56 protein-coding genes and 1 pseudogene (1 of these 57 only partly in view) are annotated in these 56003 nt (G+C 73.0%); 29 read left to right on the plus strand and 28 right to left on the minus strand.

Annotated elements, in window-relative coordinates; translation table 11 throughout:
* Window positions 1-75 precede the first annotated feature (75 nt).
* Window positions 76-867 (plus strand): class I SAM-dependent methyltransferase, encoded by a 792-nt coding sequence (locus tag DQE82_RS23725; protein WP_113974015.1) that lies wholly within the window; start codon window positions 76-78, stop codon window positions 865-867.
* Between the two features lie 21 nt (window positions 868-888).
* On the opposite strand, the gene DQE82_RS23730 is transcribed toward DQE82_RS23725, so the two are convergent.
* The 10 genes from DQE82_RS23730 to DQE82_RS23770 form a co-directional block, all read right to left on the minus strand.
* Entirely contained in the window at window positions 889-1173 is a 285-nt protein-coding gene (locus tag DQE82_RS23730; RefSeq protein ID WP_113974016.1) for a hypothetical protein, read from the minus strand.
* Between the two features lie 37 nt (window positions 1174-1210).
* Window positions 1211-1459: a hypothetical protein gene (locus DQE82_RS23735; RefSeq protein ID WP_233514758.1), complete on the minus strand. Its 249-nt coding sequence runs from the start codon at window positions 1457-1459 to the stop codon at window positions 1211-1213.
* 2 nt (window positions 1460-1461) lie between these two features.
* Entirely contained in the window at window positions 1462-1713 is a 252-nt protein-coding gene (locus DQE82_RS23740) for a hypothetical protein (protein ID WP_233514759.1), read from the minus strand.
* A gap of 68 nt (window positions 1714-1781) precedes the next feature.
* Entirely contained in the window at window positions 1782-2006 is a 225-nt protein-coding gene (locus DQE82_RS30690; RefSeq protein ID WP_158560003.1) for a DUF4926 domain-containing protein, read from the minus strand.
* Between the two features lie 2 nt (window positions 2007-2008).
* Complete coding sequence (locus DQE82_RS30695) at window positions 2009-2482, minus strand: hypothetical protein (protein WP_158560004.1); 474 nt, start codon at window positions 2480-2482, stop codon at window positions 2009-2011.
* A gap of 13 nt (window positions 2483-2495) precedes the next feature.
* Window positions 2496-3794, minus strand: coding sequence for a WXG100 family type VII secretion target (locus DQE82_RS31190; RefSeq protein ID WP_233514760.1), 1299 nt, complete (start codon window positions 3792-3794; stop codon window positions 2496-2498).
* Window positions 3791-4111, minus strand: a complete 321-nt coding sequence (locus tag DQE82_RS23755; protein ID WP_113974022.1) for a type VII secretion target — start codon at window positions 4109-4111, stop codon at window positions 3791-3793. The genes DQE82_RS31190 and DQE82_RS23755 overlap by 4 nt, the downstream gene beginning before the upstream one ends.
* Window positions 4098-4499 carry a YbaB/EbfC family nucleoid-associated protein gene (locus tag DQE82_RS23760; protein WP_113974024.1) on the minus strand — a complete coding sequence of 134 codons (402 nt, stop codon included), beginning with the start codon at window positions 4497-4499 and terminating at the stop codon, window positions 4098-4100. Before DQE82_RS23760 ends, DQE82_RS23755 begins: the two co-directional genes overlap by 14 nt.
* A gap of 123 nt (window positions 4500-4622) precedes the next feature.
* Window positions 4623-6014 carry a pyridoxal-dependent decarboxylase gene (locus tag DQE82_RS23765; protein WP_113974025.1) on the minus strand — a complete coding sequence of 464 codons (1392 nt, stop codon included), beginning with the start codon at window positions 6012-6014 and terminating at the stop codon, window positions 4623-4625.
* A 38-nt stretch (window positions 6015-6052) separates the two neighbouring features.
* Window positions 6053-8008, minus strand: a complete 1956-nt coding sequence (locus DQE82_RS23770) for a BTAD domain-containing putative transcriptional regulator (RefSeq protein WP_113974225.1) — start codon at window positions 8006-8008, stop codon at window positions 6053-6055.
* A 98-nt stretch (window positions 8009-8106) separates the two neighbouring features.
* Here DQE82_RS23770 and DQE82_RS23775 point away from each other — a divergent pair, with 98 nt between their 5' ends.
* From DQE82_RS23775 to DQE82_RS23785, 3 genes are all read left to right on the plus strand, one after another.
* The gene (locus tag DQE82_RS23775) at window positions 8107-8985 is read left to right on the plus strand and encodes an alpha/beta fold hydrolase (protein WP_113974027.1); all 879 of its coding nucleotides are present in this window, start codon (window positions 8107-8109) and stop codon (window positions 8983-8985) included.
* Window positions 8986-9058: 73 nt separating this feature from the next.
* Window positions 9059-10027 carry an ATP-binding cassette domain-containing protein gene (locus tag DQE82_RS23780; RefSeq protein WP_113974029.1) on the plus strand — a complete coding sequence of 323 codons (969 nt, stop codon included), beginning with the start codon at window positions 9059-9061 and terminating at the stop codon, window positions 10025-10027.
* Window positions 10024-10833: an ABC transporter permease gene (locus tag DQE82_RS23785; RefSeq protein ID WP_113974031.1), complete on the plus strand. Its 810-nt coding sequence runs from the start codon at window positions 10024-10026 to the stop codon at window positions 10831-10833. The genes DQE82_RS23780 and DQE82_RS23785 overlap by 4 nt, the downstream gene beginning before the upstream one ends.
* Before the next feature lie 39 nt (window positions 10834-10872).
* Here the strand turns inward: DQE82_RS23785 and helR are convergent, their stop codons facing one another.
* The gene (helR, locus tag DQE82_RS23790) at window positions 10873-13044 is read right to left on the minus strand and encodes an RNA polymerase recycling motor ATPase HelR (protein ID WP_113974033.1); all 2172 of its coding nucleotides are present in this window, start codon (window positions 13042-13044) and stop codon (window positions 10873-10875) included.
* A gap of 222 nt (window positions 13045-13266) precedes the next feature.
* Here helR and DQE82_RS23795 point away from each other — a divergent pair, with 222 nt between their 5' ends.
* From DQE82_RS23795 to DQE82_RS23810, 5 genes and pseudogenes are all read left to right on the plus strand, one after another.
* Window positions 13267-14058 carry a TetR/AcrR family transcriptional regulator gene (locus DQE82_RS23795; protein ID WP_113974035.1) on the plus strand — a complete coding sequence of 264 codons (792 nt, stop codon included), beginning with the start codon at window positions 13267-13269 and terminating at the stop codon, window positions 14056-14058.
* A gap of 87 nt (window positions 14059-14145) precedes the next feature.
* Window positions 14146-14292, plus strand: coding sequence for a hypothetical protein (locus tag DQE82_RS30885; RefSeq protein ID WP_166456277.1), 147 nt, complete (start codon window positions 14146-14148; stop codon window positions 14290-14292).
* On the plus strand, window positions 14292-15512 hold the full coding sequence (locus DQE82_RS23800; protein ID WP_113974037.1) for a YeiH family protein: 1221 nt from the start codon (window positions 14292-14294) through the stop codon (window positions 15510-15512). The genes DQE82_RS30885 and DQE82_RS23800 overlap by 1 nt, the downstream gene beginning before the upstream one ends.
* Window positions 15513-15671: 159 nt before the next feature.
* Window positions 15672-15875 (plus strand): annotated as a pseudogene (locus DQE82_RS31195) (flavin reductase family protein); the annotation flags it as partial.
* 23 nt (window positions 15876-15898) lie between these two features.
* Entirely contained in the window at window positions 15899-16210 is a 312-nt protein-coding gene (locus tag DQE82_RS23810; RefSeq protein ID WP_113974039.1) for an NIPSNAP family protein, read from the plus strand.
* 17 nt (window positions 16211-16227) lie between these two features.
* Here the strand turns inward: DQE82_RS23810 and DQE82_RS23815 are convergent, their stop codons facing one another.
* Window positions 16228-17226: a YafY family protein gene (locus tag DQE82_RS23815; protein WP_069089710.1), complete on the minus strand. Its 999-nt coding sequence runs from the start codon at window positions 17224-17226 to the stop codon at window positions 16228-16230.
* Between the two features lie 86 nt (window positions 17227-17312).
* On the opposite strand from DQE82_RS23815, the gene DQE82_RS23820 reads away from it, so the two are divergent.
* Window positions 17313-17891, plus strand: coding sequence for a DinB family protein (locus tag DQE82_RS23820; protein ID WP_113974230.1), 579 nt, complete (start codon window positions 17313-17315; stop codon window positions 17889-17891).
* 47 nt (window positions 17892-17938) lie between these two features.
* Here DQE82_RS23820 and DQE82_RS23825 read toward each other — a convergent pair whose 3' ends face one another.
* Window positions 17939-19147: a MalY/PatB family protein gene (locus DQE82_RS23825; protein ID WP_113974232.1), complete on the minus strand. Its 1209-nt coding sequence runs from the start codon at window positions 19145-19147 to the stop codon at window positions 17939-17941.
* 34 nt (window positions 19148-19181) lie between these two features.
* On the opposite strand from DQE82_RS23825, the gene DQE82_RS23830 reads away from it, so the two are divergent.
* Window positions 19182-19736, plus strand: coding sequence for a GNAT family N-acetyltransferase (locus DQE82_RS23830; protein ID WP_113974228.1), 555 nt, complete (start codon window positions 19182-19184; stop codon window positions 19734-19736).
* A 9-nt stretch (window positions 19737-19745) separates the two neighbouring features.
* On the opposite strand, the gene DQE82_RS23835 is transcribed toward DQE82_RS23830, so the two are convergent.
* Both DQE82_RS23835 and DQE82_RS23840 read right to left on the minus strand, forming a co-directional pair.
* The gene (locus DQE82_RS23835; protein ID WP_113974041.1) at window positions 19746-20570 is read right to left on the minus strand and encodes an MOSC domain-containing protein; all 825 of its coding nucleotides are present in this window, start codon (window positions 20568-20570) and stop codon (window positions 19746-19748) included.
* A gap of 6 nt (window positions 20571-20576) precedes the next feature.
* A complete protein-coding gene (locus tag DQE82_RS23840) occupies window positions 20577-22205 on the minus strand; it encodes an acyl-CoA dehydrogenase family protein (RefSeq protein WP_113974043.1) in 1629 nt (542 codons plus the stop codon).
* A 177-nt stretch (window positions 22206-22382) separates the two neighbouring features.
* Between DQE82_RS23840 and DQE82_RS23845 the strand changes: the two genes are divergently transcribed.
* From DQE82_RS23845 to DQE82_RS23870, 6 genes are read left to right on the plus strand one after another with little or no spacing between them, the layout of a single operon-like run.
* A complete protein-coding gene (locus DQE82_RS23845) occupies window positions 22383-23921 on the plus strand; it encodes an ABC transporter substrate-binding protein (RefSeq protein WP_043324168.1) in 1539 nt (512 codons plus the stop codon).
* Window positions 23921-24865: an ABC transporter permease gene (locus tag DQE82_RS23850; RefSeq protein ID WP_030502381.1), complete on the plus strand. Its 945-nt coding sequence runs from the start codon at window positions 23921-23923 to the stop codon at window positions 24863-24865. The genes DQE82_RS23845 and DQE82_RS23850 overlap by 1 nt, the downstream gene beginning before the upstream one ends.
* Entirely contained in the window at window positions 24862-25743 is an 882-nt protein-coding gene (locus tag DQE82_RS23855) for an ABC transporter permease (protein ID WP_043324166.1), read from the plus strand. The genes DQE82_RS23850 and DQE82_RS23855 overlap by 4 nt, the downstream gene beginning before the upstream one ends.
* A complete protein-coding gene (locus tag DQE82_RS23860; RefSeq protein WP_069089707.1) occupies window positions 25740-26762 on the plus strand; it encodes an ABC transporter ATP-binding protein in 1023 nt (340 codons plus the stop codon). Before DQE82_RS23855 ends, DQE82_RS23860 begins: the two co-directional genes overlap by 4 nt.
* Window positions 26759-27799: an ABC transporter ATP-binding protein gene (locus DQE82_RS23865; RefSeq protein WP_113974045.1), complete on the plus strand. Its 1041-nt coding sequence runs from the start codon at window positions 26759-26761 to the stop codon at window positions 27797-27799. The genes DQE82_RS23860 and DQE82_RS23865 overlap by 4 nt, the downstream gene beginning before the upstream one ends.
* An 11-nt stretch (window positions 27800-27810) precedes the next feature.
* On the plus strand, window positions 27811-29598 hold the full coding sequence (locus DQE82_RS23870) for a gamma-glutamyltransferase family protein (protein WP_113974047.1): 1788 nt from the start codon (window positions 27811-27813) through the stop codon (window positions 29596-29598).
* A gap of 109 nt (window positions 29599-29707) precedes the next feature.
* Here the strand turns inward: DQE82_RS23870 and sthA are convergent, their stop codons facing one another.
* Both sthA and DQE82_RS23880 read right to left on the minus strand, forming a co-directional pair.
* Window positions 29708-31111, minus strand: coding sequence for a Si-specific NAD(P)(+) transhydrogenase (gene sthA / locus DQE82_RS23875; protein ID WP_043324162.1), 1404 nt, complete (start codon window positions 31109-31111; stop codon window positions 29708-29710).
* A gap of 81 nt (window positions 31112-31192) precedes the next feature.
* Complete coding sequence (locus DQE82_RS23880; protein ID WP_113974049.1) at window positions 31193-32563, minus strand: glycosyl hydrolase family 18 protein; 1371 nt, start codon at window positions 32561-32563, stop codon at window positions 31193-31195.
* A 145-nt stretch (window positions 32564-32708) separates the two neighbouring features.
* Between DQE82_RS23880 and DQE82_RS23885 the strand changes: the two genes are divergently transcribed.
* Window positions 32709-33947, plus strand: a complete 1239-nt coding sequence (locus DQE82_RS23885) for an ROK family transcriptional regulator (protein WP_069089703.1) — start codon at window positions 32709-32711, stop codon at window positions 33945-33947.
* A gap of 27 nt (window positions 33948-33974) precedes the next feature.
* On the opposite strand, the gene DQE82_RS23890 is transcribed toward DQE82_RS23885, so the two are convergent.
* The 9 genes from DQE82_RS23890 to DQE82_RS23930 form a co-directional block, all read right to left on the minus strand.
* Window positions 33975-35387, minus strand: a complete 1413-nt coding sequence (locus DQE82_RS23890; RefSeq protein WP_113974051.1) for a GH1 family beta-glucosidase — start codon at window positions 35385-35387, stop codon at window positions 33975-33977.
* Between the two features lie 39 nt (window positions 35388-35426).
* A complete protein-coding gene (locus tag DQE82_RS23895) occupies window positions 35427-36434 on the minus strand; it encodes an ABC transporter ATP-binding protein (RefSeq protein WP_043324152.1) in 1008 nt (335 codons plus the stop codon).
* Window positions 36431-37477, minus strand: coding sequence for an ABC transporter permease (locus DQE82_RS23900; protein ID WP_199496097.1), 1047 nt, complete (start codon window positions 37475-37477; stop codon window positions 36431-36433). Before DQE82_RS23900 ends, DQE82_RS23895 begins: the two co-directional genes overlap by 4 nt.
* Before the next feature lie 3 nt (window positions 37478-37480).
* Window positions 37481-38458: an ABC transporter permease gene (locus DQE82_RS23905; protein WP_113974053.1), complete on the minus strand. Its 978-nt coding sequence runs from the start codon at window positions 38456-38458 to the stop codon at window positions 37481-37483.
* The gene (locus tag DQE82_RS23910; RefSeq protein WP_113974055.1) at window positions 38455-39561 is read right to left on the minus strand and encodes an ABC transporter ATP-binding protein; all 1107 of its coding nucleotides are present in this window, start codon (window positions 39559-39561) and stop codon (window positions 38455-38457) included. Before DQE82_RS23910 ends, DQE82_RS23905 begins: the two co-directional genes overlap by 4 nt.
* An 87-nt stretch (window positions 39562-39648) precedes the next feature.
* On the minus strand, window positions 39649-41325 hold the full coding sequence (locus tag DQE82_RS23915; RefSeq protein ID WP_104115738.1) for an ABC transporter substrate-binding protein: 1677 nt from the start codon (window positions 41323-41325) through the stop codon (window positions 39649-39651).
* A 117-nt stretch (window positions 41326-41442) separates the two neighbouring features.
* The gene (locus DQE82_RS23920; protein WP_113974057.1) at window positions 41443-42444 is read right to left on the minus strand and encodes a LacI family DNA-binding transcriptional regulator; all 1002 of its coding nucleotides are present in this window, start codon (window positions 42442-42444) and stop codon (window positions 41443-41445) included.
* Between the two features lie 228 nt (window positions 42445-42672).
* Window positions 42673-43395 carry an FkbM family methyltransferase gene (locus tag DQE82_RS23925; protein ID WP_199496103.1) on the minus strand — a complete coding sequence of 241 codons (723 nt, stop codon included), beginning with the start codon at window positions 43393-43395 and terminating at the stop codon, window positions 42673-42675.
* Between the two features lie 450 nt (window positions 43396-43845).
* A complete protein-coding gene (locus DQE82_RS23930; RefSeq protein ID WP_051611482.1) occupies window positions 43846-44226 on the minus strand; it encodes a YccF domain-containing protein in 381 nt (126 codons plus the stop codon).
* A gap of 327 nt (window positions 44227-44553) precedes the next feature.
* On the opposite strand from DQE82_RS23930, the gene DQE82_RS23935 reads away from it, so the two are divergent.
* Genes DQE82_RS23935 through DQE82_RS23950 form a run of 4 tightly spaced genes read left to right on the plus strand, consistent with a single transcriptional unit; the run spans window position 44554 to window position 47590 of the window.
* Window positions 44554-45663: a Xaa-Pro peptidase family protein gene (locus DQE82_RS23935; RefSeq protein WP_113974059.1), complete on the plus strand. Its 1110-nt coding sequence runs from the start codon at window positions 44554-44556 to the stop codon at window positions 45661-45663.
* Entirely contained in the window at window positions 45660-46802 is a 1143-nt protein-coding gene (locus DQE82_RS23940) for an acyl-CoA dehydrogenase family protein (RefSeq protein WP_113974061.1), read from the plus strand. The genes DQE82_RS23935 and DQE82_RS23940 overlap by 4 nt, the downstream gene beginning before the upstream one ends.
* A 9-nt stretch (window positions 46803-46811) precedes the next feature.
* Window positions 46812-47027, plus strand: coding sequence for a DUF433 domain-containing protein (locus DQE82_RS23945; RefSeq protein WP_030502405.1), 216 nt, complete (start codon window positions 46812-46814; stop codon window positions 47025-47027).
* 59 nt (window positions 47028-47086) lie between these two features.
* Window positions 47087-47590 (plus strand): Lrp/AsnC family transcriptional regulator, encoded by a 504-nt coding sequence (locus tag DQE82_RS23950; protein ID WP_030502406.1) that lies wholly within the window; start codon window positions 47087-47089, stop codon window positions 47588-47590.
* Here DQE82_RS23950 and DQE82_RS23955 read toward each other — a convergent pair.
* Entirely contained in the window at window positions 47523-48134 is a 612-nt protein-coding gene (locus DQE82_RS23955) for a histidine phosphatase family protein (protein WP_113974063.1), read from the minus strand. The genes DQE82_RS23950 and DQE82_RS23955 overlap by 68 nt on opposite strands.
* 160 nt (window positions 48135-48294) lie before the next feature.
* Here DQE82_RS23955 and DQE82_RS23960 point away from each other — a divergent pair, with 160 nt between their 5' ends.
* Complete coding sequence (locus tag DQE82_RS23960; RefSeq protein WP_073829538.1) at window positions 48295-48489, plus strand: CsbD family protein; 195 nt, start codon at window positions 48295-48297, stop codon at window positions 48487-48489.
* A gap of 56 nt (window positions 48490-48545) precedes the next feature.
* On the opposite strand, the gene DQE82_RS23965 is transcribed toward DQE82_RS23960, so the two are convergent.
* Complete coding sequence (locus tag DQE82_RS23965) at window positions 48546-49952, minus strand: KamA family radical SAM protein (RefSeq protein ID WP_043324131.1); 1407 nt, start codon at window positions 49950-49952, stop codon at window positions 48546-48548.
* A gap of 143 nt (window positions 49953-50095) precedes the next feature.
* Between DQE82_RS23965 and DQE82_RS23970 the strand changes: the two genes are divergently transcribed.
* The 6 genes in view from DQE82_RS23970 to DQE82_RS23995 are tightly spaced (at most 4 nt apart) and all read left to right on the plus strand, a layout consistent with a single transcriptional unit that may run on beyond the window.
* Complete coding sequence (locus tag DQE82_RS23970; protein ID WP_064446002.1) at window positions 50096-51157, plus strand: hypothetical protein; 1062 nt, start codon at window positions 50096-50098, stop codon at window positions 51155-51157.
* Between the two features lie 4 nt (window positions 51158-51161).
* A complete protein-coding gene (locus DQE82_RS23975; protein WP_113974065.1) occupies window positions 51162-52733 on the plus strand; it encodes an amidohydrolase in 1572 nt (523 codons plus the stop codon).
* Window positions 52730-54292 (plus strand): lysine 5,6-aminomutase subunit alpha, encoded by a 1563-nt coding sequence (locus DQE82_RS23980; protein WP_043324125.1) that lies wholly within the window; start codon window positions 52730-52732, stop codon window positions 54290-54292. Before DQE82_RS23975 ends, DQE82_RS23980 begins: the two co-directional genes overlap by 4 nt.
* Window positions 54285-55040, plus strand: coding sequence for an OAM dimerization domain-containing protein (locus tag DQE82_RS23985; protein WP_043324123.1), 756 nt, complete (start codon window positions 54285-54287; stop codon window positions 55038-55040). The genes DQE82_RS23980 and DQE82_RS23985 overlap by 8 nt, the downstream gene beginning before the upstream one ends.
* Window positions 55037-55429: a hotdog domain-containing protein gene (locus DQE82_RS23990; RefSeq protein ID WP_043324122.1), complete on the plus strand. Its 393-nt coding sequence runs from the start codon at window positions 55037-55039 to the stop codon at window positions 55427-55429. Before DQE82_RS23985 ends, DQE82_RS23990 begins: the two co-directional genes overlap by 4 nt.
* Window positions 55426-56003 carry the beginning of a glutamate mutase L gene (locus DQE82_RS23995; protein ID WP_113974067.1) on the plus strand. 757 nt of this gene lie beyond the right edge of the window, so only the first 578 of its 1335 coding nucleotides appear in the window; the start codon lies at window positions 55426-55428; the stop codon falls past the right edge of the window. The genes DQE82_RS23990 and DQE82_RS23995 overlap by 4 nt, the downstream gene beginning before the upstream one ends.

Here is a 56003-nt window from a genome sequence, read left to right on the forward strand (position 1 = left end):
GGTCGCGGCGTTTCGAGGGCGTGCCCTGAGCAGAACGGCTGGCCTCGCGACGGTCGCGGCGGGCAGGCTGCCGGCATGGCGACGGGCTTCGGCGGTGAGGTGGCGACCTACTACGCACGGCATCGGCGCGGCTATCCACCCGAGGCGGTCGACGCGCTGGCGGCAGTCTTCGGTCTCGGTCCTGACGACACCGTCGTCGACCTCGGCTGCGGCACCGGCCAGTTGAGCATCCCGCTCGCCGACCGGGTGGGCGCTGTCGTCGGCATGGACCCGGAACCGGACATGCTGGCCATCGCCCGGCGTGCCGCCCTGGACCGGGGGACCGCCAACGCCACGTGGATGCTCGGCAGCGACGGTGATGTGCCCGCGTTGTCCCGGCTGCTCGGCGAGGGGAGTGTCGGTGCGCTGACCGTCGCCGTCGCCATTCACTTCATGGACCGCGACACCCTGTTCGAGGCGGCACGGCCGTTGTTGCGCTCCGGCGGTGGAATCGCGGTCGTCACCAACGGCGAACCCTTGTGGATGCAGGACACCGAGTGGTCGATCGCGCTGCGCGGATGCCTGGAGCGGATGGTCGGCTACCCGGTCACCGGAAGATGCCAGACCGACGAGGATGGGCGTCGGCGCAACCGGGAGGCGCTCGTGGGGGCCGGATATCGGTACGAGGAGACGTCGGTGCGGTACGACGCCCCGCTCACTGTCGACGACATGGTCGGCGGTGTCTTCTCCGCTATGTCGGCCGAACGGCTGCCTACTTTGCATCAACGCGCGGAGTTCGCCGCCGACGTACGCGAGGCTCTCGGCGGGGTGGACGTGGTGACCGAGCGCGTCACCGTCCGGCTGCAGTGCGGGATCCTCGGCTCGTAGCCGATTCCCGACGGGATTCAGCTATGTCACGAGGCGGTAGTTGGGGATGCCCCTGGTGCGTTCCTCGACCGGCGCGGCAGTGGACAGGGCCGTCACTCCGGCGGGAACCGGAGTCCGGGAGACGTGGATGCCCTCCAGGCAGGTGTCACACCAGAAGGAGGCGTAGCCGTAGCCGGCCCCTGGGGGCCCGGTGAACACCATCCGGAGGGTTCGGTGACCGCAGTTCGGGCACTGGTGGTCGGACTCGGCGGGCAGGGCGCGGTAGACGACCTCGTAGACGTCCAGCCACTCGTCGAATGAAGCCACTAGGGGGTTCCTCCGGTCTGAGTGGTTGGTTTCTCAGCTAGCTCGCGACGAGCATGCGTTCCGGGAAGTCGCCCCGGTCGCGCCAGGCATTGACGATCTTGGCGGTGACGGCGCTGGCAGCGGCGTTGAAGTCGTCGTCCTCGACTCGTGCCTGCAACGTCTGCGGGTCGATGACGAGGATGCGATCGAACCTGTCCTCAAAACCAAACGCATACCGCACCTCGTCCGCCGGAGCCTCGATCCGACGGGCGGCCACCATCATTCCCATGTCGCCCTTTCCGACCATCCTTACTCCGCGGGCAAGCTGTGAGTCGCGGCGACGAGTTCTCGGAGATGTGCCACCACAACAGATTTCTGGGCTGTCTCCGGCAGATGCTGTTCACCCGCCGCGACCAGACCCTCGCGCAAATGGGCGACGACCTCGCGCTGGGCTTCCGGCGACAGGTCATCCAACCGGAATGAACCGAGGTTGTTGTCGACGATCTCTTGAAGATGCGCTGCGGCGTCTCTGTCAGTGAGCCGAGCGATCAGGAACTCCACGGTCCAGTCGAATAACCCTCCGGTCGCTGTCCAGTCGACCCCGGGCCGCAGAACGACGAGGCCGGCCACTACTGTGCTGCCGACTGTCCGTCGCCACCCGTGGTGTCGACCTTCTGGATCTTGTCCGGCGTCAGGGCCAGAGCACTGAGGGGCCGGCCGTCCTGATCGGCGAACTCCACCTCATAGGCGAGGTCGGGGCGGTGGAACACGCGCACGATGGCACCGACCGCTCCGGCGGGGAGATTCTCCTCAGGCACGGCATCCCTGAGTTCTACCAGCTCGTACGGGTCCACGATCAGTGGCGGAGACGGGCGAGATACTCCTGCCAGGCGTCCCGATCGACCGCGTCCGGTGACGTCCCCGAGGGAAACCAGGTGGACCCGAGATCCGGATCCCAGGCGGCGATCAGCGTGTCGAGGCCCGCCACCAGCACAGCCGGCCACAGCCGCGCCGCGGAGAGCTGCTCGAAGACGCGGCGGGCTTCACGCAGTTGGACATCCCGGTCTCTGCCCGTGTACCCGAAATCCCAGAGGATCTCATAGGCGTCCAGGAGCGACTGCTCGTCCGGAACGTCGGAGGGATAGGCGAGATAGTTGCGGGCTACCTCGCCGCCGACCTCCCCGCCTGGGCCGCACTGCGCGGGACGGCTCAAATAAATGCCTCCCTCAGGGCCGATCGAAGCTCGCAACCCGATCGCCGAGGCAATCCTGTCGGCCACCGCTTTCGGCTCCTCCGCAGCGTGGAGAAAAATGTGTTCCAAAGTCGACATGTGCGACACCAGACTAGTCGGGAAGCGTGATTATTCGGTTGTCGCCGAGGATGATGCGGACCTGGCCGGGCATGGCGCTGCCGTGCTGTCTGTGCTGACCCAGCGCTCGTGCGAAACCCCGCCGAGCCTCCTCCTCGCTCAGGTTTACCGGGCGTCCGTCGATGACCGCGTTGCCGCCGCCGGTCTGGTCGACCTGCTTACCGGCGGCCATGATGTTACGGCGTACGGCTTCGCTGCTGGAGCGGTCGAGGGTCTTGAATTCGGTCACCACGCCGGGATCGTCTGGACCGGACCGCACCATCGAGTCCGGATTCTTGAGCTTGTACAGGCTGTCGTCACGTTCCCGTGGATGGACCATGTCCCCTTCCTCGGCGAGGCGGTCACCGACCGCTCTTTCCTTGTCGTCGAACAAGCCGCGAGGGTCATTCACCTCGGGCCGGAAGTCGGCGCCGAGGGGACCATGCTGCTTGCCCGGGTCGAAGTCCGGGGGCCTCGTCGGGTGACCGTTATGGCGCCCGGGGCCACCGCTGCCAGGAGTCTTCTCCGGTCCGGCGGACGAGAGGCGGCGCAGCGCCTCCTTCAGCTTGCCGATCAGCTCACCCAGCCGCCGCATCTCCGGAATCAGCCGCCGCAGACTTGCCAGCAACCCCCGCAACAACCGCCCGATCCGCGCCGCCCACGACGCCACTGTCGTCGTCACCTGCTCCACCACCAGCGGCGTCGCCAGCCCCGCCGTGGCGACCAGTTCGGCCGCGTACACGATCAGGCGGGACACGCAGGCGGCGATGGCGTCGCGGACCAGCAGCCGCACTGCCGCGACCAGGCCGGCGGCGCCTTCGGTGATCGCGGCCATCGCCTCGGCGCCCTGCGCGAGCCCGGTGATGGCCTGCTGCTGTTCGCTCGCCCAGCGCCGGTAGCCGGTGGCGGCGGCGCCGGTCCAGCCGGCGACCTCGGCGCGTACGGCGTGGGCCAGGTCGACGGCGTCCTCGCGCAGGGACGCGGCGACGTTGCGCCAGGTCTGCGCGTGCGCGGTGATCTCGGCGGGGTCGCCGGCGAGCCAGTCGAGGGCTTCGCTGAGCGGCTTGACGTGTTCGATGAGCCAGGCGATGCCGTACTGGAGGAGCGCTCCGGCCGGGTCGGACACGAGCGCGAGCGCGTCGAGGCCGGCGCTGACCACGCCGAGGCTGCCGTCGATCCAGCTGCCGGTGCGGACGCCCTGGGCGATGAGTTCGATGTCCTCGCAGATCCACACGCCGGCCCAGGGACTCGGACCGGAGTCCGCCGCGGCGGCGACCAGTGGGTTCGTGGTCACCGCCGCTGCCGTACCCGGTCGAGCAGGTCGGCGGCGTGCGCGTCGGAGGCGCGGTAGCGCTCGGCGCTCGACCGCAGCTTCCCGGCGGTGTCCCGGACCGACGTGGCGGCGGTGCCGATGCCGTCGGTGAGCGTCCGCTGGAGACCGTCGAGCAGGACCGGCATGATCGCGCAGAGCTGCCCGTACGCGTCGGCGCCCAGCCTGACGTGCTGGCCGGCCTGCCGGGCGGTGTCGATGCTGTCGGCGCAGCGGCCGAGGTGTGCGGCGTGCGTGGTCAGGTCGTCCGGGTCGACCTGGAGGCCGTCACCGGGCGGCATCCGGCATGCCCGGGTCGGGGCCGAGCCGCCGCTGGTGGGACTCGACGATCGCCTGCCCGGCCGGGTCGTCCGCGCCGAGTGCCGCGGTGGTGGCCTCGGTGAGCCGTCGCAGCAGGTCGGCGCGGGCGTCCCGGGTGACGGCGAGAATCTTCCCGGCGGTGTGTGCGGCGGAGTGCTGCCGGACGCGTTCGTCCAGCCGCAGGTCGGCGAGCAGCCCGGACGAGTCGACGGTGACCTCGACCAGCCCGTCGGCACTGCGCGCGATGCCGGTCAGCGTCTGGGTGCGGGCGGACAGGTCGCGGGCCCGTGCCGCATGGTCGGCCAGCGACGACTCCCACTCGTCGAGCCGGCGTGCCGCCGCGTCCAGCGCGGCCTCGTCCGCCCACATGCCGACCCTCCCCAGAGGACAGTATGAGCGTCACGCTACCAACCGATCGCGCTGCGTGTGTGCCCCGCCGAGGCATGTGAAGCGGTTCGGCCAGGCAACTGCCGCCGCGGCCGGTAACCGTCCTCAGTGAACCTCGTCGCCGCCGTCCCGGTGGGCCACCCGGATGATGGCCGCCACCGACCGGTCCACGTCCGCCTCCGTCGTGGTCGCGTTCGACACCGAGATCCGCATCAGCCGCCGCCCCCGCCACGTCGTCCCGCCCACCCAGCACGTCCCGTCGACCTGCGCTGCGGCCACCACCCGGTCGGTGCGCGCGTCGTCGCCGAACCCGACGAGCACCTGGTTGAGCACCACGTCGTTCACCACCTCGAACCCGGCCGCGCTGAGCCCGTCGGCGAACCGGCGCGCCAGCGCGCAGCACCGCTCGACAAGCGCGCCGACGCCGTCGCGGCCCAGCTCCCGCAGGCCCGCCCAGACCGCGAAACCCCGGGCGCGGCGCGAGGACTCCGCGGTCAGGTCCGCGCCCGCCGGCACACCACCGGAACCCACGAGGTACGCGGCCGCGAGCGACATGGCCGCCGCGTGCGCGTCGGGCCGGGCGCAGAACGCGAACGCGCTGTCGTACGGCAGGTTCAGCCACTTGTGGCCGTCGCAGGCCCACGAGTCGGCGTTCTCCAGCCCGTCGACCAGGTGCCGGGTCGACGGGCTGGCAGCCGCCCACAGCCCGAAGGCGCCGTCCACGTGCGCCCAGCCGCCGTACCGGTGGACCAGGTCGCAGGCCCGGCGCAGGTCGTCGCACGCGCCGGTGTTCACGTTGCCCGCCTGCAGGCAGACGATGGTCGGGCCGGGACCGGCGTCGCGCAGCGCCGCTTCCAGGGCGTCCGGGTCGATCGCGCCCTGCGGGCCGGTCGGCACCGCGTGCAGCGCGTCGGTGCCGAGGCCGAGCAGGCGCAGCGACCTGTCGATGGTGGCGTGCCGCTCAGCCCCGGCGAACACGCGTACCGCAGGTGCGCCGGCCAGGCCGCGCCGCTCCACGTCCCAACCGGCGTCGGCGAGCACCTGGTGGCGGGCGGCGGCGAGCCCGGCGGTGTTCGCCGCCTGCGCGCCGGTGACGAAGCCGACCGACGCGGTCGCCGGGATGCCCAGCAGGTCCTTCAGCCAGCCGCCGGCTGCCGTCTCGGCGGCCACGGCGGCGGGGGAGGTGACCGCGTTGAACGCGAGCTGGTCCCAGCCGACGGCCAGCATGTCGGCGGCGGTTGCGGCGGGCGAGGCGCCGCCGACGACGAAGCCGAAGTAACGGGGGCCGGCGGTGGCGACCAGGCCCGGCTCGGCGGCGGCCACCAGGTCGGCGAGGACCTGCCCGGGCGGGGTGGGCGCATCAGGCAGCGGGCCGGCGAACGCCTCGGCCAGCGCGGCCTGGTCCACGGGTACGCCGACCGGCCGGCCGGGCAGCGACAGCCGGTAGTCGGCCGCATGGTCGGCGGCGCGCCGCAACAGGTGCCTCAGCTCGTCCATCGCCGCACCTTAGCCGCAGGCCGGGTGTCCCGAGCGCCCTAGCCGCCGGTCACCCCGAGGGCGGCATCGAGCCGGTCCAGGTGTGCGGCGACCGGCCCGACGGTGAGCAGCCCGCTGCCCGCCCCGGCCAGCTCTCCCGCCGCCGGGGCGAGCGCGTCCCGCGCCCGGAGCATCACGTCCCGGTCCCCGAGCGCCACCGCGGCCCGGCCGGTGAGGCACCACAGCGCCTCCTGCAGCAGGTCACGCGGCGGCGCCGGGGTGCGTCGCAACGCCCTGGCGGCCTCGTCGCGCCGGTCGGTGGCGAGCAGCACCAGCGGGCGCGCCCAGGGCGCGTACGGGCCCCAGTCGGTGTCGGCCGGGAAGTCGGCGGGCCGGTCGTGCCACACCCGCAGGCACAGCAGCGCCAGCGGCAGCAGGCCGCGCTCCACGCCGGGCATCCCGCAGCCGGCCAGCCCGGTCGCCCACGACCGGTACGTCGCCTCCGCATCCGGGTACGCGGCGCCGGTGGCGGCGGTCCGCATGGCCCGGTAGCCGCCGGTGAACACACCGACGAGGGGGCTCTCGTGCCGGGCGGCGAGCCGGTCCGCCGCGTCGGCGTGCGCGTCGGCGGTGGTGAAGTCGGCGAGCGCGCTGCGCGCCTGCACGCGGATCAGGTGCCCGAGGATCTCCACTGTGGCCAGGCCGTGCCGGGCGGCGAGCGCGACCAGTTCGACGCCGACCGCGTCCCGCTGCGGGGCGAGCCCGGCCCGCTGGAACGTCTGCATGTAGACGCCGTTGAGCGCCTGGGCCAGCAGCGCCGGGTCGGCCACCCGCCGGGCGATCGCCTCCGCTTCCCGCGCGGACTGCGCCGGGCCGGTTGACGCCGTACCGCGGGACTCGATCGCGACGGTGGCCAGCAGCCGGGCGCGGGTCGCCTCCGGCGCGTCCGGGCCCAGCCCGGCGAGCGCCCGCTGCGCCGCCGCGACGACCCGGGCCGCCTGCGCCGGGTCGTCCGAGCGGGTCCAGATCGCGGGTACGTCGTACCCGCCGATGACCCGCGCCGTGAACTCCGGGTCGCCCAGTTGCTCGGCGGCGCTGATAGCCGCTTCGCGGTGGTCCCGGGCCGCCTTCAGTCCGCCCGGCCCGGTCACCGCGAGGCTGCGCAGCAGCCCGACCGTGGACTCCAGCCGGGCCCGCGCGCCGGGCACCACACTGCGCTCGTACGCCGCGGCGGTCTCGGCCCAGACGCGCGCCGCGCCGGTCGGTTCGGGTTCGGTCTGGCGCAGCAGGTCGGTCTCCAGCCGCCGCAGCCGGGGTCCGGGGTCCAGCCCGAGCTGGTCGCGCAGCAGTTCCCGGGCGCGGCGCAGCACGGCGAGCGCGTCGGCCTGCCGTCCGGCCCGGTAGAGCGCCGACGCCAGCAGCGCCCACCCGTCCTCCCGCCACGGGTACGCGGCGACGTGCGCGTCGAGATCGGGTACGGCGTCGGCGGCCCGGTCCAGCGCCAGCAGCGCCTCGGCCCGCCGCTCCACGGCGGTGAGCCGGATCTGGTCGAGCCGGGACCGTTCGGCGTGAGCCCACGGCTGGTCGAAGTCGGCGTACGCGGGCCCGCGCCACCAGCCCAGCGCCTCGTCGAGCCGGTCGAGCGCCGCTCGGGGCAGCGCGTCGGCTGCCGCGCTGACCGTGTCCTCGAACCGCCAGGCGTCGACGGTGCCCGGGTCGGCGCGCAGCGCGTACCCCGGTCCCTCGGTGACCAGCAGCCGGGCCGCCTCGCGTGGCGGACGGCGCGGCTCGAGGCGGCGGCGCAGCGCCGCGACGAACGTGCGGACCGCGCCCACCGCGCCGGCCGGCGGGTCGTCCCACAGGTCGTCGACGATCTGCCCGACCGGCACCACCCGGCCCCGGGCGGCGACCAGCCGGGCCAGCACGGCCCGGTGCCGGGGCCCCTTCAGGTCGACCGGCTCACCCGCGTCGTCCCAGGCCGTGACCGGACCGAGCACACCGAAACCGACAGGCACCGACCCCTCCTCGACCCGGGCCACCGTATCGCGCTCATCGGTTGCTCATCGGGCGCCGCCACGCTGGTCAGGTACGACGAGACGAAAGAGGGATCGAGATGAGCACCACCATCGCGGGGTTCGACTACCAGCGCGTTCCGGTCGCCGAGGGCGTGACCCTGAACGTGGCGGTGGGCGGCTCCGGCAGCCCGGTCGTGCTGCTGCACGGCTTCCCGCAGACCCACCTGATGTGGCGGCACGTCGCCGCCGACCTGGCGGGCGAGCACACGGTGATCTGCCCGGACCTGCGCGGCTACGGCGCCAGCGACAAGCCGGCCGCGCACACCGAGGACACGTACAGCAAGCGGACCATGGCCGCCGACGTGGTGGCGTTGGCCCGCGCGCTCGGACACGAGCGGTTCGCGCTCGCCGGGCACGACCGGGGCGCCCTGGTGGCGGTCCGGGCCGGCCTGGACCACCCGGACGCGGTCACCCACCTGGCGTCGCTGGACGTGCTGCCCACCCTCGACATGTGGGACGTGCTGCACGGCGCGTCCGCGTCGGTGGCGTTCCACCTCTACCTGATGGCCCAGCCGCCCGGCCTGCCCGAGCAGATGATCGCGGGCAGCGCGGACGCGTTCTTCGGGCACTTCCTGGACGCCTGGGCCGGTGACCCGGCGGCCATGCCGGCGCAGATGCGCGCCGAGTACCTGCGCGCCTCCCGGGAGGCGGTCGACTCGATCGTCGCCGACTACCGGGCGTCGGCCGGGATCGACGTGGCGCACGACCGGGCCGACCGGGACGCCGGGCGGCGGCTGGCCATGCCGGTCACCGTCATCCAGCAGGACTGGGGTGCCGCGCTGGGTTACGACGCGGCGGCGGTGTGGCGGGCCTGGGCGCCGGACCTGGAGCACCGCACCACCACCGCCGGGCACTTCATGGCCGAGGAGGCGCCGGGCGAGATCACCGAGGCGCTGCGCGCGCTGCTCAAGCGCTAGGCGCCGCAGTCCCTGGCGGACGGCTTACCGTACGTTGTACGGTAGTGGCCGTCGTCAACGGAGGGGGACAGACGTGGAACACGCGATCCTCGCGGAGGGCCTGCGCAAGCGGTACGGGGACAACATGGCGCTGGACGGATTCGACCTGCGCGTGCCACCGGGCACCGTGTGCGGGCTGCTCGGCCCGAACGGCGCGGGCAAGACCACAGCCGTACGCATCCTCGCCACGCTGCTGCGCCTCGACGCCGGGCGGGCCGAGGTCGCCGGCTACGACGTGGCCGGGCAGGCCGACCGGGTACGCCACCGCATCGGCCTGGTCGGCCAGCATCCGGCGGTGGACGAGGCGCTGAGCGGCCGGGAGAACCTGGTCATCTTCGGCCGCCTGTTCCACCTGGACCGGGCCGGGGCGCGGCGGCGAGCGACCGAACTGCTCGACCGGTTCGGGCTCGCCGACGCCGCCGACCGGCCGGTACGCACGTACTCCGGTGGCATGCGCCGCCGCCTCGACCTGGCCGCCGGCATGATCCTCGCGCCGTCGGTGCTGTTCCTGGACGAGCCGACCACGGCGCTGGACCCGCGCGGGCGCAACGAGGTGTGGGAGGCGGTACGGGACCTGGTGCGCGCCGGCACCACGGTGCTGCTGACCACGCAGTACCTGGACGAGGCCGACCAGCTCGCCGACCGCGTCTGCGTGCTCGACGCCGGGCGGGTGATCGCCGAGGGCACCCCGGACGCGCTCAAGTCCCGCCTGGGCGGCGACCGGATCGAACTGGTCGTCCGCGACGCCGCCGACCTCGCCACCGCCGCGAGCCGGCTGCGCGCGGTGGCCCGCTCCGAACCGGCTGTCGATCCGGACCGGCGGGCGGTCAGCGCCCAGGTCGGCGAGCGGGCCGGTGCGCTGACCGAGGTGCTGCGCGCACTCGACGCCGACGGCGTGGGCGTGGCCGACGTGGCGCTGCGCCGGCCCACACTGGACGAGGTGTTCCTCCAGCTCACCGCCACGTCCTCCGCCGCCCGCACCGGCGTGGAGGTGACCGCGTGACCGCGACGGTGAACCCGGCCCGCCGTGCGTCGCTGGCCGGTGACGGCCTCACGTTGACCGGGCGCGCGCTGGCGCACTGGCGGCGCGAGCCCGGCCCGCTGATCGGCTCGCTGGGCTTCGACATCCTGATGGTGCTGATGTTCGCGTACCTGTTCGGCGGCGCGCTCCAGGTGCCAGGCGGCGGCAGTTACCGCGAGTTCCTGATGCCCGGCATGTTCGCCATGACCATGGTCTTCGGCATCAGCATGACCACCATGGCGGTCGCGGCGGACCTGGACCGCGGCGTCACCGACCGGCTGCGGTCCATGCCGGTGTCGCGGCTGGCGCCGCTGCTCGGCCGCGCTGTCGCCGACCTGATGTTCGCCGTGGTGACGCTCGCCGTCATGCTGCTCGTCGGCCTGGCCGTCGGGTGGCGGGCACGCGGCGACCTCGGCGACACGCTCACCGCGTTCGGGCTGATCCTGCTGCTGCGGATCGCGCTGGTCTGGGTGGGCGTCTTCCTCGGCCTGACCGTGCAGGGACAGAGCGCGGTCACGGCCGTGCAGACGCTGGAGTTCCCGCTCGGTTTCCTGTCCAGCGCGTTCGTGGCGCCGTCCACCATGCCCGCGTGGCTGGGCGCGGTCGCCGAGTGGAACCCGCTGTCCGCCACCGTCGGCGCCACCCGGGAGCTGTTCGGCAACCCCGGCTGGGGCGGCGACTCCTGGGTGGCCGCGCATCACCCGCTGCTGGCGGTGCTCTGGCCGCTGGCGCTGATCGCCGTGTTCCTGCCGCTGTCGCTGCGCCGCTACCGGGCGCTCAGCCGCTGAGCCGGACCCCGGGGGCGTGCGTCGCCCCCGGGGCACGGGTCACGGCCCGGTGAGCACGACCAGCTCGCCGGTGGCCCGGGTCATCGCGACGTACCGGTCCACCGCGCCGGAGATGCCGTCGCCGAAGGACTCCGGGTCGACCAGCACCACCAGGTCGAACTCCAGCCCCTTCGCCAGCTCCGGCGTCAGCGACCGGACCCGGTCGGTCGCCGGGAACCCGGGATCGCCGATGACGCACGCGACGCCCTCGGGATGGGCGGCGAGCCAGCCGTCCACCACCGCGCGCAGGTCGGCGCGGTCGCCGTACCGCACGGGGGCGCCGTCGCGGATGGACGTGGGCACGTTGGCGTCCGGGAGCACGGCCCGGATCACCGGCTCGGCCGCCGCCATCACCTGCGCCGGGGTGCGGTAGTTGACGGTCAGCGTCGCCACCTCGACCCGGTCGAACCCGGCCCGCGCCAGCCGCTGCGGCCACGACTCGGTGAACCCGTGCCGCGCCTGCGCCCGGTCGCCGACCACGGTGAAGCTGCGCGACGGGCAGCGCGCCAGCAGCATCTGCCACTGCGCGTCGGTCAGCTCCTGCGCCTCGTCCACCACCACGTGCGCGAACGGCCCGGCCAGCAGGTCCGGATCGGCCACGCTCAACGCGCTGGAGTCGACCAGGCTGGTGCGCATGTCCTCGCCGTACAGCATGGTCATCAGACCCTCGCCGTCGTCGTAGGCGTGCGACGCGATCAGCGCGTCGACCACCGTGTCCATCTCCGCGCGCTGCGCGGCCAGCACCGCCTCGTCGCGGCGCCGCCGCAGCGACGCCTCCGGGTCGCCGACCCGCCGCCGGGCCGCGTCCAGCCACGGCAGGTCCGCGACCGTCCAGGCCCGGGCGTCGGCCCGCCGCAGCGTACGGATCTCCTCGACGCTCAGCCAGGGCACGCACCGGCGCAGGTAGGCCGGCACCGACCACAGGTCGGCCACCACGTCGAGCGGGTCGAGCAGCGGCCACGCCCGGCCGAACGCGGTCACCAGTTCCCGGTCGCGTCCCAGTGCCCGGCGGACCGCCTCCTCCGGCTCGTCCCCGCGGTACTTCTCCACCAGGATCGTGACCAGTTCCTCCCACACGTCGTCGCGGGCCTCGTTGTGCCCGACGCCCGGGCCGGCCGCCTCGAACGCCGTCGCCCAGTCGTCGGCGGTCAGCCGCAGCTCGGCGTCCCCGACCCCGACAGTCATCCCGGTCGCGGGCGGCTCCTCGTAGAACCGGACCGCGGCGTCGACAGCCCGCACGACGTCCGCCGACGCCTTCAACCGGGCCACCTCCGGGTCGGTCTCCGGCGCCGCCGCCGCGCCCTCCGGCACCAGGTCGGCCAGGGTGCAGATCTGCACGTCCTCCTCGCCCAGGCTGGGCAGCACGTCGGAGACGTAGTTCAGGTACGGCTGGTGCGGCCCGACGACGAGGACCCCGCCCCGGCGCTCGCCGAGGCGCGGGTCGGCGTGCAGCAGGTACGCGGTGCGGTGCAGCGCCACCACCGTCTTGCCGGTGCCGGGACCGCCGTCCACCACCAGCGCGCCCCGGGAACCGGCCCGGATGATCGCGTCCTGGTCGGCCTGGATGGTGCCGAGCACGTCACGCATCCGCGCCGACCGGGTCGCGCCCAGGCTGGCGATGAACGCCGACTGGTCGTCCAGCGCGGCGTGCCCGGCCAGAGCGTCGGCGGTGAACACCTCGTCCCAGTAGTCGGTGATCCGCCCTCGGCTCCACCGGTACCGGCGTCGGCTGACCAGGCCCATCGGGTCGGCATGGGTGGCGCCGAAGAACGGCTCGGCGGCGGGGGAGCGCCAGTCCAGCAGCAGTCGGCCGCCCGCGCCGTCGGTCAGGCCGAGCCGGCCCACGTACACCGGGGCCGCGCCGTCCGCGCCGACCATCCGGCCCAGGCACAGGTCCAGGCCGTAACGGCGCAGCGTACGCAGGCGCGCGCTCAACCGCCGGACCTCCTGGTCCCGGTCGACGGCCTGCCGGCCCCGGCCGCCGGCGGACCGGCGCGTCGCGTCGAGCCGGTCGGTCAACTCGGCGATCGAGCGGCGCAGGCTGTCCGCGATGACGGCGAAGTGCCGCTCGTCGGCGGCGATCAGGTCCGGGTCGGCCTTGGCCGACAGACGCTCGGGAAGATCGAAAACGCTGGTGGCAGGCAGATTCAACTCGTCTCCGATCACGGGCACGGCCGAGCCTCCGCTCTTCGCGGCTTTTCGAATGCCTCGGCAATGGGTTACGGCCGGCAATTCTGCGCCACCACCCGGGGCTTGCCGCAAGACCGGGGGTGCGCTATATGTTGGTAATGGCGGGAGAACCCGCCATTCTTTTTGCCCGAACAATTCTCGTGGTTTTTGCCCGGCGTCCCGCCGACGGGCCGCGACCGGCGTGGCCGGTAGGATGACGGCACCATGTCGAAGGAGCGCCGGCGCAAGGCCGATCCCGCCCGCAGCCTGGCCCTTCTGTGGCGCACCCGGGAGCCGGCCAGCCGTGGCGCCGGTCCCGGTCTCAGCGTCGACCGGATCGTGCGCGCCGCGATCGAGATCGCCGACGCCGAGGGCATCGACGCGCTCACCATGCGCCGGGTCAGCGAGGCGCTCGGCGTGGGCACCATGTCCGTCTACACGTACGTGCCGGGAAAGGCGGAACTGCTCGACGTCATGGTGGACGCCGTTCTCGGTGACCTCCCGCGCCCGGCCGACGTGCCGGGTGGCTGGCGGGGCCGGCTGGAACGGATCGCGCGGGACAATCTGGCGCTCTACCGGTCCCACCCGTGGCTGCTGCGCGCCGAGACGACCCGGCCGGTGCTCGGCCCGAACGTGCTCGCGAAGTACGACTACGAGCTGCGCGCCGTCGCGGACATCGGGCTCGACGACGTGGAGATGGACGCGGTGCTCACGCTCGTGCTGGGGCACGCCAAGAGCGCGGCGCGGGCCGCGCTGGACGTGGCCGAGCTGGAACGTGAGACCGGGATGACCGACGACCAGTGGTGGCAGACGCACGGGCCCTGGCTGGAGAAGTTCATGACCGCCGGCAGTTTCCCGCTCGCCGCGCGGGTCGGCACGGCCGCGGGCATGGCGCACGGCGCGGCGTACGGGCCGGACCACGCCTTCGAGTTCGGTCTGCAGCGGGTGCTCGACGGCATCTCGGTGGTGGTCGCCGAACGTGCCGCGGGTGAGCCGGAGCGCGGGAAGACCTTGTAATCCTACTGGTTAAGTAGGAAACTCTCCGTGGGGTCGATGAGCCTTCGGCTGCCCTCCCTCGCCCGCGCGTACCTGTAGGAGCCCTCCATGAGCAACGCGCCCACGCCACCCGAACCGCCCACCGCAGGCACGTCCCGGCTCGCCTTCAGCGAGGACTGGGCCGCCACTGTCCTCGGCCTCGCGCTGCTGCTCCTGGTGCTGGTCGGCGCCATCCCCGCCGGGCTGGTGCCGTGATGGCCGCCGCACCGGAGCCCGCCGTTCGCAGCACCGCCGCCGGGCCGTCCGCGGCCTCCACCGCGGACGCCCCAGCCGCCGCGACCTCAGTGGACCGACCGGACGGTACGCCCGCGGACGCGCCGCCCCCGGCCGACCTGCGCTCCGGCGCGTTCTGGGCCTGGACCGCCGTGGGTCTGCTGGTGGTGCTCGGGCTGGCCGCGCTCACCCGCTACCTGGAACAGAACGTGCCGGTCTGGGCCGAGGGCAGCGCGGTCGAGGAGGTGGCCGCCGCGATCGAGTACCCGGTCTATGCGATCCTGCTCGGCCTGCTCGGCAACCTGGTGGTCACCGTGACCGGCCTGCGCGACCGGATCTCCGCCGCGTTCCGGACCGAGTTCTTCATCAAGACCGGCCTGGTGCTGCTCGGCGCCTCGATCAACCTCGCAGTCATCGCGAGCGCCGCCGGTCCCGCCATCGCCCAGGCGCTGCTGCTGATCAGCGGCGTGTTCCTGTTCACCTGGTGGCTGGCCGGGCGCTTCGGCCTGGACGACAAACTGCGGGCGCTGCTCGCCTCGGCCGTGTCGATCTGCGGGGTGAGCGCCGCGATCGCCGCCGCCGGCGCGGTCCGGGCACGCCGGGAACAGCTCGCGTACACGGCCAGCCTGGTCATCGCGTTCGCGTTGCCGTCGATCTTCCTGCTGCCGTGGCTGGCCGACGTGCTCGGCCTCTCCGACGCGGTCGCCGGTGCCTGGATCGGCGGCAACATCGACACCACCGCCGCCGTCACCGCGGCGGGGGCGCTCGCCGGTGAGGACGCGCTCCAGATCGCCAGCATCGTCAAGGTCACCCAGAACGCGCTGATGGGCGTGGTGGCGGTGGCCCTCACCGCGTACTTCGCGCTGCGCGTGGAGCGCCGTCCGGACACCCCGCGGCCGGGGCTCGGCGAGCTGTGGCGTCGGTTCCCGAAGTTCGTCCTCGGGTTCGTCGCCGCCTCGGTGATCGCCACCTGGTACCTCGACGTCGCCGGGGCGGACGGCAAGGCCACCATGGCGATCGTCACCGACCTGCGGGTCTGGTTCCTCATCGTGGCCTTCGTCAGCATCGGCCTGGAGGTCCGTGTGTCGTCGCTGCGCGAGGCCGGCTGGCGGCCGGTCACCGTGTTCGGCGCGGCCACCGTGTTCAACCTGGTGCTCGCGCTCGGACTGGCCTCGGTGCTGTTCCACGGCTTCACGGTCTGACCGGCTGGACCTGGCTCGTCGAGCTGGCCGGTGGTGTCCCGGGCCCGGCACGTCGCGGTGCACCTGCTCGGGCACGGCCGGCACGAGGTGGCCCGGAGGTTCGCCGCCAGCGGGATCGACAGGTTCGCCGAGCCGACCCGCTAGCGTCCCGGCCCGGAAGGGGTGCCGGTCCCCGACGACACACTGGCCTGGCTGCTGTGCCGGGTGGTGGACCGGGTCGTCGTCGGGGACCACGCCGTCGTGCTGGCCGAGCCGGAGCTGCTGCGGCACGCCGAGGTCGGGTCGCCGCTGCTCTACCACCGGGGCCGGTACGCGGGCCTGGCCGACACGACCGACCCCGGCGACCGCCGCTGCGCCGCCTGACCGACCGTCGCTATCGTGGCCGCGTGATCACCTGCGTCGTGCACTACACGATCAACCCCGCACAGATCGAGGCGTTCGAGCGCTTCGCCCGCACCTGGATGCGGCTGGTGGCACGGCACGGCGGCGTGCACCACGGCTACTTCCTGCCCGCCGAGGGCGCCAGCGACCGGGCCGAGGCGCTGTTCAGCTTTGAGAGCCTGGCGGCGTACGAGCAGTATCGTGCCCGGTTCGGAGTGGACCCCGAGTTCGTCGCCGCCGACCGGATCCGCGACGAGTCGGGCTGCGTCCTGCGGTACGAGCGCACGTTCATGCGCCCCCTCCTGCCCACCGACTGACACCCCGGCCGGCCCGGCTACCGAGGCGGGTTCGGGCCCTCCGCTGCTGCGGCGTAGCGGCGGGCCAGGCGGGCGAACGCCTCCCGCAACTCGGGCGGCCCGACCACCTCGATGTCGGCGTCGTAGCGGCCGAGCAGGGCGGCCAGCCCGGCCCACGACCAGCCGCCCTGGGTCAGACGGCAGCGATCGGGCCCCAGCTCCTCGACGATGCCGTCGCGGGTCCACGCGGAGACCGTCCGGGCGGGCAGGTCGAGGATCACCTCGCCCCGGCAGGGCCAGTCACCCGGCCCGGTGGCGCCCTTGAACCGGCCGGCGATGTACGCCGCGACGTCCCCGCCGGGCAGCTCGCGGGGCGTGAACCGGGGGCCGGTGGGCGTACGCGGGCTGATCCGGTCGACCCGGAACGTGCGCCAGTCGTCGCGGTCCAGGTCCCAGGCCACGAGATACCAGCGCCCGCCCCAGGTGACCAGGTGGTGGGGCTGCGCGCGGCGCGGCGGCGCGTCGGGAGCGGACGCCGACACCGAGTCGTAGTCGAAGCGCAGCTCCTCCCGGGCGTGCACGGCGGCGCTGAGTGTCATCAGCAGTCCCGGCTCCACGCGGGCCGCGGCGGGCGTGCCGGCCCGTTCCACGGCGATCACCCGCAGCGCGTCGACCCGGTGGCGCAGCCGGGGCGGCATCACCTGCCGGACCGTGGTCAGCGCCCGCGCGGCGGCCTCCTCGATGCCGGTCACGCCGGTGGCGGCGGTCTGCAACGCCACGGTCAGCGCGACCGCCTGCTCGTCGTCGAAGAGCAGCGGCGGCAGCGCCGAGCCGGCGCCGAGACGGTAGCCGCCCTCCGGGCCCTTGGTGCTCTCGATCGGATAGCCCAGCTCGCGGAGCCGGTCGACGTCGCGGCGCACGGTACGCGCGCTGACCCGTAACCGTTCGGCGAGCAGCGCGCCCGGCCAGTCCCGGCGGGCCTGAAGCAGGGACAGCAGGGAGAGCAGTCGCGCGGAAGTCGTCGGCACGACACGCATTCTGCCCGCAGAAGAGGACACATCCTGACCGCTATGCCTGCGAGTGTGGGCCCGTACCCGATCAGGACCGGAAGGAACCGATGACGATGACCGGCACCACCACGACCCCCACCACCCTCGACGCCGAGCGGACCGACCTGCTGGCCGAGCTCGCCGAGGCCCGGAACATGCTGACCAACACGGTGCGCGGCCTGACCGACGAGCAGGCCGGGCAGAAGCCGACGGTCAGCGCGCTCTGCCTGGGCGGCCTGATCAAGCACGTCGCGTCCACCGAGGAGGCGTGGTTGCGGTTCGTGGTCGAGGGCCCGTCGGCGATGTCCTTCGCCATGCCGGAGGGTGTCACCTGGGAGGACTTCATGTCCGGGCAGGCCCGCGAGCTGCCGCAGTGGGCGATCGAGCGGGGGCGGGACTTCCAGATGCTGCCCGGGGACACGCTGCCGGCCATCCTGGACCGCTACGCCCGCATCGCCGCCCGTACCGAGGAGATCGTCGCCGGCGTCGAGGACCTGTCGGCGACCTGGCCGGTGCCGGACGCGCCGTGGAACGAGCCCGGCTCGGTCCGCAGCATCCGGCGGGTGCTGATCCACGTCATCGCCGAGACCACCCAGCACGCCGGGCACGCGGACATCCTGCGCGAGACCATCGACGGGCAGACCACCACCTGAGCCGGCCGGGGCGCCGGCGCCGCGGGGCGCCGGTGCCGGCCCGGCCGTCAGCCGGTCGCCGCCCGGCCCATCCGGGTCACCGCCTCGGTGAGCACGGCGGGGGAGGTGGCGAAGTTGAGTCGGACGAATCCGGCGCCGCCGGCGCCGAAGACGTGCCCGGAGCTGAGCGCCACCCGGGCCCGGTCGAGGAACATCCGCGCCGGCCCGTCCAGATCGCTGGCCACCCCCGGGCCGTCGCCCGCCTCCGTGGGCACGCCGAGGGCGCGGCAGTCCAGCCAGGCCAGGTACGTGCCCTCCGGCGGCCGCCACGACACCGCCGGCAGGTGCTCGGCCAGCAGCGACCCGAGCAGTGCCCGGTTCGCGTCCAGGCCGTCGAGCAGCCGGTCCAGCCACGGCCCGCCGGCCCGGAACGCGGCGGTGTGCGCGAGCACGCCGAAGTGGCTCGGGCCGTGGCTCACCTCCTCCGGCATCCGGGCCAGGTCGTCGGCGGCTTCCGGCCCGGCGACGGCGAGCGCCGCCTTGAGCCCGGCGAGGTTCCACGCCTTCGAGGCCGACAGCAGCGCGAACGCGTTCTGGGCGCCGGGCACCGTCAGGTACGGGGTGAACCGCGCACCGGGGAGCGCCAGCGGCGAGTGGATCTCGTCGGAGACCACCCGGACGCCGTGCCGGGCGGCCAGCTCCGCGACGGTGGCCAGCTCGTCGGGCCGGTGCACCACGCCGGTCGGGTTGTGCGGGTTGCAGAGCAGGAACGCCGGCCGCTCGCCGATCGCACGAGCGCGCCGGAACGCCTCCTCCAGCGCGGCCGGGTCGAGCCGCAGGTCCACGCCGAGCGGCGCCTCGAGCACCTGCCGGTCGGAGTGCGTGACGAACGCGTAGAACGGCGGGTAGACCGGGGGAGTGACCACCACCGCGTCGCCCGGCCCGGTGACCAGGCGCAGCACCTCGACCGTGCCCATCATGACGTCGGGCACCAGCGTGGTCCGGCCGACCGGGAAGTCGGCCCAGCCCCACCGCTGCGCGGCGAACCCGCCGACCGCCTCGGCGTACCCGGTGCCGTACGCGTAGCCGGTGTCGCCCAGGTCGACCGCCCGGCGCAGAGCCTCGGCCACCGGCGGCGCCAGCGGCACGTCCTGCTCGGCGACCCACAGCGGCAGCACGTCGGGCGGGTACAGCCGCCACTTCACGCTGGTGCGTGCCCGGAGCTGGTCGAGTGTGAGCTGGGTGAGCGGGTTGCCGTCGTCGGCGGAAACGACCATGCGGCTCACCCTAGGCGCGTCCTACCATCGCCCGATGGCCCACCCGGCGTACCCGCTGCGCACGACCCGGCTGCTGCTGCGCCCGGTGACGCTCGACGACCTCGACGACGTGCACGCCTGGCAGCGCCGCCCGGACGTGGTCCGCTGGATGGCGGGCGCCGCCCCGCGTACCCGGGCGGAGTCCCTGGCGTCGGTGACCGCGATGGCCGGCGAGGACGCGCTGCGCGCGGAGGGCGACTGCCTGACGCTCGCCGTGGTGCGCGACGGGCGAATGATCGGCGCGGTCGAGCTGGTGTGGCGCAGCGCCGCGGACCGCACCGCCGAGCTGGGGTACGTGTTCCACCCCGACCACGGCGGCCGGGGGCTGGCCACGGAGGCGGCCGGGGCGCTGCTGGACTGGGGTTTCGGCGAGTTCGGGCTGCACCGGGTGGTGGCCCGCTGCCACGCGGACAACGAGCCGTCGGCGCGCCTGATGGCCCGGCTCGGGATGCGGCGGGAGGCGCGGCACGTGCGCAGCTACCGGTTCCGGGGCGGGTGGGCCGGCCAGCTCGTCCACGCGATCCTGGCCGACGAGTGGCGTGGCCGCTGAGCGGCCGGATCAGGAGACGGTGACGGGATCGCCGACGCGGATCTCGCCGGTGGTCACCGGTACCAGCCGGATGCCGAACCAGGTCTTGCCGTCGTGGCGCCGGTGCCGGGCCAGCGTGCGGATGGGTTCCTTCCCGCTGGCGAGGGTCTGCGGGTCGATGAGCGTCACCGAACAGCGGTCGCAGCGTTCGGAGACCCGGAAGTCGACGGCGCCGATGCGCACCCGTGTCCAGCCGTCCTCGGCGAACGGCTCGAACGGCCCGTCGAGCACCACAGTGGGCCGGAACCGGGCCATCGCCAGCGGCTCCGGGGCCGGTTCGCCGCGTTCCAGCGCGCCCTCGACGATCCAGTCCCGCAGCCGCCGCAGCGACGGCGCCGTGGCGACCAGCAGCGGTCCGGCGTCGGAGAGGTTCAGCGGGTCACCGGGCCGGCCGCCGTGCTCGGCCGACATCGGGCGGCGGCGCGGGTCGTCCAGCCAGGCCAGCCGCACCGGACGGCCCAGCCGCGCGGAGAGCCAGTCGTGGGCCTCGTCGGCGGCGAGCCGGACCGTGTCCAGCCGGGACACGTCCGTCGGGACGAGCGGCCCGTCCACCGGCTCGGCGACTGTCAGCGACGACCCGTCGCGGGCGGTGAGCGTGAGCGACCCGGGCCCGGGCGCGGCGGTCAGGCCGAGCAGCGCCGGCAGGGCGGTCGAGCCCACTTTGCCGCCGTCGGGGCGCAGCACCACCCAGCGGCGGTCGTGACGCAACCCCCACGGCTCGACCACGGCCCGGTCGACGTCGACGCCGCCGAGGGACTTGACCGGATACAGGTGGGCCGAGACCAGACGCGTCATCGCCGCTCAGCCGATCTTCGGGGTGGCGCGGTCGATGATCGCAGACAGGTCCAGTCCGCCGGGTAGCGTCCCGTACGCCTGGCCGTGGTCGCCGCCGAGCCGGGACGCGCAGAACGCGTCGGCGACCGCGGGGTGGCCGTGGCGTACCAGCAGCGCGCCCTGCAGCACCAGCGCCAGCCGCTCCACCACGCGCCGGGCGCGCAGCTCCAGGTCGGTGTGGTCGGCCAGCTCGTCGCGCACCCGGCGCACCGCGGCGTCCAGTCGCGCGTCCGCGCCGGCCGCGGCGGCCACCTCCGCCTCGTACGCGGCGAGGACCTGCGGTTCCCGGGTGAGCGCGCGCAGCACGTCCAGCGCGGCGACGTTGCCGGAGCCCTCCCAGATCGAGTTCAGCGGCGACTCGCGGAACAGCCGCGGCATGCCGGACTCCTCCACGTAGCCGTTGCCGCCCAGGCACTCCAGCGCCTCGGCGGCGTGCCCCGGCCAGCGTTTGCACACCCAGTACTTGCCGACTGCGAGGGCGAGGCGCTTGAACGCGGTCTCGCCGTCGTCGCCGCGCGCCGACCGGTCCGTCGCGCCGGCCAGCCGGACCATCAGCACGGTGGCGGCCTCGGACTCCACCGCCAGGTCGGCCAGCACGTTGCGCATCAGCGGCTGGTCGACCAGGTAGCTGCCGAACGCCCGCCGGTGGGTGGCGTGGTGCACCGCGGTGGTCACGCCGTGACGCATCCCGGCCGCCGCGCCGATCACGCAGTCGAGCCGGGTCAGGTTGACCATGTCGATGATGGTGCGCACGCCCCGGCCCTCGTCGCCGACGCGCCACGCCACCGCGTGCTCGTACTCGACCTCGGCGGAGGCGTTGGAGCGGTTGCCGAGCTTGTCCTTGAGCCGCATCAGCCGCATCGGGTTGCGGGCGCCGTCGGGCAGCACGCGGGGGACCAGGAAGCAGGTGAGGCCGCCGGGCGCCTGGGCGAGCGTGAGGAACAGGTCGCACATGGGCGCGGAGGTGAACCACTTGTGCCCGACGAGCCGGTAGCTGCCGTCCGGCTCGGGCCGGGCCGTGGTGGTGTTGGCGCGTACGTCCGAGCCGCCCTGCTTCTCGGTCATCGACATGCCGGCGAGCAGGCCGCGCTTGGTCTGCGGCGGGCGCAGCCCGAAGTCGTAATCGCGGGTGGTGAGCAGCGGCTCGTAGCGGTCGGCCAGCTCCGGGCTGTGCCGCAGCGCGGGCACCGCCGCGTAGGTCATCGAGACGGGGCAGCCGTGCCCGGCGTCGGGCCGCCACAGGTAGAAGCCGGCCGCGCGGGCCACGTGCGCGCCCGGCCGGTCGTCGGCCCACGGCGCGGCGTGCAGGCCGTGCCCGACGGCGGTACGCATCAGCTCGTGCCAGGACGGGTGGAACTCCACCTCGTCGATCCGGTTGCCGTACCGGTCGTGGGTGCGCAGCACCGGCGGGTGCTCGTTGGCGAGCCGCCCGTGTTCGGCCGCCTCCTCACCACCGGCGAGACGGCCCAGCTCGTGCAGGCCGGGCAGCGCCCATTCGGCGCCCTCCCGGGTCACGCCGTCGCGCAGTGCCGGGTCGTCGGCGGTGTCGTGGCCGACCATCGGGGGGACCTGGTTGACGACCTCGTGTGTGGTCACGGCGGCAACTCCCAGCGCGGTGGCGGATCGGGTCGGGGCCCGGATTGAACCACCGTTCACTCCGCACCGGCAACACCGATCGACCAGTCATTTTGGCTGGATTCGTTTGACATCATCCGGCTCGGAGACAAGACTCGCCGAAACTTTCTTTTGTCCGGGAAGTGGCAAGGGGGGCCTGTGTCCAGGAACAAGCTCGGCGCGTTCGGCGCCGCACTCATCCTCACCGTCGGCGTCCTGTCCGGATGCACCGGCGGCGAGGCGGTCGACGTCGGCGGCGGGGGGAACGCCGGCGGCGAAGGCGGAATCCTCAACGCCGCGATCGGCGGCGAACCCGACCAGCTCGACCCGCACAAGACCTCGGCCTACTACAGCTTCCAGGTGCTGGAGAACGTCTACGACACGCTCGTCGAGCCGGACGCCGACCTGAAGATGGTGCCGTCGCTGGCGACCAAGTGGACCACCAGCGACGACCAGCTGACCTGGACGTTCACGTTGCGCGAGGGCGTGAAGTTCTCCGACGGGTCGCCGCTGACCTCCGAGGACGTCGTCTACTCCTTCGAGCGGATCATCAAGGAGAAGCTGAACAACGCGTACAAGTTCGCCACCGTCAAGTCGGTCACCGGGCCCGACCCGGCGACGGTGGTGGTGACGCTCAGCGCGCCCACGCCGAACCTGCTCGCCAACCTCGGTGGGTTCAAGGGCGTCGCGATCGTGGAGAAGTCCAACGTGGAGTCCGGCAAGGTGAAGACCGCGCCGGTGGGCAGCGGCCCGTTCACGGTGGCCGGCTACACCTCCGGCGACAGCATCAAGCTGGTGCGCAACGACGCCTACTGGGGTGAGAAGCCGAAGCTCGACGGCGTCACGTTCACCTTCGTCAAGGACCCCACCGTGGCGCTGCAGAACCTGCGCAGCGGCCAGGTGCAGTGGACCGACAACCTGCCGCCGCAGCAGGTCAAGTCGCTGCAGGACGGCGACGACCCGGTGGTGAAGTCGGCGGCCTCCACCGACTACTGGTACGTGGCGCTCAACGAGGCCCGCAAGCCGTTCGACAACCCCGAGGTGCGGCGCGCCATCGGGTACGCCCTGGACCGGGAGGCGATCACCAAGGCGGCGAAGTTCGGCCTGGCCACCGTCAACCAGACCGCCATCCCGAAGGACAGCGCGTTCTACTACGACTACGCGCCCTACAGCCACGACCCGGGCAAGGCCAAGCAGATGCTCGGCCAGGCGGGCGTGAGCAACCTGACCATGGACCTGATGGTCACCAGCGAGTACCCGGAGACGGTCAGCGCCGCCCAGGTCATCGCCGCCCAGCTCAAGGACGTCGGCATCACCGTGAAGATCCGTACGCTGGACTTCGCCCAGTGGCTCGACGAGCAGGCCAAGGGCAACTTCGACGGGTTCATGCTGGGCTGGCTCGGCAACATCGACCCGGACGAGTTCTACTACGCCCAGCACCACAGCGGCGGCACGTTCAACTTCCACAAGTACAAGAACCCGGCGGTGGACAAGCTGCTGGACGACGCGCGCACCCAGACCGACCAGGGCGCCCGCAAGCAGGCGTACGAGCAGGCGGCGAAGCAGATCGTCGACGACGCCAGCTACCTCTACCTCTACAACCCGGACGTGGTGCAGGGCTGGTCGAAGAAGGTCTCCGGCTACGAGGTGCGCACCGACCGGGCGATCCGGTTCCGGTCGGTCGCCCTGGCCAAGTGATGGCCCGCTTCGTCCTGCGGCGGGCACTCCAGTCGGCGGTCGTGCTGATCGGCGTGACCCTTGTGGTGTTCCTGCTGCTGCAACTCGTGCCGGGCGACCCGGTCCGGGTGGCGCTCGGCACCCGGTTCGACCAGGAGACGTATGACGCGTTGCGGGAACGGGCCGGCCTCGACCAGCCGCTGCCGGTGCAGTACGCCAGCTACCTCGGGCACGCGCTCACCGGTGACCTGGGGGTCAGCTTCCGCACCGGCCAGCCGGTGAGCCAGATCGTGCTGGAACGGCTGCCCGCCACGCTGTCCCTGGCCGTCACCGCGGTGCTGTTCGCGCTGCTGGTGGCGTTCCCGCTGGGCATCGTCGCGGCGGTACGCAGCGGCTCCGCCGTGGACCACGCCGCCCGCGTGTTCAGCCAGTTCGGCGTCTCGGTGCCGGACTTCTGGATGGGCATCATGGGCATCCTGCTGTTCGCCGGGGTGCTCGGCTGGCTGCCACCGTCGGGTTACGTGGCGCTGACCGAGGACCCCGGCCGGTGGGCCACCCACGTGGCGCTGCCGGCGGTCACCGTCGGCCTGGTCACCGCCTCCATCCTCACCCGGTTCATCCGCTCCTCGGTGCTGGAGGTGCTCTCCGCCGACTACGTGCGCACCGCCGAGGCGAAAGGGCTGCGCAACCGGGTGGTGATCGTGCGGCACGTGCTGCGCAACGCGCTGATCCCGGTGGTGACTGTGGTCGCCGTGCAACTGGCGAGCCTGCTCGGCGGCGTCATCGTCATCGAGGTGCTGTTCGCCTGGCCGGGCATCGGCCGGCTCACCTTCGACGCCGTGCAGGCTCGCGACTATCCCGTCCTGCAGGGCGCGGTGCTGCTGGTGGCCGCCCTGTTCCTGCTGGTCAACCTGCTGGTGGACATCCTCTACGCCCGCCTCGACCCGAGGATCACGGTCAAGTGAGCGCCACGACCGAGAGCACCGGACGCCGTGTGCTGGACGCGCTGCGCCGCGACCCGCTCGCCGTCGGCGGCACCATCGTGCTCGTCCTGCTGGTCGTGGTGGGCGTGGCCGGCCCGTGGCTGGCCCCGGCCGGCGTCAACGACGTCGACGTGGACCAGATGCTGCGCCCGCCCAGCGGCGCGCACCCGTTCGGCACCGACGAGCTGGGCCGCGACGTGCTCAGCCGGGTGCTCGTCGCCGCCCGCGTGTCACTGCAGGTCGGCGCGGTCAGCGTCGGCATCGCGCTGGTCGCCGGGGTGACGCTCGGGCTGCTCGCCGGCTACTACCGGGGCTGGCTGGACAGCATCCTCATGCGCTGCATGGACGTGCTGTTCGCGTTCCCGGTGCTGCTGCTGGCGGTGGCCATCGTGGCGGTGCTCGGCCCCGGCCTGCTCACCGCCATGGTCGCCATCGGCGTGGTCTACACGCCCATCTTCGCCCGGATCACCCGCGCCGGCGTGCTGTCCGTACGCGAGCAGGTGTTCGTCCGGGCCGCCGTGTCCATCGGCGCGTCCGACCTGCGCATCATGCGCCGCCACGTGTTGCCGAACATCGCCGCGCCGCTGATCGTGCAGACGTCGCTGTCGCTGGCGTTCGCGATCCTCTCCGAGGCCGCGTTGTCCTTCCTCGGCCTCGGTATCCAGCCGCCCGCGCCGGCCTGGGGCCGGATGCTGTTCGACGGGCGCGGCTTCGTCACCGACGCCTGGTGGCTGGGCGTGTTCCCGGGCGCGGCGATCTTCCTCACCGTGTTGGCGTTCAACCTGGTCGGCGACGCGCTGCGGGACGTGCTCGACCCGCGCCAGCTCACCCTCGCCGAGGCCCGCCGGAGCACCCCATGAGCGAGCGCACCGAACGCATGCCGAGCCAGCGCCAGCGCCCCAGGACCGACTCGACGGTGCTGTCCGTGGACGACCTCACCGTCACGATCGGCACCCGCCGTGGCCCGGCCCGCGCCGTGGCCGGCGTGTCCTGGCAGGTACGGCAGGGGGAGACGTTCGCGCTGGTCGGCGAGTCCGGCAGCGGCAAGAGCATGACCCTGCTCGCGGCCACCGGCCTGGCCCCGCGCGCCGCGACGGTCACCGGCCGGGTGCGGCTGCTCGACCACGAGCTGACCGCGCTGCCCGACGACCGCCGCCGCAGGCTGCGCGGCCGGCACGTCGGGTTCGTCTTCCAGGACCCGATGACCTCGCTCAACCCGGTGCTGCCGGTGGGCCGGCAGGTCACCGAGGCGGCCGAGGAGCACCTCGGGCTGACCCGCCGCGCCGCCCGCGACCGGGCGGTGGAGCTGCTGGAGCTGGTCGGCATCCCGTCGGCCGCGCGGCGCGTCGACGCGTACCCGCACCAGTTCTCCGGCGGCATGCGCCAGCGCGTCGCCATCGCCATGGCGCTGGCGTGCGAGCCGGACCTGCTGATCGCCGACGAGCCGACCACCGCGCTGGACGTCACCACCCAGGCGCAGATCATCGAGCTGGTCGCCGACCTGCAGGCGCGGCTGGGCACCGCAGTCGTCTGGGTCACCCACGACCTGGGCGTGGTCGCCGGCATCGCCGACACCGTCGCGGTCATGTACGGGGGACGCATCGTCGAGCAGGGTCCGGTCGACGCGGTGTTCGACACGCCCACGCACCCGTACACCCGGGCGCTGCTGGCGGCCCGGCCCGACCCGTCCCGGCGCGGCGAGGACCTGGTGGCCATCCCCGGCGCGCCGCCGAGCCCGCTGGACCTGCCGGCCGGCTGCGCGTTCTGGCCGCGCTGCCCGGTTCGCGCGGACCCGCGCTGCGAGCACGAGCTGCCACCGCTGACGCCGGTCGGCGACGGGCACACCGTCCGCACCTTCTATCGTGGAGAGGCCGGATGAGCGACGACACCCCCGACGTGATCGCCGAGCTGGACGACCTCGCCGTGCACTTCCCGACCCCGGCCGGAACGGTCCGCGCCGTGGACGGCGTCACGCTCGCCGTACACCGGGGCGAGACGCTCGGGCTGGTCGGCGAGTCGGGCAGCGGCAAGTCCACCGCCGGGCTGGCGCTGCTGCGGCTGGTCGATCCGAGCGCCGGGCGGGTCCGGGTGGCGGGCGCGGACGTGACCCGCTGGTCCCGGCGCCGCCTGCGCGCGACGCGCCGCCACGTGGCGATGGTGTTCCAGGACCCGCAGGCGTCGCTGGACCCGCGCCGCACCGTCGGCGACAGCATCGCCGAACCTCTTGTCGTGCACCGGCTCGCCGCGTCCCGCACCGCCCGGCGGGAGCGGGTGGCCGAACTGCTGGACCTGGTCGGCCTGCGCGCCGACACGGCCGGCCGGCATCCGCACGAGCTGTCCGGCGGCCAGCGCCAGCGCGTCGGCGTGGCCCGGGCGCTGGCCGGCGAGCCGGATCTGATCGTCCTGGACGAGCCGATCGCCTCGCTGGACCTGAGCGTCCAGGCGCAGATCATGAACCTGCTGCGGCGCCTGCAACGCGACCTCGGGCTGACCTACCTGTTCATCGCGCACGACCTGGCCGCCGTGGAGCACATGAGCGACCGGATCGCGGTCATGTACCTGGGCCGCATCGTGGAGACCGGCCCACCGGAGCGGATCTACCGACGCCCGGCGCACCCCTACACGGCGGCGCTGCTGTCGGCGGTGCCGGTGGCCGATCCCCGGGTCGAGCGGCAGCGCCGCCGCATCGTGCTCACCGGCGACATCCCCAGCCCGGTGGACCCGCCGAGCGGCTGCCGCTTCCGTACCCGATGCCCCCAGGCCCGCCCCGCGTGCGCCGAGACCGATCCGGCGCTGGCCGAGGTGGGTCCGGGCCACGAGGCCGCGTGCCTGTTCCCGCTAGACGGCGAGCGCGACGGCAGCCCGGGGGAGGAGGGCGGCGCGACGGACCGCGCCGACGTCGCCGGCACGGCGTAGGCTCACCGCCGATGACGTTCACCACCCGGCCGACGTTGCGCGGCACGTTCGGCATGGTCTCGTCCACGCACTGGCTGGCCAGCCAGTCCGCGATGGGCGTGCTGGAGCGCGGCGGCAACGCGTTCGACGCCGCCGTCGCGGCCGGGTTCGTGCTGCACGTCGTGGAGCCGCACCTCAACGGCCCGGCCGGCGAGGTGCCGGCGATCCTCGCCACCGCCGCCGACCCGGCGCCGCGGGTGCTGTGCGGCCAAGGTCCGGCCCCGGCCGCCGCCACCGTCGCGCACTTCCGGTCGCTGGGCCTGGACCTCGTGCCCGGCGCCGGCCCGCTCGCCGCCGTGGTGCCCGGCGCTGTCGACGCGTGGCTGCTGTTGCTGCGCGACCACGGCACCCGCACGCTCGCCGAGGTGCTGGAACCGGCGATCGGCTACGCCGCCGCCGGTCACCCGCTGGTCGGCGCCGCCGGGCAGACAGTCGCGCGGGTCCGGTCGCTGTTCACCGACCACTGGCCGACCTCCGCGCGGCTCTGGCTGCGCGACGGCCGCCCACCCGCGCCGGGGGAGATGATCACCAACCCGGCGTACGCGGACACGCTGCGCCGCCTCGTCCACGCCGGACGGGCCGCCGGTGCGGACCGGGAGGCGCAGATCGAGGCGGCCCGGCGCGCCTGGCGGGAGGGTTTCGTCGCCGAGGCGATCGACGCGTTCAGCCGGCTGCCGTTCCGCGACTCCAGCGGGCGCGCCCACGCCGGGCTGGTCACCGGCGACGACCTGGCCGGGTTCTCGGCCACCTGGGAGGCGCCGGTCACGCTGGACTGGCGCGGGCACACGATCGCCAAGACCGGCTTCTGGGGGCAGGGCCCGGTGCTGCTGCAGACCCTGGCCGTCCTGGACGCGCTCGACGACCCGGCGGTCTACGATCCGTCCAGCTTGGACGGCATCCACGCGCAGGCCGAGGCGCTGAAGCTCGCGTTCGCCGACCGGGAGGCGTGGTACGGCGACACCGACGTGCCGGGCTCCGCGCTGCTGTCGGCCGGCTACGCCCGTTCGCGGGCCGCGCTGATCGGCTCCCGAGCCGACACGACGCTGCGCCCCGGCAGCCCGGCAGGCGAGCCGCCCCGGCTGCCGTCGCACCTGCACACCCACGCCGCCGGCCGGGCCGTCCCGCAGGACCCGAGCACCGGCGAACCCACGGTACGCGCCGACGGCGTGACCCGCGGCGACACCTGCCACGTCGACGTGGTGGACCGGTGGGGCAACATCATCTCCGCCACGCCCAGCGGCGGCTGGCTGCAGAGTTCACCCACCATTCCGGAGCTGGGTTTCCCGCTGGGCAGCCGGTTGCAGATGTGCTGGCTGGAGGAGGGGCTCGCCTCGACGCTGCGGCCGGGGCGGCGTCCGCGTACCACGCTCAGCCCGACGCTCGTGCTGCGCGACGGCGAGCCGGTGATGGCCTGCGGGACGCCCGGTGGCGACCAGCAGGACCAGTGGCAGCTGCTGTTCCTGCTGCGGCACCTGGCCGGCGGGCAGGACCTGCAGGAGGCGATCGACGCCCCCACGTGGCACACCACCAGCTTCCCGGCGTCGTTCTACCCGCGCGGCGTCGAGCCCGGCGTGCTGGTGCTGGAGGACCGGATCGACGCGGAGGTGCTGGCCGGCCTGCGCGCGAGGGGCCACACCGTCCGCCTGTCCGACCCGTGGAGCCTGGGCCGCATGTGCGCGGTCACTCGCGACCCGCGCACCGGAGTCCTGTCCGCGGCGGCGAACCCCCGAGGCGCCCAGGGCTACGCCACCGGCCGCTGACCCCCTTTCCCGCTGATCTTGCACTTGCGGCCCCGGCGCACCGGTCATCACGGGCACCCGCGGGGCAGCAAGTGCAAGATCAACGGGGTGGAGGGCGGGGCAGCAGGGGTCAGTCGTTGATCCGGGTTATGTTGCGGATCTTGTTGGCGGCGTCCAGGGCGGCCACCTTGTACGCCTCGGCGAGGGTCGGGTAGTTGAACACCGCGTCCAGCAGGTAGTCGACGGTGCCGCCGCAGCCCATCACCGCCTGCCCGATGTGGACGATCTCGGTGGCGCCGGTGCCGAACACGTGCACCCCGAGCAGCCGCCCGTCCTCCGGTGAGACGAGCAGTTTCAGCATCCCGTACGAGTCGCCGACGATCTGCCCCCGGGCCAGTTCCCGGTAGCGGGCGATGCCCACCTCGAACGGAGTGGACGCCTCGGTCAGCTCCTCCTCGGTCTTCCCGACGAAGCTGATCTCCGGGATGGTGTAGATGCCGATCGGCTGCAGGTCGGACATGCCGCGGGCCGGTTCGCCGCAGGCGTGCTGGGCGGCCAGCCGGCCCTGCTCCATCGACGTGGACGCCAGCGCGGGGAAGCCGATCACGTCGCCGACAGCGTAGATGTTGTCGACGGCGGTGCGGTAGTTCGCGTCGACCGCGATCCGGCCGCGATGGTCGGCGGTGAGCCCGGCCGCGTCCAGCGCGAGGTCGTCGGTCTGTCCCTGCCGCCCGGCCGAGTACATCACCGTGTCCGCGACGATCTTCTTGCCGCTGCGCAGGACGCAGAGCGCTGCGGTGCGGTGCTTCTCGACGGCGGCCACCTCCTCGCCGAAGCGGAAGGTCACCGACAGGTCCCGCAGGTGGTACTTCAGCGACTCGACGATCTCCTCGTCGCAGAAGTCGAGCATCCGCGGGCGGCGCTCGACCACCGTCACCTTGGTGCCGAGCGCGGCGAACAGCGAGGCGTACTCCATCCCGATCACCCCGGCGCCGACCACGACCATGCTGCGCGGGACGGCCTGCAGGTTGATCACGCCGTCGGAGTCGACGATGGTCCGGTCGTCGAAGTCGACGCTGTCCGGTCGGGCCGGGCGGGTGCCGGCGGCGACGACCGCCTTGTCGAAGCTGATCCGGGTCTCCCGACCGGAGCCGGCGTCCACCCAGACGGAGTGGGCGTCGGCGAACCGGCCGGTGCCGGTGATCAGCGCGACCTTGTTGCGGGCCAGCTGGTCGCGGATCACGTCGGTCTGCCGGGTGATCACGTGCTGGGTGCGGGCGGCCAGGTCCGCGACGGTGATGTCCTCCTTGACCCGGTAGCTGCTGCCGTAGAGGTCGCGCTGGCTCAGCCCGGTCAGGTAGAGCACGGCCTCGCGCAGCGTCTTCGAGGGCACGGTGCCGGTGTTGATGCACACGCCGCCCAGCATGTCGCGGCGATCGACGATGGCGACGCGGCGGCCCAGCTTGGCCGCGGCGATCGCCGCCTTCTGTCCACTCGGTCCGGAGCCCAGCACCAGCAGGTCGTAGTCATACACGAGCGCCAGCCTCGCAGGGTCTCGCAACCCGCGCCAGCGGCAGGGCTCCGCGCCGGGGGTGGAACGCGGAGCCCTGCCGGGTCAGCGGCCCTGCAGGGAGCGGACGTTGTCGCCGAACGTCCAGCCCTTCGACCCGTCCCAGTTCACCGACCAGGTCATCAGGCCCTTCAGCCGGCCCTGGTAGGTGTTCCACGCCTGCGCCACCAGCGCCGGGCTCATGTACCCGCCGCCGGCGCCGACCTGCGCGGGCAGCCCGGGGACCTGCCGGTCCAGCGGTACGCGGATGGTGGTGCCCTGGATGACCAGGCCGGCGTCGAGGCAGTTGGTCTGCGCGACGAAACCGGCGACGGTGCCGGCCGGGTACGAGTCACCGGCGCAGCCGTACATCGAGCCGTTGTAGTACTGCATGTTGAGCCACCAGAGCCGCCCGTTGTCGGCGTACTTCTTGATGACCGGCAGGTACGCGCCCCAGATCGAGCCGTAGGTGACGCTGCCGCCGGTGACGTACGCGGTCTCCGGCGCCATGGTGAGCCCGAACCCGGCGGGCATCTGGGCCAGCACCCCGTCGATGATCCGGATCAGGTTGGCCTGCGAGGGGGAGAGCTGGTTGATGTTCCCGCTGCCGGTGAGGCCGGTCTCGATGTCGATGTCGATGCCGTCGAAGTTGTGCCGCTTGAGGATCGGTACGACGGTGGCGACGAACCGGTCGGCGACGGCGCTGGAGCTGAGGTCGATGCCGGCGGTGGCGCCGCCGATGGACAGCAGCACGGTGAGTCCGGCGGCCTTGGCCTGGCACACCTGGGCGGGGGTGGGCACCTTGACGCCGGCGTCCATGCCGTCCTCCCAGAGCACGGTGCCGTCGGCGCGGATGACCGGGAACGCGGCGGTCACCACGTTGTAGCCGTGGCCGGTGATCCGGGAGTCGGTGATCGGGATCCAGCCGAGGCCGGGGTGTACGCCGTTGGCGGCGCCGTCCCAGTTCTCCCAGTAGCCCTGCAGCACCTTGCCGGTCGGCCGGGACCGCAGCGCGCAGGTGTCCCCGCCCGGGGTGGTCGGGCTGGACGACACCGTGGGCGTGGGGGTAGGCGTCCGGGTCGGGGAAGGGGAGGTGGAGGCGGACGGGGAAGGCGACGGCGGGCGGGTGGTGGGGCTCGGCGACGGCGTGCCGCCGGTGCAGGCGCCGAGGTCGGTCCAGAGCGCCGGTACGGCGGCCGGGTTCCAGCCCGCGCCGGCCGGCGGGGTGTGCGTGACGAGCGCCTGGTACAGCCGGCCGGCGTAGGTGGCCCGGCTGCCGGCGGTCCAGGTGACGCCCTCGGCCCAGGCCGGCGCGTCACACGCGACGAGCGCGCCGACGGCGCCGGTCGTGGTGGCGGCGGTGGCGGGCAGGGCGGCGGTGGCGGCGAGCAGCGCGACGCCACCGAGCAGTGCGGTCATCCCGCGTCCGAGTCGCATTGACATACCTCCTCATCGATGCGCCGGAGGTTATCAGTTAACTTTGTTAAGTGTAAATGCGCAGTACGCTGTCACCGCTTGGTTCACGGCGTGAACGCAGACGAACGCAGGTCGCCGTGGGCGGCCGGGAAGGGACGGCGGCGACGTGGACGCCAGACGCACCACGGTGCGCGACATGCGCCGGGCCAACCGGTCGGTGCTGCTGACCCGGATCTGGCTGGACGGCCCGCTCAGCCGGCACGAGCTGGGCCAGTCCACCGCGCTCAGCCTGGCCAGCGTCAGCAACCTGGTCGGCGAGATGATCAACGAGGGCCTGGTCGAGGAGGCCGGCTCGGTCGAGTCCGACGGCGGCCGTCCCCGCGTGCTGCTGCGCGTCGCCCCCGGCTACGGCTACCTGGTCGGCGCCGACGTCGGCGAAACCCGCGTCCAGGTCGAGCTGTTCGACCTGAGCATGACCGCGCTGGCCAAGGCCGAGTACCCGATCGCCGCGACCGGGCCCGACCCCGAGCGGGTCGCCGCCCACCTGCGGCACGGCCTCGCCGCGGTGACCGAACAGGCGGGCGTCGACCCGGCCGCGGTGCTCGGCTTCGGCGTCGCCGTCGCCGGCACGGTCGAGCGCACCGCCGACGCCGTGGTGCACGCCCAGACACTCGGCTGGGACGGCGTCCCGCTCGGCGCGATGCTGCGCGCCGACGTGCCGGTGCACGTGGACAACGGCGCGAAGACGCTCGGCCAGGCCGAGATGTGGTTCGGCGCCGGCCGCGGCGTCCGGCACGCGGTGGTCGCCCTGGTCGGCTCCGGCGTCGGCGCGAGCGTGGTCGCCGACGGCGTCGGCTACCGCGGCGCGCACAGCAGCGCCGGGGAGTGGGGCCACACCACCATCGTGTACGGGGGCCGCCGCTGCCGCTGCGGCAACCTCGGCTGCCTGGAGGCGTACGTCGGCGCGGAGGCGGTGCTGGACCGGTTCCGCCAGGCCAACCGGGGCCGCCCGGCGCCGGGCGCGGACGAGGAGACCGCCTTCGGTGAGCTGCTGCGCTCCACCAGCGGCACCGCCGCGAAGGTGATCGACGAGACGGTCGGCTACCTGGGCGCCGGGGTGGCGAACCTGGTGAACCTGTTCAACCCGGAGCGGGTGGTGCTCGGCGGCTGGGCCGGGCTGGCCCTGGGCGAGCGGCACCTGCCCGCGATCCGTGCGGCCACCGCGCGGCACGCGCTGCGCCAGCCGTACGCGCAGACCTCGATCGAGCTGTGCCGGCTCGGACCGGACGCGGTCGCGATGGGCGCGGCCACCCTGCCGATGACCCGGCTGCTGCGCGACGGCGGCGTGCCCCGCGACCCGGCCGCCCGCCCCTCCCCGGCGTGGGGGCCGGCCCGCCGTCACTGACCGGCCCGGCCCCCACACCGCGCGCCGTCAGCGCCGGCCGCGTACCCGCCGCACGGTGTCCCGGTACCACAGCGCGCTGCGCTTGGGGATGCGGCGCTGCGTGTCGTAGTCGACCCGGACGATGCCGAACCGCTTGTCGTAGCCGTACGCCCACTCGAAGTTGTCCAGCAGCGACCAGGCGAAGTAGCCGCGCACGTCGGCCCCGGCCGCCCGGGCCCGGGCCACCGCCCGCAGGTGCTCGGCGAGGTAGCCGACCCGGTCGTCGTCGGCGACGAACCCGTCTGCGTCCGGCTCGTCGTCGAACGCCGCGCCGTTCTCGGTGATCACCATGGGCGTGCCCGGGTAGTCGCGGTGCAGCCGCACCAGCAGGTCGGTGAAGGACTCCGGCACGATCTCCCAGTCCATCGCGGTACGCGGCAGGTCACGCCGGACCACCCGGCGTACCGGCTTGCCGTCGTCGTCGCGGTCGCGGCCCTGCTCGTCCACGCCGGAGTGCAGCTGCCCGAAGTAGAAGTTCACGCCGAGCACGTCGATCGGGGTGGCGATGACGTCCAGGTCGCCGTCCTCCACCGGAATCCGCACGCCCTCGGCGGCCAGGTCGGCGATCACGTCCTGCGGGTACTCCCCGCGCAGCACCGGGTCGAGGTAGAGCCGGTTGCCCAGCCCGTCGGCGGCCCGCGCCGCGTCCCGGTCGGCGGCGCTGTCGGTCGCCGGGTCGGCGGTGGCCAGGTTCAGCGTGAGGCCCAGCTCGATCGGCGCCGAGGCCGCCTCGCGCAGCCGCCGCGTCGCCAGCCCGTGCCCGAGCAGCAGGTGGTGCGCCGCGGCGATGCCGTCACCCAGGTTCCGCCGGCCGGGGGCATGGTCGCCGTAGGCGTACCCGAGCATCGCCGAGCACCAGGGCTCGTTGAGCGTGGTCCAGGTGCGGACCCGGTCGCCGAGCGCGGCGAAGACCAGCTCGGCGTAGTCGGCGAACCGGTACGCGGTGTCCCGGTTCGGCCAGCCGCCCGCGTCCTCCAGCTCCTGCGGCAGGTCCCAGTGGTACAGCGTCACCCACGGCTCGACGTCGCGGCCGAGCAGCTCGTCCACCAGCCGGTCGTAGAAGGCCAGCCCGGCCACGTTCGCCGGGCCGCGTCCGCCCGGCTGCACCCGCGGCCAGGCCACCGAGAACCGGTACGTGTCCAGCCCCAGGTCGGCGATGAGCGCGACGTCCTGCGGCATCCGGTGGTAGTGGTCGCAGGCCACGTCGCCGTGATCCCCGTTCGCCACCGCGCCCGGCACCCGGCAGAACGTGTCCCAGATGGACGGCGTGCGGCCGTCGGAGGCCACCGCGCCCTCGATCTGGTACGACGACGTCGCCACCCCCCACCGGAAGGTCGGCGGCAGCGTGTCGATCGGGTCCGCGCCGGCGACTGACGACGGGCGGGTGAGGTCGGTGTCCATGGCTCTCCTCGCGGGTAGCGGGTGGTGGTGTCGGGCGGGTCAGCGGGACAGGGGCGCGACGGCCGGGTGCAGCCGGCACGCGACGGCCCGCGCCGGGTCGTCGACGTACGGCGCGCCGAGCACCGGCACCTGCTCGTCGCACCCGTCGAACGCCTTCGGGCAGCGGGGGTGGAACGCGCAGCCGGACGGCATGGCGCGCAGGTCCGGCGGGGAGCCGGGGATGCCGGTCAGCTCCCGGCGCGGACCGTGCAGCGCCGGGAACGAGTGCAGCAACCCCTCGGTGTACGGGTGCAGCGGCTCGGCGTACAGCCGGGCGGCGGGCGCCTCCTCGACGATCCGGCCGCCGTACATGATCGCGATCCGGTCGGAGAACTCGACCAGCAGCGACAGGTCGTGGGTGATGAACAGGACCGCGAAGCCGAGGCGTTCGCGCAGTTCGGCGAGCTGGCCGAGGATCTGCCGCTGCATCACCACGTCCAGCGCGGTGGTCGGCTCGTCCATGATGACCACCTGCGGTTCCAGCGCCAGCGCCATGGCGATCATGACGCGTTGCCGCATACCGCCGGAGAGCTGGTGCGGATAGCTGTCCAGCCGGTCGGCGGAGATGCCGACCAGGCGCAGCAGCTCCTTCGCCCGGGCCAGCCGGCTCGCCGCCGTGCTCTTCGGCTCGTGCGCCCGGATCACGTCGAGCAGCTGGGTGGAGACCTTGTGCACCGGGTTCAGCGAGTTCATCGCGCCCTGGAACACGATCGACGTCTCCGCCCAGCGGAACTCGCGCAGCTTCGCCGGGCTGAGCGTGAGCACGTCGACCGGCGGGCCGTCGGCCGGGTGGTAGATCACCTGGCCGCCGCTGACCACGCCGGGCGGGGGCAGCAGCCGGGTCAGCCCGTACGCGAGCGTGGACTTGCCGCTGCCGCTCTCCCCGGCCAGCCCGAGCACCTCGCCGCGGTGCAGTGTCAGGTCGACGTCGCGGACCGCGCGCACCGCGTCCGCGCCGACGCCGTAGTCGACGCACAGCCCGCGGATCTGGAGCACCTGGTCGCTCATGAGGTCGCGTCCTCTCGGGTGGGGTCCGCCGGCCGCTGCATCGGGACCGGCGCCGTGTTCGGCGCGAGCACCGGGGTGAACCCGACGCGCATCGCGACGGTGCGCCCGTCGGCGGTCCGGATCCGGGTCCGGCCGCCGGTGCGCAGCCGGGGGCTGACGAACTCGTCGATGCCGAAGTTGATCAGCGCGAGCGCGGTGCCGAGCAGCGCGATGGCCAGCCCGGCCGGTACGAACCACCACCAGGCGCCCTGCGCGAGGGCCTGCTGTCCCTGCGCCCAGAACAGGATCGTGCCCCAGTTCCACGACGAGACCGACGAGACGCCGATGAACGCCAGGGTGATCTCCGACATGACCGCGAAGATGACGGTGCCGACGAAGCCGGAGGCGATGATCGCGGTCAGGTTGGGCAGGATCTCGAAGCCGATGATCCGCCAGGTCCGCTCGCCGGTGGCCCGCGCCGCCTCGACGTAGTCGCGGCGGCGTAACGACAGCGTCTGGGCGCGCAACACCCGTGCGCCCCAGGCCCACGACGTGAGGCCGATGATGAGCGCCACGAGCGTGTCGCTGGCCTGGTCGACCAGGGACGTGACGATGATGATCAGCGGCAGCGCCGGGATGACCAGGAACACGTTCGACACCGCCGACAGGCCCTCGTCGGCCGCGCCGCCCAGGTAACCGGCTGTCACGCCGATCAGGATGGACAGGATCGTGGCGAGCACGCCGGCGGTCAGGCCCACCACCATCACGCTGCGCGCGCCGACCAGAATCTGGCTGAAGATGTCCTGCCCGAGGTGGGTGGTGCCGAACCAGTGCCGGGCCGAGGGTGCCTGGAGCACGTCGGCGCTGCGCGCGTCCGGGTCGTACGGCGCGATCCACGGTCCGATCACCGCCAGGAGCACGTACACCCCGAGGACGGCCAGGCCGGTCGCGGCCTTGCCGTTGGCGACGAAGCGGAACCGGCGGCGGCGGGCCCGGGCCGAGGGCTGCGCCATCGCGCCCTGGCCGGGGATGACCTGCTCGATGCTGGACGGGGAGAGTGTCATCGCTCAGCTCTTTCGGGTCCGCGGGTCGAGGAGCAGGTACGCCACGTCGGCGAGCAGGTTCGCCACCAGCACCGAGATCGTGATGATCAGGAAGATGCCCTGCATGAGCGGGTAGTCCTTCGACCCGACGGCCTGGAAGAGCTGGAACCCCAGACCCGGGTACGAGAAGACGATCTCCACGAGCAGCGTGCCGCCGACGATGAAACCGAGCGACAACGCGAACCCGGACACGTTCGGCAGCAGCGCGTTGCGGGCGGCGTAGCTGAGCGCCACCCGGCGCTCGGAGAGCCCCTTGGCGTGCGCGACGGTGATGTAGTCCTCGCTGGCGACAGTCACCATCATGTTGCGCATGCTGAGGATCCAGCCGCTCATCGACGACACCAGGATGGTCGCCGCGGGCAGGATGCTGTGCTGGATCGCGCTCGGGATGAAGTACGCGTCGAACGCCGGCACCAGGCCCGGCTCGTAGCCGCCGGAGGACGGGAAGAAGCTGCCCGGCCCGGCGAACAACGCGATCGCGACCAGGCCCAGCCAGAAGTACGGGATCGAGGACAGGAACGTGGTGGCCGGCAGCAGTCCGTCGATCCAGGAGCCGCGCCGCCAGCCCGCGCCGACGCCGAGCGCGGTGCCGAGCAGGAAGCTGACGATCGTGGTGACGCCGACCAGGCCCACCGTCCACGGCAGGCTGCTGCCGATCACCTCCGACACCGGCGCGGGGAAGAACGTGAACGACAGTCCCAGGTCGCCCCGCAGCAGCTGTCCCCAGTAGGCGACGTACTGCTCCCACAGCGAGCGGTTGGAGTCCAGCCCGAACAGCACCCGCAGCGACGCGATCGCGTCGGCGCTGATCCGGCCCTGGTTGCGGGAGATCAGTGACTGGACCGGGTCGCCCGGCACCATACGCGGGATGAAGAAGTTCAGCGTGATCGCCGCCCAGGCGGTGAACAGGTAGAAGGCCACCCGTTGCAGCAGGAACCTCACCGGGCCGTCTCCGTTCCGGCCTGCTCCGCGTTCTCCGCCTTCTGCGTCGTGACGGTCTCGGCGTCGAACAGCCAGCACGCGGCCCAGTGCCCGGGCGCGTCGTCGACCGGTATCGGCGGCGGCAGGTCGGTGGCGCAGCGCGGCATGGCCGCCGGGCAGCGCGGGTGGAACCGGCAGCCGGCCGGCGGGCGGATCAGGCTCGGCGGCTCGCCGTGGCCCCGCTCGCCCGCCGCCGCGCCGTCGCCGCCCGCGCCGGTGATCCGTTCCGGGTCCGGCGCCGATTCGATCAGCAACCGGGTGTACGGGTGCGCCGGCCGCTGGGTGACCGTCTCGCTGTCGCCGCCCTCGACCATCCGCCCGGCGTACATGACGATCGTCTCGTCGGCGAAGTAGCGGGCCGAGGCGATGTCGTGGGTGATGTAGAGGATCGCCAGGTCGAGCCGGTCCTTGAGGTCCTGCAGCAGGTTGAGCACGCCCAGGCGGATCGACACGTCGAGCATCGACACCGGCTCGTCGGCGAGCAGCACCTCCGGGTCGGCGCCGAGCGCCCGCGCGATCGCGACGCGCTGGCGCTGCCCGCCGGACAGCTCGTGCGGGAACGCGTCGAGGTAGCGCTCCGGCGGGGTCAGGCTGACCCGGGTCAGCAGGTCGGCCAGCGCCTTGTCCAGCCCGTCCGGCCCGGTCCCGGCGTTGCCGTGGATGCGCAGCGACCGGGTCAGGTGGTAGCGGACCGTGTGCACCGGGTTCAGCGAGGCGAACGGGTCCTGCAGGATCAACTGCACCCGCCGCACGTACGCCCGGAACCGGCGTCCGCCGCGTACCCGGGTCGAGCGGCCGTGCAGCCGGATGTCGCCGCCGGTGCGCGGGTAGAGCTGGGCCAGCAGCCGGGCGACTGTGGACTTGCCGGAGCCGGACTCGCCGACCAGCGCGGTCACCCGGCCACGGCGCAACTCGATCGATACGTCGTCGACGGCGTGCACCACCGCCGGGGTCCGGGAGAGAAGGTCACGCAGCCGCCGGCGGACGGGGAAGTGCTTGGTCAGGCCGACGGCCTCCAGCACCACCTCGTCGGCCGGCGCCGGTGCGCTCTCGGTCAACGTCATGCCGAATTCCTGTCTGGGGTTGCCGGTAGCGAGGGGCGGGCGCCGCCGGCCCGGCCGGGCGATCGTGGCCGGGCCGGCGGCGCCGGGTCAGCCGTTGGCCGGCTTGAGGTGCAGCACCACGTCCACCGCGTTGGGCTGGGTGGGCTGGAGCGCGCCGTACGGGTTCGAGTCGTCCGGCCAGCCGACCCAGTTCTTCGTGCTGTACGCGCCGCCGATGTTGTCCGCGCCGACCGGGATCATCGGCATCTGCTCGACGAAGATCTTCTGCAGCGTGGCCAGCGCGGTGGCGCGGGTGGCGTCGTCGGTGGCGTTGGCGTACGACACCAGCGCGTCGGTGGCCTCCTTGCTGTCGAACCGGCCGAAGTTGCCCGCCGGGGAGGCGGTGCCGATCGGCTTGAGCACACGGCCGTCCATGATGGTCCGGTAGATGTCGTACGGCGTGGCGCCGCTCTCGGTCCACCGGAACGTGGCCTCGAAGTTGCCCTGCTCGACGTTGCGGAACCAGGCGTCCTGGTTGGCCTTGTCGATGGTCGCCGCGATGCCGATCTTCGCCAGGTTGCCCTTCACGATCTCCAGGCTGGTCTGGTAGTCCGACCAGCCGGCCGGGTCGGTCAGCCGGATCGTGACCGCCTTGCCGCTGCGGTCCTTCAGCGTGTTGCCGTCCAGCTTGTAGCCGGCGCCGGTGAGCAGCGCCTTGGCGCCCTCGACGTCGACCTTGTGCTCCTGGCCCTTGTACTCGGGCGCGATGAACGAGTCACCGGCCGGACTGGGCAGGCCGGTCACGCTCTTGACCTCGGGGTGGAAGTAGCCGGCCTCGGCGGTGGTGAAGATGTCCGCGCGGTCGATCACCATGTTCATGGCCTTGCGCAGCGTCGGGTCGTCGAACGGCTTCTTCGTGGTGTTCAGGTAGAGACCGTGGATGCCGAGCACCGGGGGCGCCCACATCTTGTGGTTCTTCTGGTCCTTGGCCACGAACACGGTCTGGTAGTTCGGGATGAAGACGAAGCTCCACTCCGCCTCGCCGTTGGCCAGCGCGGTGGTCTGCGCGCTGTTGTCGGTGTACGAGGTGTACCGCAGCTCCTTCACCTTCGGCAGGTCCTGCCAGTAGCCGCTCTCGCGCACCGCCAGCGTCATGCTCGCCGGGGTGAACGACTTGAGCGTGTACGGGCCGCTGCCGACCGGCTGCTTCACCGGGTCGCTGGCCGGGTCGGCGATCTTCTCCCACAGGTGCTTGGGCACGATCGGCACCCGCCACAGCACCTTCTGCTGGTTGACGAACTGCGGGCTGGCCATCGAGATGGTGACCTCGTTGCCGCTGGCGACGGCGTCGGTGTACGGCACGCCCTGGTCGTTGATGGCCGGGAACTTCTTCACCAGGTTGTAGGTGAACGCGACGTCCTCGGCGGTGACCTTCTGCCCGTCCGACCAGGTCGCGTTCTCGCGGATGGTCACCTTCACCGACTTGTAGTCCGACGACCACTCGGCCTTGGTGGCCAGCCACGGCTTGAACGGCTCGGCCGGCTTCACCGGGTTCCACATCATCAGCGGCTCGTAGATCTGCCACCGGTAACCCAGCGAGGCGGCGGCCGAGGTGGTGAGGAACGGGTTGTTGTTCTCGGCCTGCGGGCCGTTGGGCATGCCGACGCTCAGCACCGTCGCGGCCTGGCCGCTCTTCTTGTTCGCGTTCGGGCTGTCGCCGCACGCGGCGGCGGTGGTGACCATCGCGCCGGCCAGCGCGAGGGCGAGGAGTTGCCGTCTTCTCATGGAGGTCTCCCTCGGTGGTCCCGCATTCCTCGGGCGGGATGTGGTGGATGGAGGGTGTGCGGTGGAGCCACCGGCGGGCGGGCCCGCCGGCGTGGTCGCCGGGTACGGCGGGGTGGGTCAGGTGACGCCGGTCGAGTCGCGGGTGGTGAAGCCGGTGGGGATGACGGTCGGGCCCTCCGGCAGCGGGGTGCCGGCGAGGTGGGCGATGAGCAGCCGGGCGGCGGCCGTACCCATCTCCCGCAGCGGTTGGCGCACGGAGCTCAGCGGCGGGTGGGTGTGCCCGGCCAGCGGCAGGTCGTCGAAGCCGACCACCGCGACATCCTGCGGGACGCGCCGCCCGGCGTCGCGCAGCGCCTGCAGCGCGCCGGCGGCCGACAGGTCGTTGTGGGCGAAGACGGCGTCGAAGGGTACGCCGTCGGCGAGCAGCCGCCGCACCGCCGCGCGCCCGCACTCGAACGTGAAGTCGCCCTCCACGACCCGGTCCGGCTCGATTTCCAGGCCGGCCTCGGCGTAGGCGCCGGCGAACCCGGCGAGCCGTTCCCGGGTGCAGCCGAACCGGCGCAGGCCGGTGACGACGAGCGGCCGCCGCCGTCCGAGCGCCAGCAGGTGCGTCGCGGCGGCCCGCGCCCCCGCTTCGTTCGTGGTGCGCACGGACGGGAAGCCGGGCTGGTGTCCCCGGTCGTCGATGAGGATGACCGGCAGGCCGCGCCGGTGCAGCTCGGTGATGTAGTCGAGCGTCCCCTCTGGTTCGACCACGAGCAGTCCGTCGAACGACTTGGCCGACACCTGGGAGGCGAAGCGGCGCATCGACTCGTCGCCGTGGGTGCAGGTGAACAGCAGCATGCCGTAGCCGGCGGCCTCGACCACGTCGGCCGCGCCCTGGAGCACCTCGCCCATCCAGGGCCAGGTCAGCGCCGGCACCAGCATGCCGACCACCCGGGTACGTCCCCGGGCCAGCCCGACCGCGCGGGCGCTCGGCACGTACCCGAGGTCGTTGATCACGGCGCGGACCCGGTCGGCGGTGCGCAGGTGCACCTCTCCCTTGCCGTTCAGGACCCGGGACACCGTCGTCTTGCTCACCCCGGCGCGGGCGGCGACGTCGGCGATCGTGATCGGCACGTGGCGCTCCCGGGTCGAAGGGATGAGCGGGATGTTTCGGAACCGGTTGCGGAAGCGGTTCCGTGGCAGTCAACCCAAGTGGCGCGGGTCACGTCAATCACAGATGGGTAACGATGTATAGCTAAGTTCGAGCCGTGAAAAAAGCGCCCGGGCTGCGTCTGCGCCGATCCGCGCGATGAGCAGGGTCGATGCCTTCCGGCCCGGCCGTCGCCGGTCCGAAGTGGAGGTTCAGGGGCGGGCGTACACGTCGCCGGAGTTGGCCTCGTCCGGCAGCGTCCCCAGGTACGCGGCCACCTCGGCGGCCGGACGCCAGCCCGGCAGCGCGAACGTCGTCTCGTCACCGATCGCCACGGTGAACCGGGTGAAGCCCAGCGCGGTGAGCCGGTCCAGGCAGCGCGCCGCCGCCACCCGGGCGATGGTGGTGAACTCGAACGACAGCGCCGGGACCGGCCGGCTCAGCCCGGCCAGCACGGCGTCCTCGAAGCCCTCCACGTCGATCTTCACGAACGCCGGCACGCCGTACGCGGCCATCAGCGCGTCGAGCGTCGTACCGGGTACCTCGATCTGCGCGTCCCAGGTCTCGCCCGCCCAGCCGGGCGCGCCGTCGGCGGCGCGGACGAACCCGGGGGAGGCGGTGGAGACCGTCGGGTTGGCCGAGTTCACGTGCAGTCGCACCGGCCCGGCGGTACGCCCGCACGCCGCCTCGACCACAGTCACCGCGTCGTCGTCCGCGTACAGCTCGCGCAGCGCCCGCGCGCACAACGGCTGCGGCTCGACCGCCACCACCGTCGCGCCGAGACGGCGGAAGCTGCCGAGCCGGTCGCCCACGTGCGCGCCGACGTCGAAGACCAGGTCACCGGCGCGGACGATCGGGGCGTAGAACCGGTCGAGCGCGGCGTCGCGCGCCGGGTCGCCGTGATAGAAGTCCAGCGACCGGCGCAGTCCCGACATCGCCGGGTCCGCCTTCAGCGTCTCGATCACCCCGTCCCGCACGCCTTCGACGCTAGCCAGCGAGGCGTTGGTGCGAGCCGCATTCGCATCCTTCCTGCGGCCAGCGCTCGCCATCACCCCATCCTCCTAGGATGCTGTAGGGATGGTGAGGCCGGCCGCTCACCGCGAACGGGGAACTGGCCGCTGCGGCGCGCCTTCGGTGCTCGCGTTCGTTACCTGCGAGATCTTGGTACGAGACGCCCTCGGAGGGGCGACTCCGTACCAAGATCTCCAAGCCGTCCCTTGGTGCGGGACACCGATCTCGGTTGCCGAGATCGTGGCGGTCGTCCTCGGGTGCGAACGTCAACTCGCCGCGTCACCGTCGTGGAGTGGAACGCCATGGGTGTCAAACAGGGCCGGAGACACCCATGGCGTTCCAGCGGCGGGTGGACCCCGCGTGGCGAGGAGGGGTTACGGGTTCTCGACGACCTCCTGGCCGAGCGGCCACAGCGCCGCCGGGACCAGCTTGAAGTTCGCCACGCCGAACGGGATACCGATGATCGTCACGCAGAGCGCGACGCCGGCGAGGATGTGCGACAGGGCCAGCCACCAGCCGGCCAGCACCACCCAGAGCACGTTGGCCAGGCCGGAGGGAAGCCCGGCGCCCGGCTTGCGCACGATGGTGCGGCCGAACGGCCACAGCGAGTACGAGGCGAGGCGCAGTGAGGCGACACCGAAGGGGATGGTGACGACCAGGACGAAGCAGACCAGGGCGGCGACGCCGTAGCCGAGGGCCAGGACGAAGCCGCCGCCGAAGACGAGCCACAGCAGGTTCAGCAGAAAGCGGATCACCACTCCATGGTCGCTCGTGCCCGCAAGCGCGCGCATATCGGTGCGAGCGGCGGGTAGAGGAGGGCGTGATCGAGCCCGAGCCGTCGTGCCTGTGACCCCTGTCGCTCCGGCGGCGCGCCGGGAGTTCCGGGAGTCGTACGAGCGGCTGCGCCGGTACTTCATCGTGGCACTGCTGCACCGCGACTTCCTGGCCGGTCGCCTGCCGGACATCGCGCGGGCCGGGCGCGGGAGGCCGCGGAGAAGGCCGGCCGGGCCCGGGCGGCGGGCCTCGGCTTCGAGCATCAACCGGACTCCCGCGCTGGCCCAAACGACCGTTAAGCTTCAGCTGTGGGAACCGACGATCTGTACCCGGCCGGGCGACTCGCCGAGGCCCAGCGCGCCACCGCCGCGGCGGGCCTGGACGCGCTGCTGCTCACCCCGGGCTCGGACCTGCGCTACCTGACCGGCTATGACGCCCGCGAGGGGGAGCGGCTGACCTGCCTGGTGCTGCCCGCCGAGGGTGAGCCGACGCTGATCGTGCCGGTGCTGGAGCGGCCGGACGCCGAGGCCGCGCCGGGCACCGGGTACCGGATCGTCGACCACGCCGACGGCGCCGACCCGTGGCCGCTGGTGCGCGCGGCGCTGCCCGTCCCGGTCCGCGCGGTGGGGCTGGCCGACCGGATGTGGGCGCAGCAGGTCCTCGCGCTGCGCGACGTGCTGCCCGGCGCGGCGCAGCGGCTCGCCTCCGACGTGCTGCGCGAGATGCGGATCCGCAAGTCGCCGGCCGAGGTGGCCGCGCTGGCCGAGGCGGGCGCCGCGATCGACGCGGTGCACCTGCGGATGGCCGAGTGGCTGCGTCCCGGCCGCACCGAGCGGGAGGTCGCCGCCGACCTGGCCGCCGCGATCCGGGCCGCCGGGCACGCCACTGTCGACTTCGTCATCGTCGCCGCCGGCCCGAACGGCGCGAGCCCGCACCACGGTGTCTCGGACCGTCCGATCGGCGTCGGCGAGCCGGTGGTGGTCGACATCGGCGGCACCATGCCGTCGGGCTACCGCTCCGACTGCACCCGCACGTACGTGGCCGGTGGCCCGGCCCCGGCCGAGTTCACCGACTACTACGCGGTGTTGTGGGAGGCGCAGCGCGCCGCCGTGGCCGCCGTCGCGCCGGGCGTGACCGCCGAGGCCCTCGACGCGGTCGCCCGCGACGTCGTCACCGCCGCCGGTTTCGGCGACGCCTTCCTGCACCGCACCGGTCACGGCATCGGCCTCGACGGCCACGAGGAGCCGTACGTGGTGACCGGCAACCCCCGGCCCCTCGAGGCCGGCATGGCTTTCTCGGTCGAACCCGGGATCTACCTCGCCGGGCGGCACGGCGCCCGGATCGAGGACATCGTCGTCTGCACGACGGACGGCGGGCAACGGCTCAACACCACCCCCACGGAGCTCATCGCGCTATGAACGTCGACCGGATCCTGCCCACCGACGAGGCCCACGACCTGCTGGACCTCGCCACCGAACTCGCCGACCGGGAGCTGGCCCCGGCCGCCGCCGGTTTCGAGGCCCGCGCCGAGTTCCCCCGGGAGGTGCTGCGCACGCTGGGCCGCGCCGGGCTGCTCGGCCTGCCGTACGCCGAGGAGCACGGCGGCGCCGCCCAGCCGTACGAGGTGTACCTGCAGGTGCTGGAGATCCTCGCCAGCCGGTGGCTGGCAGTGGCCGAGGCGGTCAGCGTGCACACGCTGTCCTGCTATCCGGTGGCCCAGTTCGGCACCGACGAGCAGCGCAAACTGCTGCCGGACATGATCGGTGGGGAGCTGCTCGGGGCGTACTGTCTCTCCGAGCCGCAGGGTGGTTCGGACGCGGCGGCCCTGACCACGCGGGCGGTGCGCGACGGCGACGAGTACGTGGTCACCGGCACCAAGGCGTGGATCACGCACGCCCGGGTCGCCGACTTCTACAACATCTTCTGCCGCACCGGCGGTCCCGGCCCGAAGGGCATCTCCTGCCTGCTGGCCGACCGGGCCACGCCGGGCATCCACCCGCAGGCCGCCGAGCGCACCATGGGTCTGCACGCCTCGCCGATCGCGCAGATCGCGTTCGACGACGCCCGGGTGCCGGCGGAGCGGCTGATCGGCGGCGAGGGCGCCGGGTTCACCATCGCCATGTCGGCGCTGGACTCGGGCCGGCTGGGCATCGCCGCGTGCGCGGTGGGCCTGGCCCAGGGCGCGCTGGACTACGCGGTCGGCTACGCCCGGGAGCGGCGCCAGTTCGGCCGCGCGATCATCGACTTCCAGGGGCTCGGGTTCAACCTGGCCGACGCGGCCACCCAGATCTCCGCCGCGCGGGCGCTCACGCTTGCGGCCGCGCGGCTGCGCGACGCGGGCCGCCCGTACTCGATCGAGGCGGCGAAGGCGAAGCTGTTCGCCACCGACGTGGCGATGCGGGTGACCACCGACGCGGTGCAGGTGCTCGGCGGCGCCGGGTACGTCGCCGACCACCCGGTCGAGCGGTACATGCGTGAGGCGAAGGTGCTGCAGATCGTGGAGGGCACCAACCAGATCCAGCGGCTGGTGATCTCGCGCGCGCTGGCCAAGGGCTAGCCTGTCGCGGTGACCTTCCCCCGGATCACCGCCGACCCCGACGTCATGGGGGGTGCGCCCTGCGTGCGGCAGTCGCGCATCCCCGTGGCCACCCTGCTGGCCATGATGGCCGAGGGCATGTCCGTCACGGACATCCTCACCGACCTGCCGTTCCTGGACGAGGAGGACATGGCGGAGGTCCTGAACTACGCCGCGGACGCGGTACGCGACCGGACGGCGCGCTGAGCGTCACCACGGCGGGCCGGGTGCGGCGGGAGAGCGTTTTACCGGCTACTGTGCAGCGCGTGGAGGAGATCGACCGCGCCATCGTCGCCGCGCTGACCGGGGACGGTCGGCTGTCGTACACGGACCTGGCCGAGCGGGTGGGCCTGTCGGTGTCGGCCGTGCACCAGCGGGTCCGCCGGCTGGAGCAGCGCGGGGTGATCAAGGGGTACGCCGCGCGGGTGTCGTTCGAGGCGCTGGACCTGCCGCTGACCGCGTTCGTGGCGATCCGGCCGTTCGACCCGTCCCAGCCGGACGACGCGCCGGAGCGGCTCGCCCACCTGCCCGAGATCGACTCGTGCTACTCGGTGGCGGGGGAGGACTTCTATCTCCTGCTGGTGCGGGTGGCCGGCCCGGCCGACCTGGAGCGGGTGCTGCAGGAGATCCGCACCTCGGCGAACGTCACCACGCGCACCACTGTGGTGCTGTCGACGCCGTACGAGAACCGGCCGCCGAAGATCAATGGCGAGCTGACCGGTCGGGGGCGTCCCCGCCCGTCGGCGGAGCCGGCAGGTTCCACCGCCTGATCACCCGCCGGCCGTGCTCGTGACCGAGCACGCTGAGCGTGGCGGTGTCCAGGCGCAGCAGCCCGCCGGCCGAGGGCGGCAGCCCGATCCAGCGCGCCCCGAGCACCCGCAGGCTGTGTCCGTGCCCGACGAGCGCGACGTCGCCCTGCTCCAGCAGCGGCGCGACCCGGTCCAGCACGCGGTCCAGGCGGGCGCCCACCTGCTCCGGTGACTCACCGCCGGCGCCGCCGTCGGTCCAGATCGACCAGCCGGGCCGCTCGGCCTGGATGTCCGCGCTGGTGCGTCCCTCGTACTCGCCGTAGTCCCACTCGGCCAGGTCCGGCTCGATCGCGTCCACGGTGAGCCCGGCCAGGGCGGCGGTGCTGGTGGCGCGCTGCCGGGGGCTGGAGAGCACCCGGGCGAAGCGCCGGCCGGCGAGCAGGGGAGCCAGCGCCGTGGCCTGCCGCTCGCCGTCGGGGGTCAGCTCCAGGTCGGTGTACGAGGTGTGCCGGTGGGCGGCGCTCCAGGTGGTCTCGCCGTGCCGGATCAGCAGGGTCTCGTTCACCGGCCCAGTCAACCACGGTGGGTCGGCGTCGGCCGGGCGTCCAGGCTTCAACCTATTGTCCTAGGACGCATTACGCGATGTGCGCAGCACAACGGCGTTTCATCCGACAGTCACCGGGGACGCGACAAGGGCAACGCTCAGCCGGAACGAGGAGGGCGACATGAGCTTCACCGACAAGGCGAAGAACAAGGCCCAGGAGATGAGCGGCATGGCCAAGGAGCGGATCGGCGACGTGACCGACAACGAGCGGTTGCGGGCCGAGGGCGCCTCCGAGCAGAGCACGGCGCGCGCCCGGCAGGCCGGGGAGCACGCCAAGCAGGCGGGCCGCGACGTCAAGGACGCCTTCAACAAGTGAGTACGCGAACGGCGGGCCACCTCATCAGAGGTGGCCCGCCGTTCGGCTGTGCGGGATCAGTCGTCGCGGTGCGCGAGCCACCAGGCCTGGCCGGCCTCGGGCAGCGTGTCGATCGGGTCGTAGTAGGCGTAGCGCTTGTTCAGCGCCTCCAGGTCGGCCGACTCGATCGAGGTGCGGTAGTTCTTGGTCCAGTAGGAGATGCCGCGCTCACGGTCGTAGTCGGTGAGCATGTGCACCCAGCGCTTGCCGACGAACGGGACGTCGCAGACGATCCGCGGGGTGGCGTAGCCGGGCAGGTAGCCCATGATGTCGTGCTGGAGCTGCTGGGCGTGCCAGACCGGGACCCGCCAGTGCTCGGCGTTGGGGATCATGTCGCACATGTAGAAGTAGTACGGCAGGATGCCCGCCTCGCCCTGCAGCGCGAAGCACAGGTCGAGCAGGTCGGCGCTGGTGGCGTTGACGCCGCGCATGAGCACGCCCTGGTTGCGCACGTCGCGTACGCCGACGTCGAGCGCGGTCTGGGCGGCCTTGGCGACCAGCGGGGTCAGCGACTGGGCGTGGTTGACGTGGGTGTGGATGGCCAGGTTGACGCCGCGGCGGGCGGCGGTGCGGGCGACCCGTTCCAGGCCCTCGACCACGTCGGGCTGGAGCCAGTGCTGGGGCAGGCCCATGAGCGCCTTGGTGGCGAGCCGGATGTCGCGGATCGTCTCGATCTCCAGCAGGCGCATCAGGTACGACTCGAGGTTGCGCCACGGCACGTTGGCGACGTCGCCGCCGGAGACGACCACGTCGCGTACGCCGGGGTGGGCCTTGAGGTAGGTGATGTGGGCGTCGTAGCGGTCGACGGGCTTGAGGGTGAGCTTGAGCTTGTCGACGGCGGGGGTGGAGTTGCCGACGAGGTCCATGCGGGTGCAGTGGCCGCAGTACTGCGGGCAGGTGGAGAGCAGTTCGGCGAGGACCTTGGTGGGGTAGCGGTGGGTGAGGCCCTCGGCGACCCACATGTCGTGTTCGTGGAGGCTGTCGCGGCTGGCGTACGGGTGCGACGGCCAGTCGGTGCGGCGGTCGGAGGCGACCGGGATCATGTAGCGGCGGATCGGGTCGGCGAGCAGCGCCTCGGTGCTCATCGGCTCAAACGGCACCATGGTGTTGAGCATCTGCGGCGGCACCAGCATGGACATGGTGGCCAGGGCCTTCTGGTCGGCCTCCAGGTCGGCGTAGAAGGTCTCGTCGACGGTGTCGCCGAGGACGGCGCGCAGCTGCTTGATGTTCTTGACGCAGTTGACCCGCTGCCACTGGGCGCTCTCCCACTGGTCGCGGGTGACGTGGCGCCAGCCGGGGAAGCGGGTCCAGTCGGGTTCGACGAGGGGCGCGCGGCGGTATTCGTAGGGCTGTCCGGCGGCCGGGACGGCGACCGGCGCGTGGCGGGGCGTCGGGATGGTCTCCACCGGTTGGGTCTGGGTCACGGCCCCTCCTCGTCAGTGTGCGGGTTGATCAACGGATGCGTAGGCTACTGGAAAATCTGCGGTGAAGAAATTAGTCTGCCGTAAGTTTTCCCGCGATGCGAGTCCTGACCAGGGGTTCGGGCGGCTGGACATAGGGGGTCGGCGTGACGTCACCGGTGGGACTGCACCGAGTCGTGGAACCGGCGGGGGTGCTCCCGCAGGCGGCCTGGCGGCTGGACCCGGACCCGCGGATCGCGGCGAACGAGGTGCGGATCCGGGTCGAGCGGCTGAACCTGGACGCGGCGAGCTTCCGGCAGTTGGCGGAGAAGCACGGCGGCGACGGGGAGAAGGTCCGCGCCGAGGTGCTGGAGATCGTGTCGACCCGGGGGAAGATGCAGAACCCGGTGACCGGTTCCGGCGGGATGCTGATTGGCACCGTCGAGGAGGCGGGCCGCCGGTCGCCGCTGGGGCTGAAGCCGGGCGACCGGGTGGCGACGCTCGTGTCGCTGACGCTGACGCCGCTGACGATCCTCGACGGGCTGGCCCGCTGGGACGGGCGCAGCGAGCAGGTGCCGTGCGACGGGTACGCGATCCTGTTCGCGCGGTCGATCGCGGCGGTGTTGCCGGCGGACCTGCACCCCGAGTTGTCCCTCGCCGTGCTGGACGTGTGCGGGGCGCCGGCGCTCACCGCGCGGGTGGTGGCCGAGCAGGTGGCGCGGCGCTCACGTGAGGGTGATCCGCGTCCGGTGTCGGTGGCGGTGATCGGCGGGGCCGGCAAGAGCGGGTCGCTGTCGCTGGCGGCGGCGCGGCGGGCGGGCGCTGCCCGTACCGTCGGGGTGGTTCCGGTGGCCGCGGAGCGGGACGCGCTGGCGGCGGCCGGGCTGGCCGACGTGGTGGCGCTGGCCGACGCGCGGGATCCGGTGGGGCTGTCGACGGCGGTGACGACGGCGCTGGGGGTGCCGGCGGACGTGACTGTGGTGTGCGTGGACGTGCCGGGGTGTGAGCACGGCGCGGTGTTGGCCACGGCGGACGGCGGTACGGTGATCTTCTTCTCGATGGCGACGAGCTTCGCGGCGGCGGCGCTTGGCGCGGAGGGCCTGGCGGCGGACGTGACGATGCTGGTGGGCAACGGGTATGTGCCGGGGCACGCGGCGCTGGCGCTGGATTTGTTGCGGACCGAGCCGGGGGTGCGCGGTCTGTTCGAGGCGCGTCTGGCGGCAGACTGAGACCATGACGAACCCCTCGACGCTGTATCGCGGTGGAGTGCTGCACTGTCCGGCCGACCCGAGCGCGACGGCGCTGCTGGTGCGGGACGGGCGGATCGCCTGGTTGGGCACGGACGCGGAGGCGCCGCGGGCGGACCGGGTGGTGGAGCTGGGCGGTGCGCTGGTGACGCCGGCGTTCGTGGACGCGCACGTGCACGCGACTGATACCGGGTTGGCGTTGTCGGGGCTTGATCTGTCGGCGGTGCGGTCGGCGGGTGGGCTGCTGGAGGCGGTGTCGGCGTTCGCGGCGGGTCTGCCGGGTGACGCGGTGGTGCTGGGGCACGGCTGGGACGAGTCGGGCTGGGCGGATCCGGCGTTGCCGGATGCGGCGGCGCTGGACCGGGCGGCCGGTGGGCGGCGGGTGTATCTGTCGCAGGCGTCGATCCATTCGGCGCTGGTGTCGGCGGCGTTGCTGGCGGCGTGCCCGGAGGTGGTGTCGGCGGCCGGGTACGAGGCGTCGGGGTGGTTGCGGCGCGACGCGCACCATGTGGTGCGGGCGGCGGCGTTCGCGTCGGTTTCGCGGGCGCAGCGGGTGGCGGCGCAGCGGCGGGCCCTGGCGCACGCGGCGTCGCTGGGTGTCGCGGCGGTGCACGAGTGCGGTGGGCCGGACATTTCCGACGAGGAGGACTTCACCGGGCTGCTGGCGATCTCGGGGGCCGGGGTGCCGGAGGTGTACGGGTACTGGGGTGAGCTGCTGGGTGCGGCGAAGGCCCGGGAGCTGGGCGCGGTGGGTGCGGGTGGTGACCTGTTCGCCGACGGGGCGCTGGGTTCGCGGACGGCGCACGTTTCGGCGGCGTACCTGGACGGTGAGGCGGGGGCGTGCGGGCACGGGTACGTGTCGGCGGAGCAGGTCCGTGATCATCTGCTGGACTGTGCGGCGCACGGCTTGCAGGGCGGGTTCCACGCGATCGGGGACGCGGCGATCGGCACGGTGCTGGAGGGTTTCGGGCTGGCGGCGCGGTCGCTGGGTGTGGACCGGTTGCGGGCGGCGCGGCACCGGGTGGAGCACGCGGAGATCATGAGCAAGGCGTTGATCGCCGGGTTCGTGGAGTACGGGATCGTGGCGTCGATGCAGCCGGCGTTCGACAGGTTGTGGGGCGGCGCGGGCCGGATGTACGAGTCGCGGCTGGGGTTGGCGCGGTCGCTGGAGTCGAATCCGATGGGCGCTATGCACGGGGTCGGGGTGGCGTTGGCGTTCGGGTCGGACTCGCCGGTGACGCCGCTGGATCCGTGGGGTTCGGTGCGGGCGGCGGCGGCGCACCACAACCCGGCGCAGCGGATGAGTGTGCGGGCGGCGTTCGCGGCGCACACGCGCGGCGGGTGGCGGGCGGTGCACCTGGACAACGAGGGTGTGCTGGCGTTGGGGGCGCCGGCGACGTTCGCGGTGTGGGACACCCCGGCGGGCGTGGAGCGGGGGCTGCCGGTGGTGCTGGCCGAGGATCCGGAGTTGCGGGGGCCGGATGATCCGACGCCGCTGCCGGTGTGCCGGGCCACCGTGTTGCGCGGTGACGTGATCTATCAGGAAGGGTCTTCGTGACAGGGAAGCTTGGGCTGGATCCGGCGTTGGTGGCGCGGGCGCGGGAGTTGGCGCGCCGGGCCGGGCAGCCGGTGGTGGATCTGGCGCGTAGCCACACCACGGTGTCGGTGGAGCGGGCGGTGCTGCGGCTGGCCGGGGTGACCGGCGCGGACCCGGACGGTATTCCGTGGGTGAACCGGCTCGTCGACGCGGTGGTCGCGGACGTCGGGTTGGGGCACGGGGTGGCGGCGCCGGTGTTCGACGCGCTGGCGCGTGAGGGCATCGCCGATGTGACGTTGCTGGCGCAGAAGGCGGCGGCCGGGTCGGTGCGGTTCGCGCAGCCGTCGGGGAAGGCGGCGACGGCGGCGCGGCGGGCGTCGCGTAAGGCGGTCGCGGCGGGGATCCGCAGCATCGACCGGCGGCGCGCGGAGCGGGACCGCTTGGTGAAGCGGTTCGGGGATCCGGCGCGTCGGCCGTGGATCTACCTGATCGTGGCGACGGGTGACATCTACGAGGACATTCCGCAGGCGCAGGCGGCGGCGCGGGCCGGCGCTGACGTGATCGCGGTGATCCGGTCGACGGGGCAGTCGCTGCTGGACTACGTGCCGGAGGGGGCGACCCGGGAGGGGTTCGCGGGCACGTACGCGACGCAGGAGAACTTCCGGCTGATGCGGGCGGCGCTGGACGAGACGTCGAAGGAGCTGGGCCGGTACGTGCGGTTGACGAACTACGCGTCGGGTCTGTGCATGCCGGAGATGGCGACGCTGGCCGGCCTGGAGCGGCTGGACATGATGCTCAACGACTCGATGTACGGGATTCTGTTCCGTGACATCAACCCGATCCGCACGTTCGTGGACCAGCGGTTCTCGCGGCAGGTGCACGCGCGGGCGGGGATCATCATCAACACCGGTGAGGACAACTACCTGACCACCGCTGACGCGGTGGACGAGGCGCACACGGTGACGGTGTCGCAGTTGCTGAACGAGTTCTTCGCGCACGAGGCGGGGCTGGCGGACTGGCAGCTGGGGCTGGGGCACGCGTTCGAGATCAACCCGGATGTGCCGGAGTCGTTCCGGTTGGAGTTGGCGCACGCGCTGCTGGCGCGGGAGTTGTTCCCGGACGCGCCGTTGAAGTGGATGCCGCCGACGAAGCACATGACCGGTGACGTGTTCCGGGGCAACCTGCTGGACGGGTTCTTCAACCTGGTGGGCACGATGACCGGGCAGGGGATTCTGCTGGTGGGGATGATGACCGAGGCGGTGGTGACGCCGTGGCTGTCGGACCGGGACATCGCGCTGCAGAACGTGCGGTACGTGCTGGGCGCGGCGGGCGGGTTGCACGAGGACTTCGTGCCGGCGCCGGGCGGGTTCATCCAGGCGCGGGCGCACCGGGTGCTCGGTGAGGCGGTGGATCTGCTGGAGCGCATCGGGGACCAGTCGTTGCTGACGGCGATCGCCGAGGGCACGTTCGGGATCATGAAGCGGCCGGCGGACCGCGGGAAGGGCCTGGACGGCGTGGCCCGGCACGAGGCGGACTACTACAACCCGGCCACGGAGATCCTGGAGCAGCCCCATGAGTGAGAAGACGGTTGTGCGGCCGTACGGGGACACGACCGGTGACGGCATGGTGCAGGTGTCGTTCACGTTGCCGGTGCCGCACGACAAGCGGGCCGAGGGCGCGGCGGTGCAGCTGGCGAACAAGATGGGCATGGACCCGGCGATGCTGGTGCACGCCAAACCGATCGGTGACGGGTTCACGTTCTTCGTGGTGTACGGGCGGGTGAACCACCTGGTGGACCTGGCGAAGGTGCAGGTGGTGGAGCGTGACTATCCGCTGCTGTCGGCCAAGGAGGTCAACGCGGTGGTGAAGCGGCGGCTGCGCCGCAAGCTGTCGGTGGTGGGCGCGTGCATCGGCACGGACGCGCACACCGTGGGCATCGACGCGATCCTCAACGTCAAGGGCATCGCCGGGGAGAAGGGCCTGGAGTACTACCGGGAGTTGAAGGTCACGAACCTGGGCGCGCAGGTGAGCGTGCCGGAGCTGGTCGAGGCGGCCCGGCGGGAGCGCGCCGACGCGGTGCTGGTGTCGCAGGTGGTGACGCAGCGCGACGCGCATCTGCACAACACGCGGGAGATGTCGGCGGCGTTCCGGGAGGCGATGCCGGCCGGGCGCCGGCCGCTGCTGATCGTCGGTGGGCCGCGCTTCGACGAGACGATGACCGGCGAGCTGGGCGTGGACCGGATCTTCGGGCGTGGCACCACTCCGGGCGAGGTGGCCAGTTACCTCGTCCACGCTTTGATCACTTCCAGGAAGGCGAACGTCGCATGAGCGATCCGCGTGTCGGTCTGACAGTCACCCACCGCCGGTACGTGCCGTACTCCCACGCCCACTACGCGGGGAACCTGGTCGACGGGGCGTACGCGCTGGGGTTGTTCGGGGACGTGGCGACCGAGGTGTGCATCCGCACCGACGGCGACGAGGGGTTGTTCGCCTCGTACGCGGATGTGCAGTTCCGGGCGCCGATGAAGGCCGGTGACGTGCTGGAGGTGACGGCGACGGTGACCCGGGTGGGCACCCGCAGCCGCACCATCGACTTCGCCGCGACGGTGGTGTGCCGGGGCCGCCCGGACAAGGGCGAGTCGGCCGCCGAGGTGCTCGGCGAGCCGATCGTGGCGGTCACCGCGACCGGCACGGTGGTCGTCCCGCAACGGCCATGAGCGTCGTCGTCTGCGCGGACGTCGGGTCGACGTACACGAAGGCGGCGGTGGTGGACCTCGACGGCGGCCGGCTGGTCGCGGCGGCGTCGGCGCCGACCACTGTGGGCACTGATGTGCTGCACGGCCTGGACGCCGCGGTCGGCGCGGCCACCGCGTCGGCCGGGGTCGCTGAGGCGCCCTGGTACGTGTGTTCGTCGGCCGGGGGTGGGCTGCGCCTGGCGGTGGTGGGTTACGAGCCCCTCGTCACCGCTCAGGCGGGCCGGCGGGTCGGTCTGTCGGCGGGCGCGAACGTGGTGCACGTGGCGGCGGGACGGTTGTCCGGGGCGGACGTGGCGGCGTTGCGGGCGGCCCGCCCGGACGTGGTGCTGCTCGTCGGCGGCACCGACGGCGGCGACTTCGAGACGGTGACGCACAACGCGACGCGGCTGGCGAAGGCCCGCTTGCGGGTGCCGGTGGTCCTGGCGGGCAACGCCGACGTGCGCGACGAGCTGCACGCGCTGCTGGCCGGCGCGGGGGTGCCGGTGACGGTGGCGGACAACGTGCTGCCCCGGATCGGGGTGCTGGAGCCGGCGTC

This window comes from Micromonospora sp. LHW51205, assembly GCF_003315815.1.
Lineage (GTDB): Bacteria > Actinomycetota > Actinomycetes > Mycobacteriales > Micromonosporaceae > Micromonospora > Micromonospora chalcea.

Excerpts from the sequence above, each read along its gene's own strand:
- DQE82_RS23835 (WP_113974041.1), bottom strand. The coding sequence starts at position 20,570 with ATGACGCGTCTGGTCTCGGCCCACCTGTATCCGGTCAAGTCCCTCGGC.
- DQE82_RS23990 (WP_043324122.1), top strand. The coding sequence starts at position 55,037 with ATGAGCGATCCGCGTGTCGGTCTGACAGTCACCCACCGCCGGTACGTG.
- DQE82_RS30885 (WP_166456277.1), top strand. The coding sequence starts at position 14,146 with ATGAGCAACGCGCCCACGCCACCCGAACCGCCCACCGCAGGCACGTCC.
- DQE82_RS23900 (WP_199496097.1), bottom strand. The coding sequence starts at position 37,477 with ATGACACTCTCCCCGTCCAGCATCGAGCAGGTCATCCCCGGCCAGGGC.
- DQE82_RS23895 (WP_043324152.1), bottom strand. The coding sequence starts at position 36,434 with ATGAGCGACCAGGTGCTCCAGATCCGCGGGCTGTGCGTCGACTACGGC.
- DQE82_RS23830 (WP_113974228.1), top strand. The coding sequence starts at position 19,182 with ATGGCCCACCCGGCGTACCCGCTGCGCACGACCCGGCTGCTGCTGCGC.
- DQE82_RS30695 (WP_158560004.1), bottom strand. The coding sequence starts at position 2,482 with ATGTCGACTTTGGAACACATTTTTCTCCACGCTGCGGAGGAGCCGAAA.
- DQE82_RS23865 (WP_113974045.1), top strand. The coding sequence starts at position 26,759 with ATGAGCGACGACACCCCCGACGTGATCGCCGAGCTGGACGACCTCGCC.
- DQE82_RS23800 (WP_113974037.1), top strand. The coding sequence starts at position 14,292 with ATGGCCGCCGCACCGGAGCCCGCCGTTCGCAGCACCGCCGCCGGGCCG.
- DQE82_RS23985 (WP_043324123.1), top strand. The coding sequence starts at position 54,285 with ATGAGTGAGAAGACGGTTGTGCGGCCGTACGGGGACACGACCGGTGAC.
- DQE82_RS23820 (WP_113974230.1), top strand. The coding sequence starts at position 17,313 with ATGACCGGCACCACCACGACCCCCACCACCCTCGACGCCGAGCGGACC.
- DQE82_RS23795 (WP_113974035.1), top strand. The coding sequence starts at position 13,267 with ATGTCGAAGGAGCGCCGGCGCAAGGCCGATCCCGCCCGCAGCCTGGCC.
- DQE82_RS23880 (WP_113974049.1), bottom strand. The coding sequence starts at position 32,563 with ATGCGACTCGGACGCGGGATGACCGCACTGCTCGGTGGCGTCGCGCTG.
- DQE82_RS23925 (WP_199496103.1), bottom strand. The coding sequence starts at position 43,395 with ATGTCGGGACTGCGCCGGTCGCTGGACTTCTATCACGGCGACCCGGCG.
- DQE82_RS23755 (WP_113974022.1), bottom strand. The coding sequence starts at position 4,111 with ATGCCGCCCGGTGACGGCCTCCAGGTCGACCCGGACGACCTGACCACG.
- DQE82_RS23765 (WP_113974025.1), bottom strand. The coding sequence starts at position 6,014 with ATGGACGAGCTGAGGCACCTGTTGCGGCGCGCCGCCGACCATGCGGCC.
- DQE82_RS23760 (WP_113974024.1), bottom strand. The coding sequence starts at position 4,499 with ATGTGGGCGGACGAGGCCGCGCTGGACGCGGCGGCACGCCGGCTCGAC.
- DQE82_RS23960 (WP_073829538.1), top strand. The coding sequence starts at position 48,295 with ATGAGCTTCACCGACAAGGCGAAGAACAAGGCCCAGGAGATGAGCGGC.
- DQE82_RS23915 (WP_104115738.1), bottom strand. The coding sequence starts at position 41,325 with ATGAGAAGACGGCAACTCCTCGCCCTCGCGCTGGCCGGCGCGATGGTC.
- DQE82_RS23910 (WP_113974055.1), bottom strand. The coding sequence starts at position 39,561 with ATGACGTTGACCGAGAGCGCACCGGCGCCGGCCGACGAGGTGGTGCTG.
- DQE82_RS23860 (WP_069089707.1), top strand. The coding sequence starts at position 25,740 with ATGAGCGAGCGCACCGAACGCATGCCGAGCCAGCGCCAGCGCCCCAGG.
- DQE82_RS23890 (WP_113974051.1), bottom strand. The coding sequence starts at position 35,387 with ATGGACACCGACCTCACCCGCCCGTCGTCAGTCGCCGGCGCGGACCCG.
- DQE82_RS23825 (WP_113974232.1), bottom strand. The coding sequence starts at position 19,147 with ATGGTCGTTTCCGCCGACGACGGCAACCCGCTCACCCAGCTCACACTC.
- DQE82_RS23725 (WP_113974015.1), top strand. The coding sequence starts at position 76 with ATGGCGACGGGCTTCGGCGGTGAGGTGGCGACCTACTACGCACGGCAT.
- DQE82_RS23870 (WP_113974047.1), top strand. The coding sequence starts at position 27,811 with ATGACGTTCACCACCCGGCCGACGTTGCGCGGCACGTTCGGCATGGTC.
- DQE82_RS23815 (WP_069089710.1), bottom strand. The coding sequence starts at position 17,226 with ATGCGTGTCGTGCCGACGACTTCCGCGCGACTGCTCTCCCTGCTGTCC.
- DQE82_RS23735 (WP_233514758.1), bottom strand. The coding sequence starts at position 1,459 with ATGGTCGGAAAGGGCGACATGGGAATGATGGTGGCCGCCCGTCGGATC.
- DQE82_RS23775 (WP_113974027.1), top strand. The coding sequence starts at position 8,107 with ATGAGCACCACCATCGCGGGGTTCGACTACCAGCGCGTTCCGGTCGCC.
- DQE82_RS23940 (WP_113974061.1), top strand. The coding sequence starts at position 45,660 with ATGAACGTCGACCGGATCCTGCCCACCGACGAGGCCCACGACCTGCTG.
- DQE82_RS23975 (WP_113974065.1), top strand. The coding sequence starts at position 51,162 with ATGACGAACCCCTCGACGCTGTATCGCGGTGGAGTGCTGCACTGTCCG.
- DQE82_RS23850 (WP_030502381.1), top strand. The coding sequence starts at position 23,921 with ATGGCCCGCTTCGTCCTGCGGCGGGCACTCCAGTCGGCGGTCGTGCTG.